Raw genomic sequence first — 44,535 nt, forward strand, 5'->3', positions numbered from 1 at the left:
ATGACTGTTACCCTGATCAAGACCATCGCGATGGAAGACGGTCTGCGTTTCGCTATCCGTGAAGGCGGTCGTACCGTCGGCGCTGGCGTCGTAGCTAAAATCATCGAGTAATTCTCTTTTTAGAGTTTGCTTGATGCTTTGAAAAAGCCCCCGCTCAGCGGGGGCTTTTTTATTGGGTTGACACCCATCTGGGGCGTCTATAGAATTGCGCCTCCTTTTAACGGGCGTATTGCGCTCGGTGGGAATAGCAGCCGGAGTCTGAAATCCAATGCAAAATCAGCAAATCCGTATCAGGTTGAAGGCTTTCGACCATCGCCTGATCGACCAATCAACCCAGGAAATCGTGGAAACCGCGAAACGTACTGGTGCTCAAGTGCGTGGTCCAATTCCACTGCCTACCCGTAAAGAGCGGTTCACCGTTCTGGTTTCTCCGCACGTCAACAAAGACGCGCGCGACCAGTACGAAATCCGCACTCATAAGCGCGTTCTGGACATCGTCCAGCCAACGGATAAAACCGTTGATGCTCTTATGAAGCTTGATCTTGCGGCCGGTGTGGAAGTGCAGATCAGCCTCGGCTAAGACTCGGTCTTAGTCGTGTAACGCTCTGAAATGGGCGGCCATAGCGGGTGAAAGCCCCGTACACTCATGAGGTTTACAACATGACTATTGGTGTAGTCGGTCGTAAATGCGGTATGACCCGTATTTTCACCGAAGAAGGTGTCTCCATTCCGGTCACGGTCATTGAGATCGAGCCGAATCGCGTCACCCAGTTCAAAACTGAAGAGACCGATGGCTATCGTGCAGTGCAAGTCACTGTCGGCGAGCGTCGTGCTTCGCGTGTAACAGCAGCTCAGGCTGGCCACTTCGCTAAAGCGAACGTTGCCGCTGGTCGCACTACCATGGAATTCCGTCTTGAAGAAGGCGAGTACCAGGCTGGCGATCTGATCAACGCTGAAATCTTCGCCGCTGGTCAACTGGTTGATGTAACCGGTCAGTCCAAGGGTAAAGGCTTCCAGGGTACGATCAAGCGTTGGAATTTCCGCGGGCAAGATAACACCCACGGTAACTCCGTATCCCACCGCGTCCCAGGCTCTATCGGCCAGTGCCAGACTCCTGGTCGTGTATTCAAGGGCAAAAAAATGTCCGGTCATATGGGCGCTGAGCGCGTGACCGTGCAGTCCCTGGAAGTAGTGCGCGTGGACGCTGAACGCAATCTGTTGTTGGTCAAGGGTGCTGTTCCTGGCGCTACTGGCGGCAACCTGGTTGTACGTCCAGCAGCCAAGGCTCGCGGTTAAGGGGAAGCTGACATGCAATTAAATGTAAATGACGCTCAAGCGATCGAAGTTTCCGAACTGACATTTGGCGGCGAATTCAACGAGACGCTGGTTCACCAAGCAGTCGTGGCCTACATGGCCGGCGGCCGTCAAGGTACCAAGCAGCAAAAGACCCGTTCCGACGTTCGTGGTGGCGGTAAGCGCCCATGGCGTCAGAAAGGTACTGGCCGTGCTCGTGCCGGTACTATCCGTAGCCCAATCTGGCGTGGCGGCGGTACCACTTTTGCAGCACGTCCACAGGATCACTCCCAGAAGCTGAACAAGAAGATGTACCGCGCAGCAATGCGTTCCATCCTTGCTGAGCTGGTGCGTACTGATCGTCTGGTCGTGGTTCAGGATTTCGCTGTTGAAACTCCGAAAACCAAAGATCTGCTGGGCAAGCTGAACAACATGAGCCTGACCGACGTTTTGATCGTGTCGGACGCTGTTGATCAGAACCTGTACCTGGCTGCTCGCAACCTGCCGCACGTAGATGTACGTGACGTTCAAGGTTCCGATCCAGTTAGTCTGATCGCATACGACAAGGTGTTGATCACCGTGTCGGCCGTGAAGAAATTCGAGGAGCTGCTGGGATGAACCAGGAACGCGTATTTAAAGTTCTGCTTGGCCCGCACGTTTCCGAGAAGGCTACGGTTCTGGCAGACAAGAAAGGCCAGTTCGTTTTCAAGGTTGCTACTGACGCAACCAAGCTGGAAATCAAGAAGGCCGTCGAAAGCCTGTTCAGCGTGAAAGTAGAGCGCGTCACTACCCTGAATGTTCTGGGTAAGAGCAAGCGCACTGCTCGCGGTCTGGGCAAGCGTAATGACTGGAAGAAGGCAGTTATCTCCCTTCAGCCAGGCCAAGATCTCGATTTCAGCAGCAGTGCTGAGTAAGGAAGGGGTGCATCATGGCAATCGTTAAATGCAAACCGACTTCCCCTGGCCGCCGTTTTGTGGTCAAGGTGGTCAACCAGGAGCTGCATAAAGGCGCTCCTCACGCACCGCTGCTCGAGAAAAAATCGAAGACTGGTGGTCGTAACAACAATGGCCGTATTACCACGCGTCACATCGGTGGTGGTCATAAGCAGCATTATCGTATGGTCGATTTCCGTCGCAACGACAAAGATGGCATCGTCGCCACTGTCGAGCGTATCGAATACGATCCAAACCGTACTGCTCACATCGCACTGCTCTGCTACGCAGACGGCGAGCGCCGCTACATCATCGCCCCTAAAGGCGTGAGTGCTGGCGACCAGCTGATCGCAGGCGCTCTGGCTCCAATCAAGCCAGGCAACGCTCTGCAACTGCGCAACATTCCAGTGGGTTCTACCGTACACGGCATCGAACTGAAGCCAGGTAAAGGCGCACAGATCGCTCGTTCCGCTGGTGCTTCGGCTCAGCTGATCGCTCGTGAAGGCGTTTACGTTACCCTGCGTCTGCGTTCCGGTGAAATGCGTAAAGTACTGGCTGAATGCCGTGCGACCCTGGGCGAAGTCTCGAACTCCGAGCACAGCCTGCGTTCGCTGGGTAAAGCTGGTGCCAAGCGCTGGCGTGGCGTTCGCCCAACCGTTCGTGGTGTTGCCATGAACCCGGTTGACCACCCACATGGTGGTGGTGAAGGTCGTACCTCTGGTGGTCGTCATCCGGTATCGCCATGGGGCTTCCCGACTAAGGGCGCGAAGACTCGTGGTAATAAGCGTACCGACAAAATGATCGTCCGTCGTCGCAAGTAAATAGAGGGATACGACAGTGCCACGTTCTCTGAAAAAAGGTCCTTTTATTGATCTTCACCTACTGAAGAAGATCGAAGTGGCGGCGGAAAAGAACGATCGCAAACCAATTAAGACTTGGTCGCGTCGTTCGATGATCCTGCCACAAATGGTCGGTCTGACCATCGCAGTACACAACGGTCGTCAGCACGTCCCAGTTCTCGTTAACGAAGACATGGTCGGCCACAAACTGGGCGAGTTCGCCGGTACCCGCAACTATCGCGGGCACGTGGCTGACAAGAAAGCCAAGCGTTAAGGGGTTAGGAAATGGAAGTAGCCGCTAAGTTGTCGGGCGCTCGAATCTCCGCCCAGAAAGCCCGCTTGGTCGCCGACCAGATCCGCGGGAAGAAGGTGGGCGAAGCGCTCAACTTGTTGGCTTTCAGCAGTAAGAAAGCCGCCGAGATCATGAAGAAAGTGCTGGAGTCGGCCGTAGCCAACGCCGAGCATAACGAAGGCGCAGACGTTGATGACCTGAAGGTCAGCACCGTTTTCGTCAACGAAGGGCGTTCGCTGAAGCGCATCATGCCACGTGCCAAAGGCCGTGCTGATCGCATCGTCAAGCGGTCTTGCCATATCACTGTCAAGGTTGCTGACAAGTAACGGAGTCGAAGAGATGGGTCAGAAAGTACATCCCATTGGCATTCGCCTGGGAATCGTCAAGGAGCACACCTCCGTCTGGTACGCAGACGGTCGGACTTATGCGGACTACTTGTTCGCAGATCTGAAAGTGCGTGAGTATCTCCAAGACAAACTAAAAAGCGCGTCCGTAAGCCGTATCGATATCCATCGTCCGGCCCAAACTGCACGTATCACCATCCACACCGCTCGTCCAGGTATCGTTATCGGGAAGAAAGGTGAAGATGTTGAGAAACTGCGTCAGGACCTGACCAAGCAAATGGGTGTGCCTGTGCACATCAATATCGAAGAGATCCGCAAGCCGGAGCTCGACGGTATGCTGGTTGCGCAGAGCGTAGCTCAGCAGCTGGAGCGTCGTGTAATGTTCCGTCGCGCTATGAAGCGCGCAGTACAGAACGCCATGCGCATTGGTGCCAAGGGCATCAAAATCCAAGTGAGCGGTCGTCTCGGCGGTGCTGAAATCGCACGTACTGAATGGTATCGCGAAGGTCGTGTGCCATTGCACACCCTGCGTGCCGACATCGACTATGCCAACTACGAAGCTCACACCACTTACGGTGTGATCGGTGTAAAGGTTTGGATCTTCAAAGGCGAAGTAATTGGTGGTCGCCAAGAAGAGCTGAAACCACAAGCACCAGCGCCTCGTAAAAAAGCTGCTAAGTAAGGGGTACGCCAAATGTTGCAACCTAAGCGTACGAAGTTCCGCAAGCAGATGACAGGCCACAACCGTGGTCTGGCTCAGCGCGGTAGCAAAGTCAGCTTCGGCGAGTTCGCGCTGAAGTCTGTAGCTCGTGGTCGTCTCACCGCTCGTCAGATCGAGTCAGCGCGTCGTGCTCTGACCCGTCACGTTAAACGTGGCGGCAAGATCTGGATCCGTGTATTCCCGGACAAGCCTATTTCCAAAAAGCCCCTCGAAGTTCGTATGGGTAAAGGTAAGGGTAGTGTGGAGTACTGGGTTGCCCAGATTCAGCCAGGCAAAGTCCTGTATGAAATCGAGGGTGTTTCTGAAGAGCTGGCGCGTGAGGCTTTTGCCCTGGCTGCTGCAAAGCTGCCGCTCGCCACCGCCTTTGTTAAACGGACGGTGATGTGATGAAAGCGAATGAACTTCGTGAAAAATCCGCACAGCAGCTGAACGAGCAACTGCTCGGCTTGCTGCGCGACCAGTTCAATCTGCGTATGCAGAAAGCAACTGGCCAGTTGGGGCAGTCTCATCTGCTCTCGCAAGTTAAACGTGACATCGCTCGCGTGAAGACTGTGCTCAACCAGCAGGCAGGTAAGTGATCATGGCTGAAGCCGAAAAAACTGTCCGTACGCTGACTGGCCGTGTTGTCAGCGACAAGATGGACAAAACCATCACCGTACTGATCGAGCGTCGCGTAAAGCACCCGATCTACGGTAAATACGTTAAGCGTTCGACTAAGCTGCACGCGCACGACGAAACCAACCAGTGCCACATCGGCGACAAAGTCACTATTCGTGAAACTCGTCCTATGGCCAAGACCAAGTCTTGGGCGCTGGTTGATGTTCTCGAACGCGCTGTGGAAGTCTAAGGACTAGGGGTCGGAGAAATTATATGATTCAGACTCAATCCATGCTCGATGTGGCCGATAACAGCGGCGCTCGCCGTGTTATGTGCATCAAGGTGCTGGGTGGCTCCCATCGTCGTTACGCTGGTATCGGTGACATCATCAAAGTTACCGTGAAGGAAGCAATTCCTCGCGGTAAAGTGAAAAAAGGCCAAGTGATGACTGCTGTTGTAGTCCGCACTCGTCACGGCGTACGTCGTGCTGATGGCTCCATTATCCGCTTTGATGGCAACGCTGCTGTTCTTCTGAACAACAAGCAAGAGCCGATCGGCACCCGTATCTTTGGGCCAGTGACCCGTGAACTTCGTACTGAGAAGTTCATGAAGATCGTCTCGCTCGCCCCAGAAGTGCTGTAAGGAGATCCGACATGCAAAAGATTCGTCGTGACGACGAGATCATCGTGATCGCCGGCAAAGACAAAGGTAAGCGCGGTAAGGTGCTCAAGGTTCTTGCTAATAACCGTCTGGTTATCAGCGGTCTGAACCTGGTAAAGCGTCATACCAAGCCTAACCCGATGTCGGGCGTGCAAGGCGGTATCGTCGAAAAAGAAGCTCCACTGGACGCTTCTAACGTCGCCATTTTCAACGGCGAAACCAACAAGGCTGACCGCGTTGGTTTCAAAGTAGAAGACGGCAAGAAAATTCGTGTCTTCAAGTCGACCCAAAAAGCGGTTGATGCTTGAACACTGCTAGGTAGAAGACCATGGCACGACTAAAAGAGATTTACTGGAAGGAAATCGCACCGAAGCTTAAGGAAGAACTTAAGCTTTCGAACGTGATGGAAGTTCCACGCGTTACAAAAATCACCCTGAACATGGGTCTGGGCGAAGCTGTTGGTGACAAGAAAGTCATCGAGCATGCTGTTGCTGACCTGGAAAAGATCACCGGCCAAAAAGTCGTTGTGACCTACGCTCGTAAATCCATCGCTGGCTTTAAAGTCCGTGAAGGATGGCCGATCGGCGTCAAGGTGACTCTGCGCCGTGAGCGTATGTACGAGTTCCTGGATCGTCTGCTGTCGATCTCCCTGCCTCGGGTTCGCGACTTCCGCGGCCTGAATGCCAAGTCCTTCGATGGTCGTGGCAACTACAGCATGGGCGTGAAAGAGCAGATCATTTTCCCGGAAATCGACTACGACAAGATCGATGCTCTCCGCGGTCTGGACATTACCCTGACCACCACTGCCAAGAACGATGATGAAGGCCGCGCTCTGCTGCGTGCTTTCAAATTCCCGTTCCGCAACTGATTGGAGTAGGAAAATGGCCAAGAAGAGCATGAAAAACCGTGAGCTGAAGCGTCAGCTCACCGTTGCCAAGTACGCCACCAAGCGTGCAGCGCTGAAAGCTATCATCGTTGATCTGAACGCAAGTCCAGAAGCACGTTGGGAAGCTACCGTAGCTCTGCAGAAGCAACCACGTGACGCAAGCGCTTCGCGCATGCGTAACCGTTGCCGCCTGACTGGTCGTCCGCACGGCGTTTACCGCAAGTTCGGCCTTGGCCGTAACAAGCTGCGTGAAGCTGCAATGCGTGGTGACGTACCAGGTCTGGTTAAAGCCAGCTGGTAATTGCTGTCAAAGTCTCGATGTTCAGGTTCGCAAGAACCTGACCATCGGTGGCCTTGAATCTGAATCAAGCCCCTTTTGGGGCTTGATTCATTTCTGGGGTGTGTCTAGAATGACCGGCTCGCCTGAGCCCGTGTTTTTCATGCCCGGAAGTTCTCGGCGACAAGTAGTAGCCGCAAGGCTAATTTTTCTGTATTAGGAGCGTCTAGCCCATGAGTATGCAGGACCCGTTAGCGGACATGCTAACTCGAATCCGTAATGCCCAGATGGCTGAAAAGTCTGTCGTAAGCATGCCGTCTTCCACGCTGAAGGTGGCTGTAGCAAAAGTCCTGAAGGACGAAGGTTACATCGCGGATTTTCAGATCACCACCGACGCTAAGCCGTCGTTGTCCATCGAGCTGAAGTACTTCGAAGGCCGTCCGGTTATCGAAGAAGTGAAGCGCGTTAGTCGTCCAGGCCTGCGTCAGTACAAGTCCGTTGAAGATCTGCCGAAAGTTCGTGGCGGTCTTGGCGTGTCTATCGTCTCCACCAACAAAGGTGTGATGACGGATCGTGCTGCGCGCGCTGCCGGTGTCGGCGGCGAAGTTCTTTGCACTGTGTTCTAAGGGGGGATAAGCATGTCTCGCGTCGCTAAGAACCCCGTTAAGCTGCCAGCCGGTGTCGAAGTAAAATTCGCAGGCCAACAGCTTTCGGTGAAGGGTGCCAAGGGTACTCTTGAACTGAACATCCATTCGTCCGTTGAGATCGTTGAAGAAGCTGGTGAGCTGCGTTTCGCTGCTCGCAATGGCGATCAACAAACTCGCGCAATGGCCGGTACCACGCGTGCGTTGGTAAACAACATGGTCCAAGGCGTAAGCCAAGGCTTCGAGCGCAAGCTCCAGCTGGTCGGTGTTGGTTACAAGGCGCAAGCAAAAGGCACGGTTCTGAACCTGGCCCTTGGCTTCTCGCACCCAGTGGATTACGAACTGCCGGAAGGCATCACCGCTGAGACTCCTAGCCAGACCGATATCCTGATCAAGGGCATCGATAAGCAGCTGGTAGGTCAAGTGGCCGCTGAGATCCGCGACTTCCGTCCACCAGAGCCGTACAAAGGCAAAGGTGTGCGCTACGCGGACGAAGTCGTCCGTCGTAAAGAAGCCAAGAAGAAGTAGGGCATAGCAAATGACCGACAAAAAAGTTACTCGACTGCGTCGCGCTCGCAAAGCACGCCTGAAAATGCACGAACTCGAAGTCGTGCGTCTCTGCGTGTTCCGCTCGTCGCAGCACATCTACGCCCAGGTCATCTCGGCCGACGGCAACAAAGTCTTGGCAAGCGCCTCGACTTTGGATAAAGAACTGCGTGATGGCGCCACTGGCAACATCGACGCGGCCACAAAGGTTGGCCAGCTGGTCGCTACGCGTGCTAAGGCCGCTGGCGTCTCGCAAGTGGCTTTCGACCGCTCTGGCTTCAAGTACCACGGTCGCGTGAAAGCGCTGGCTGATGCTGCTCGTGAAGCTGGGCTGGAGTTCTAAGTTATGTCAAATAACGACCAAAAGCGCGACGAAGGCTACATTGAGAAGCTGGTTCAAGTTAACCGCGTAGCCAAAACCGTTAAAGGCGGCCGTATCTTCACTTTCACCGCGTTGACCGTGGTTGGTGATGGTAAAGGGCGTGTTGGCTTCGGCCGTGGCAAGTCGCGTGAAGTGCCTGCTGCGATCCAGAAGGCAATGGAAGCTGCTCGCCGCAACATGATCCAAGTTGATCTGAACGGCACCACTCTGCAGTACGCAATGAAGTCCGCTCACGGCGCTTCGAAGGTGTACATGCAGCCTGCTTCTGAAGGTACCGGTATCATCGCTGGCGGCGCTATGCGTGCTGTCCTCGAAGTTGCTGGCGTTCAGAACGTTCTGGCCAAGTGCTACGGCTCGACTAACCCGGTAAACGTGGTTCACGCCACTTTCAAAGGTTTGAAAGCTATGCAGTCTCCTGAATCCATTGCCGCCAAGCGTGGCAAAAGCGTCAAGGAGATCTTCTGATCATGGCTACCGTTAAAGTAACGCTGATCAAAAGCATGACCGGCCGCATCCCTAACCACAAACTGTGCGTTAAGGGTCTGGGTCTGCGTCGCATCGGTCACACTGTAGAAGTCCAGGATACTCCCGAGAATCGCGGGATGATCAACAAGGCTTACTACATGCTGCGTGTCGAGGGTTAATCGATGAAACTCAATGATCTGAGTCCAGCGCCGGGTTCCCGTCGCGAAAAGCATCGTCCGGGCCGTGGTATCGGTAGCGGTTTGGGTAAGACTGGTGGCCGTGGTCACAAAGGTCAGACCTCCCGCTCCGGTGGCACCATTGCTCCAGGCTTTGAAGGCGGTCAACAGCCGCTGCATCGTCGCCTGCCGAAGTTCGGTTTCGTTTCCCTGAAAGCCATGGACCGCGCAGAAGTGCGTCTGTCCGAGCTGGCTAAAGTGGAAGGCGACATCGTCACCGTGCAGTCCCTGAAAGATGCCAACGTGATCAACGTCAACGTACAGCGTGTGAAAATCATGCTGTCCGGTGAAGTGACTCGCGCTGTCACTATCGGCAAGGGAATCGGCGCCACCAAAGGTGCGCGTGCGGCTATCGAAGCAGCTGGCGGCAAGTTCGAGGAATAAATGGCTAAGCAAGGTGCTCTCTCTGCGCTCGGCAAAGGCGGTATGTCTGAACTCTGGGCTCGTCTGCGTTTTCTGTTCCTGGCGATTATCGTCTACCGAATAGGCGCACACATCCCGGTTCCAGGTATTAACCCGGACCGACTCGCAGACCTGTTTCGACAGAATGAGGGGACCATTCTTAGCTTGTTCAACATGTTCTCCGGCGGCGCGCTGGAACGGATGAGCATCTTTGCACTGGGGATCATGCCGTACATTTCGGCATCGATCATCATGCAACTGATGACAGCCGTCAGCCCGCAGCTGGAGCAGTTGAAGAAGGAAGGTGAAGCTGGCCGTCGCAAGATCAGCCAGTACACCCGCTACGGCACCGTCATCCTCGCTCTCGTTCAGGCTATTGGCATGTCCATTGGTCTGGCGGGGCAGGGTGTTGCGTTCACTGGTGACTTTGGCTTCCATTTCGTCGCGGTATCCACTTTTGTGGCTGGTGCGATGTTCATGATGTGGCTGGGTGAGCAGATTACTGAGCGTGGTGTAGGTAACGGTATCTCGATGTTGATTTTTTCGGGTATCGTCGCCGGTCTTCCGAGAGCAATCGGGCAGTCTTTCGAGTCTGCGCGTCAGGGTGATATCAACATCTTCGCCTTGGTTGCCATCGGTTTGCTGGCAGTAGCGATTATCGGTTTCGTGGTGTTCATTGAGCGTGGTCAGCGTCGTATTGCTGTTCACTACGCCAAGCGTCAGCAGGGCCGCAAGGTTTTTGCTGCGCAGACAAGCCACTTGCCGCTTAAGGTGAACATGGCCGGTGTTATTCCGGCTATTTTCGCGAGCAGCATTTTGCTGTTCCCGGCTTCGTTGGGTGCCTGGTTCGGTCAGTCTGAAGGTATGGGCTGGTTGCAGGACATCTCGCAGTCGATCGCTCCTGGTCAGCCGTTGAATATTCTGCTGTTTAGTGCAGGGATTATTTTCTTCTGCTTCTTCTATACGGCGTTGATGTTCAATCCGAAAGACGTAGCGGAAAACCTGAAGAAGTCCGGTGCCTTTATTCCGGGCATCCGTCCAGGTGAGCAGTCCGCGCGCTATATTGATGGCGTTCTGACTCGCTTGACCATGTTCGGTGCTCTTTACATGACGGCCGTGTGCCTGTTGCCCCAGTTCTTGGTGGTTGCAGCAAACGTTCCGTTCTACCTTGGCGGGACCTCGTTGCTGATCGTGGTCGTGGTTGTGATGGACTTCATGTCCCAAGTACAATCGCACCTCGTTTCGCACCAGTACGAATCCCTGATGAAGAAAGCCAACCTGAAGGGTTACGGCAGCGGCATGTTGCGCTGAGTACCCATAAGGTTCGAGGAGTTGGTGATGAAAGTTCGTGCATCGGTGAAAAAGCTGTGCCGTAACTGCAAGATTATTCGCCGCGAAGGTGTTGTTCGAGTAATTTGCAGCGCGGAACCGCGTCACAAACAGCGCCAAGGCTGAGTGTGATTGTGCTTCAAGCCCGGTAGCTAGTGCGCTACCGGGTTGATTATTTGTTATTACAGCGATATTATCTCGCGCCCTATTTCTTGGCTTCCGGGGCGTAGGTAGCTGTCAATTGGAGTCCCACTGAATGGCCCGTATTGCAGGCGTTAACATTCCAGATAACAAGCATACTGTTATCTCGCTGACCTACATCTATGGTGTTGGTCGCACTACTGCGCAGAAGATCTGTGCAGTGACTGGGGTAAACCCAGCAGCAAAGATCAAAGATCTGAGCGACGAGCAAATTGAACAGCTGCGTGGCGAAGTGGCGAAGTTCACCACTGAAGGTGACCTGCGTCGCGAAATCAACATGAAAATCAAGCGCTTGATGGACCTCGGTTGCTATCGCGGTCTGCGTCATCGTCGTGGTCTGCCAGTACGCGGTCAGCGTACCAAGACCAACGCGCGTACCCGTAAAGGTCCGCGTAAGCCGATCCGCAAGTAATCGCCCCAGCGAATCGACAGGAATTTAATCATGGCAAAACCTGCTGCTCGTCCTCGTAAAAAAGTTAAAAAGACAGTGGTTGATGGCATCGCCCACATCCATGCATCTTTTAACAACACCATCGTGACCATTACCGACCGTCAAGGTAACGCTCTTTCCTGGGCTACCTCTGGTGGTTCGGGTTTCCGCGGTTCCCGCAAGTCCACGCCGTTTGCTGCTCAAGTAGCTGCTGAACGTGCTGGTCAAGCTGCGCTGGAATACGGCCTGAAAAACCTCGACGTTAACGTCAAGGGTCCAGGTCCAGGTCGTGAATCCGCAGTCCGCGCTTTGAACGGCTGTGGCTACAAGATCGCCAGCATCACCGACGTGACGCCAATCCCGCACAACGGGTGCCGTCCGCCGAAGAAGCGCCGCGTGTAATCCAGGAGATTGTAAAGAATGGCTCGTTACATTGGTCCAAAATGCAAACTCGCTCGTCGCGAAGGCACCGATCTCTTTCTGAAGAGCGGCGTGCGCGCGATCGAATCGAAGTGCAACATTGAAGCAGCACCTGGTATCCACGGCCAACGCCGCGGTCGCCAGTCCGATTACGGCACCCAACTGCGTGAAAAGCAGAAGGTCCGTCGTATCTACGGCGTTCTCGAGCGTCAGTTCAGCGGCTACTACAAAGAAGCTGCTGGCAAGAAAGGTGCAACCGGTGAAAACCTGCTGCAACTGCTCGAATGCCGTCTGGACAACGTTGTATACCGTATGGGCTTTGGTTCGACTCGTGCCGAATCCCGTCAGCTGGTATCGCACAAGTCGATCAGCGTTAACGGTCAGACCGTAAACGTTCCGTCGTATCAGGTTCGTGCTGGTGACGTGGTTGCAGTTCGCGAGAAAGCAAAAAACCAACTTCGCATTGTCCAAGCTCTCGATCTGTGTGCCCAACGTGGCCGCGTAGAATGGGTAGAAGTAGACACTGAGAAGAAGTCGGGCGTTTTCAAGAACGTTCCTGCTCGCAGTGATCTGTCCGCCGACATCAACGAAAGCCTGATTGTCGAGCTCTACTCCAAGTAAGGGCTAGAAAATAGGTGCATCCATGCAGATTTCGGTAAATGAGTTCCTGACACCCCGCCACATTGATGTGCAGGTTGTCAGTCCAACCCGCGCCAAGATCACTCTCGAGCCTCTCGAGCGTGGTTTTGGCCACACCCTGGGCAACGCGCTGCGACGCATCCTGTTGTCCTCAATGCCCGGCTGCGCAGTAGTCGAGGCCGAGATTGACGGTGTGCTCCACGAGTACAGCGCCATCGAAGGTGTACAGGAAGACGTAATTGAAATCCTGTTGAACCTTAAAGGTCTGGCCATCAAGCTGCACGGTCGTGACGAAGTTACGCTGACCTTGTCGAAGAAGGGTTCGGGGGTGGTTACCGCTGCCGATATTCAGCTGGATCATGATGTCGAGATCGTTAATCCCGATCACGTAATCGCTAACCTGGCGTCTAACGGCGCCCTGAACATGAAGCTCACCGTAGCTCGTGGTCGTGGTTATGAACCAGCCGACTCGCGTCAGAGCGATGAAGACGAAAGCCGCAGCATTGGTCGCTTGCAGCTTGACTCTTCGTTCAGCCCGGTTCGCCGTATTGCATACGTGGTGGAAAACGCCCGTGTCGAACAGCGTACCAACCTGGACAAGCTGGTTATTGATCTGGAAACCAACGGTACTCTGGATCCTGAAGAGGCTATCCGCCGCGCTGCAACCATCCTGCAACAGCAGTTGGCTGCGTTCGTCGATCTCAAAGGTGACAGTGAGCCAGTGGTTGTCGAGCAGGAAGACGAGATCGATCCGATCCTGCTTCGCCCGGTTGACGATCTGGAACTGACTGTACGTTCGGCTAACTGCCTTAAGGCGGAAAACATCTACTACATCGGCGACCTGATTCAGCGTACCGAAGTAGAGCTGTTGAAGACTCCGAACCTTGGCAAGAAATCCTTGACAGAAATCAAGGACGTTCTGGCCTCCCGCGGTCTGTCCCTCGGCATGCGCCTCGACAACTGGCCGCCTGCAAGTCTTAAGAAGGACGACAAGGCGACTGCCTGATCGTCGTAATCACCGAACGTAGTGTTTGGTAAGGAATGAACCATGCGTCATCGTAAAAGTGGTCGTCACCTGAGCCGCACCAGCTCGCACCGCAAGGCCATGTTCCAAAACATGGCGGTGTCGCTGTTCGAGCACGAGCTGATCAAAACTACTCTGCCAAAAGCCAAAGAACTGCGTCGCGTTGCTGAGCCGCTGATCACTCTGGCCAAGACAGACAGCCTGGCTAACCGCCGTCTGGCTTTCGACCGTACTCGTTCGAAAGCTATCGTTGGTAAGCTCTTCAACGACCTGGGCAAGCGTTACGCTACCCGTGAGGGTGGCTACCTGCGCATCCTCAAGTGCGGTTTCCGCGCTGGCGACAACGCGCCTATGGCGTACGTCGAGTTGGTTGATCGTGCTACTGCCGGCGAAGCTGTATCCGCCGAGTAAGACGTCAGTCTGAAACAAAGAACCGGGCCTAGTGCCCGGTTTTTTGTGTCTGCAAGAAAATGCGCTGTTCGTACAAGCGTCTGACACCTTTCTGTTGGCACTATGTGCTGGGAAACATAATTAGTAATTATCTATCGATGTCTGCAAGTTAATGAATTTGTAGGTGTCACATGGATGATCGATACTTCCCAGCAAGCCGATTAGCCGGCAGTTTCAAGACTGACAGAGGAAGAAGACCGTATGAGCCAGATCAAAACGCTTACGACCGCCAGTGGCACACCTGTCGCTGATAACCAGAATTCTCGCTCCGCCGGCCCGCGTGGCCCGTTGCTGCTCGACGATTTTCACCTGATCGAGAAGCTTGCGCACTTCAACCGTGAAAACATCCCTGAGCGCCGCGTACATGCCAAAGGTTCGGGCGCTTACGGCACGTTCACTGTCACTCGTGACATAACCGAGTACACCAGCGCCAAGCTGTTCGAATCTGTTGGCAAGCAAACCCCGACGTTCCTGCGTTTCTCCACTGTCGGTGGTGAACGTGGTTCGGCTGACACCGAGCGCGATCCACGCGGCTTTGCTCTTAAGTTCTACACCGAAGAGGGTAACTGGGACATTGTTGGCAACAACACGCCAGTGTTCTTCATTCGCGATCCTCTGAAATTCCCTGATTTCATTCATACACAAAAACGTCTGCCGCAAAGCAACCTGAAAAGCGCGCAGATGATGTGGGACTTCTGGTCGCATTCGCCTGAAGCGCTGCACCAGGTCACCATTCTGTTCTCCGATCGAGGCATACCGGACGGCTACCGTCACATGCACGGCTTTGGCAGCCACACCTATAGCCTGATCAGCGCTAACGGCGAGCGTCACTGGGTGAAATGGCACTACAAAACCAAACAGGGCATCAAGAATCTCGCCCCCGCAGATGCAGCACGTCTGGCCGGCACTGATCCGGATTACGCTCAACGTGACTTGTTTGAAGCCATTGAGCGCGGTGACTTCCCGAAATGGCGCGTATGCATCCAGATCATGACTGAGGCCCAGGCCGCAGCGCATTACGAGAACCCGTTCGACGTCACCAAGACCTGGTCGCAAAAAGAATTCCCGCTGATCGAAGTCGGCGAACTGGAACTGAACCGCAACCCGCTGAACTACTTCGCTGAAGTCGAGCAAGCTGCGTTCGGCCCGAGCAACATGGTGCCGGGTGTTGGTCTGTCGCCGGATCGGATGCTGCAGGGGCGCGTATTTGCGTACGCTGATGCTCACCGCTACCGCGTGGGTACCAATCACCAGCAACTGCCAGTAAACGCGCCACGCAGCCCGGTGAACACTTACCAGCGCGACGGCTCTATGGCGTTCGGCAGCAACGGTGGTGCGGCGCCTAACTACGAACCGAACAGCTACACCGAAGCCCCGAAACAAGCTCCGCGCTACGCTGAACCAGCGCTGGCCTTGAGCGGTGCTGCAGATCGTTACGATCACCGCGAGGATACCGATTACTACAGCCACGCCGGTGCGCTGTTCCGACTGATGAGCGACGAGCAGAAAGCCATGCTGGTGAGCAACATCGCCGGTGCCATGTCGGGTGTTTCGAGTGATGTTGTCGATCGCCAGCTACAGCATTTCTACAAAGCTGACCCGGCGTATGGAGAAGCAATCGCAAAGCTGCTCAACGTACAGCTTAACGAAGTCTAAACGAGAAGCAGAACCGCCCTCATTTGGGCGGTTTTTGCGTTATTTAGGCTGCTTTTCTCAGAATATCTTCGCTTTTATTGCGTGAAACGGGTGACCTTCCAGTCAGGTTGGTTCAAACTACAGACTTTCAAGTAGGGAGATGTAGGGCGATGCAAGGCCACCCAGACGTAATCGATTACCTCAACACGTTGCTGACCGGCGAACTGGCCGCGCGTGATCAATATTTCGTTCATTCGCGGATGTATGAGGACTGGGGGTTCACCAAGCTCTACGAGCGAATCAACCACGAGATGGAAGAAGAAGCTGGCCACGCTGATGCGTTGATGCGCCGGATTCTGATGCTCGAAGGCACGCCGCGCATGCGTCCGGATGATCTGGATGTCGGTACCACCGTACCGGAGATGCTCGAAGCGGATCTGCGCCTCGAATACAAAGTTCGCGCTGCACTGTGCAAAGGCATCGAGCTGTGCGAGCAGCATAAAGACTACGTCAGTCGCGAGATCCTGCGGGTCCAGCTCAACGACACCGAAGAAGATCACACCTACTGGCTGGAAAAGCAGTTGGGCCTGATCAAACTGATCGGTCTCGAAAACTACCTGCAATCCCACGCTTCCTGATTGCAATAGATACAAAAAAGCCCCTGTCACTGTTGAAGTGACAGGGGCTTTTTCATGCCTGGCGTTTAAGCCCGATCACGGATCAGCAACGGCTTGAGGTAATGGCCGGTGTGAGACTGCTTCATCTCGGCCACGTCTTCAGGTGTGCCGGTGGCAATGATCTGGCCACCTTTGGACCCACCCTCCGGCCCGAGATCGACCAGCCAGTCGGCAGTCTTGATCACGTCGAGGTTGTGCTCGATCACCACCACGGTGTTGCCGTGGTCGCGCAGTCGATGCAACACATCGAGCAACTGCTGAATATCCGCGAAGTGCAAACCGGTGGTCGGCTCATCGAGAATGTACAGGGTCTTGCCGGTGTCACGCTTGGACAGTTCGCGGGACAGCTTGACCCGCTGCGCCTCACCACCAGAAAGCGTCGTTGCCGACTGCCCTAGCTTGATGTACGACAGACCGACATCCATCAACGTTTGCAGCTTGCGCGCCAGCGCCGGCACCGCGTCGAAAAACACCCGGGCTTCCTCGATGGTCATTTCGAGGGTTTCGTGGATGCTCTTGCCCTTGTATTTGATCTCAAGGGTTTCGCGGTTGTAGCGCTTGCTCTTGCACACATCGCACGGCACGTAGATGTCCGGCAGGAAGTGCATCTCAACCTTGATCAGACCATCGCCCTGACAAGCTTCGCAGCGACCGCCCTTGACGTTGAAGGAGAAGCGTCCCGGACCGTAACCACGGGAACGTGACTCAGGTACGCCGGCGAACAACTCGCGGATAGGCGTGAAAAGCCCGGTATACGTCGCCGGGTTGGAGCGCGGCGTACGACCGATCGGGCTCTGGTCGATATCGACGACTTTGTCGAGATGCTCCAGACCTTTGATGCTGTCGTGTGCAGCGGCCTCCAGCGTGGTCGCGCCATTGAGTGCCGTGGCGCTCAGCGGGAACAGTGTGTTGTTGATCAGCGTGGATTTGCCAGACCCGGATACACCGGTGACGCACGTCAGCAAGCCAATCGGGATTTCCAGGTCGACGTTGCGCAAGTTGTTGCCGCGCGCACCCTTGAGCGACAGGGTCAGCTTTTTATTGCGCGGTGTGCGTTTGGCCGGCACTTCAATCTTCACCCGGCCCGACAGGTATTTACCGGTCAGGGAATCCGGGTGCGCCATAACCTCAGCCGGCGTACCTTCAGCAACGATTTGCCCGCCATGCACGCCGGCGCCTGGGCCGATATCCACCACGTAGTCGGCCAGGCGAATCGCGTCTTCGTCGTGCTCGACCACGATCACCGTGTTGCCGATATCGCGCAGGTGCTTGAGCGTGCCGAGCAGTCGATCGTTATCGCGCTGGTGCAAGCCGATGGACGGTTCATCGAGGATGTACAGAACACCGACGAGACCGGCGCCGATCTGGCTGGCCAGACGAATCCGCTGCGCCTCGCCACCGGACAAAGTGTCAGCGCTACGATCCAGCGACAAGTAATCAAGCCCGACGTTGACCAGGAACTGCAGACGCTCGCGAATCTCCTTGAGGATCTTGTCCGCGATCTCGCCGCGGCGGCCAGTCATCTTCAGCTCGCCGAAGTACTCGCAAGCATCGCCGATCGGCAGATTGGTCACCGCTGGCAAAGTCTTCTCGCCGACCCACACATGTCGCGCTTCACGACGCAAACGGGTACCACGGCAATCCGGGCACGACTGAGTGCTGAGGAACTTGGCCAGCTCTTCGCGCACGCTTGCCGACTCGGTCTCGCGGTAGCGACGCTCGAGGTTCGGCACGATGCCTTCGAACGGGTGCGAACGTTTGACGATATCGCCACGGTCGTTGAGGTATTTGAAGTCGACGTTCTGCGAGCCGCTGCCGTGCAGGATGGATTTCTGCTGATCGGCAGGCAGTTCGTTGAATGGCACTTCCAGGCTGAAGCCGTAGTGCGAGGCCAATGAACCGAGCATCTGGAAGTAATAGACGTTGCGCCGGTCCCAACCGCGAATCGCGCCTTCGGCCAGCGTCAGCTCACCGTTGACCAGTCGCTTGATGTCGAAGAACTGCTTGACCCCCAGACCATCGCAAGTCGGGCAGGCGCCGGCCGGGTTGTTGAAGGAAAACAGCTTGGGCTCCAGCTCGCTGATCGCATGGCCACAGATCGGGCAGGCAAAGCGCGCGGAGAAGATCATCTCTTCACCCGGCTCATCGTCCATCGGCGCGACCAGTGCAATGCCGTCCGCCAGTTTCAGCGCAGTCTCGAAGGACTCGGCCAGGCGTTGCTGCAAATCGGCGCGCACCTTGAAGCGGTCGACGATCACGTCAATCGAATGCTTCTTCTGTTTATCCAGTTTCGGCAGCTCGTCGAGTTCGCAGATGCGGCCGTTGACCCGGGCGCGAACAAAACCTTGAGCGCGCAGTTCTTCGAAAACCGAAAGGTGTTCACCTTTACGCTCGCGAATCACCGGGGCCAACAGCATCAGTTTGCTGCCTTCCGGTTGCGCCAACACCAGATCGACCATCTGGCTGACGGTCTGCGCCTCCAGTGGAATATCGTGATCCGGGCAGCGTGGTGTACCGACGCGTGCATAAAGCAAACGCAGGTAATCGTAGATTTCGGTAATGGTGCCGACCGTGGAACGCGGGTTGTGCGAGGTCGACTTCTGTTCGATGGAGATCGCCGGCGACAGGCCTTCGATGGTGTCGACGTCGGGTTTTTCCATCATCGACAGGAACTGGCGGGCGTAGGCCGACAGCGATTCGACATAGCGGCGCTGACCTTCGGCGTACAACGTATCGAAGGCCAGGGACGACTTGCCGGATCCGGACAGGCCGGTGATGACGATCAGTTTGTCCCGTGGCAGGGTCAGGTCGATGTTCTTCAGGTTGTGGGTACGGGCCCCACGTATCAGGATCTTGTCCAAAGTGGCCTCGCTCGGCGGGCGTCGAAAACGTAGGAGTATACGGGCAAATACTGGATGGATGCACACTATCAAGCAAAGGGCTTTTTGCCTTACATGAAGAGAGTTTCATCTATACGCGTCATAGCGTCGCGATATACCCCGTCTTTCGATGGGACTGGTAGAATCGCCGCCGGTTCACACGAGGTTTTTCCATGCACGATCCCCACAGCGAACGCATGAGTGGCAGCGAGACCCGCGCGGCGAGCGGTCTGGCCCTGGTGTTCGCCTTCCGTATGCTTGGCATGTTCATGGTGTTGCCGGTACTGGCGACCTACGGCATGGACCTGGCAGGCGCGACCCCGGCCCTGATCGGCTTGGCTATCGGCGCTTACGGCCTGACCCAGGCGATTTTCCAGATTCCGTTCGGGATCATTTCCGACCGCATTGGCCGTCGTCCGGTGATTTACCTCGGGCTGATCGTCTTTGCCCTCGGCAGTGTGCTGGCGTCTCAGGCCGACTCGATCTGGGGCGTGATCGCCGGGCGGATCCTGCAGGGCGCCGGGGCGATTTCCGCTGCGGTCATGGCGCTGCTTTCCGACCTGACCCGCGAACAACATCGCACCAAGGCGATGGCCATGATCGGCATGACCATCGGTTTGTCGTTTGCCGTGGCCATGGTCGTCGGGCCTTTGCTGACCCGCGCTTTCGGTCTGTCCGGACTGTTCCTCGCCACCGGTGCCATGGCACTGGTCGGTATCGCCATCATCATGTTCATGGTGCCGCGTTCCACCGGGCCGTTGCAGCATCGTGAATCCGGCGTGGCGCGTCAGGCCTTGATGCCTACGCTCAAGCATCCAGACTTGCTGCGCCTCGATTTAGGTATCTTTGTGTTGCATGCGATGCTGATGTCGAGCTTCGTCGCACTGCCCCTGGCGCTGGTGGAAAAAGCCGGTTTGCCCAAGGAGCAGCACTGGTGGGTCTACCTCACCGCCCTGCTGATTTCGTTCTTCGCCATGATCCCGTTCATCATCTACGGCGAGAAGAAACGCAAAATGAAACGAGTTTTACTCGGCGCCGTCCTGACGCTGATGCTGACTGAGCTATTCTTCTGGCAGTTCGGCGACAGCCTGCGGGCTCTGGTGATCGGTACGGTGGTGTTTTTCACCGCGTTCAATCTGCTGGAGGCTTCATTGCCGTCGCTGATCAGCAAGGTTTCACCGGCGGGCGGGAAGGGCACGGCCATGGGCGTGTATTCCACCAGCCAGTTCCTCGGTTCGGCACTCGGCGGGATCCTCGGCGGCTGGTTGTTTCAGCATGGCGGTCTGTCGGTTGTGTTCCTTGGATGTGCCGGGCTGGCTGCACTTTGGTTGGCCTTTGCTGTTACCATGCGTGAACCTCCCTACGTGACGAGCCTGCGCTTGCCGTTGTCGCCCGAGGCGATCCGCGAAGCGGGTCTGGTCGAGCGCCTCAAGGCCCTCGTAGGGGTAACCGATGCAGTGATAGTTGCTGACGAAGCGGCTGTTTACATCAAACTGGACAAAGAATTAGTGGATCGCGACACCCTCGAACGCCTGGTGAACAACCCGGCCGGGGCTGCTTGCGAAGCCTAGGAGAACGTTATGGCCCGTGGGGTTAACAAAGTCATATTGGTCGGCACTTGCGGCCAGGATCCCGAAGTTCGCTACCTGCCTAACGGTAACGCCGTGACCAACCTGAGTCTGGCCACCAGCGAACAATGGACCGACAAGCAAACCGGTCAGAAGGTCGAGAAGACCGAGTGGCACCGTGTTTCGATGTTCGGCAAGGTTGCGGAAATCGCCGGCGAATACCTGCGCAAGGGTTCGCAGGTTTACATCGAAGGCAAGCTGCAGACCCGTGAGTGGGAAAAAGACGGCATCAAGCGTTACACCACTGAAATCGTGGTCGACATGCAAGGCACCATGCAACTGCTCGGCGGCCGCCCACAACAGGGCGACCAACAAGGCGGTGGCAACAACTACCAGCAGTCGGCTCCGGCTCCTCGCCAGCAGGCTCCGCGCCCGCAGCAGTCGGCTCCACAGCAGCGTTCGGCCCCGGCTCCACAGCAGGCCGCACCGCAACCAGCTCCGGATTTCGACAGCTTTGATGACGATATTCCGTTCTGATTTGTCCCTGAACCGACATCTGGTTTAGGTTCGAAGCCCCCGCATTGCGGGGGCTTTGTCGTTTTGGCGAAACATAAAACCAAACTTCGCGCCGCAGTGCGTGCCGGAAAGTTTGCCGAAGGCTCTTGAACGCTATCGCAAGCCATTCCATGATCGGCGACGGCGGCTAGAGAACCGGCCGGTCTTCTCAAGAACAGATCGTGCAACGACAAGTACCTGTTCACCCACAAAAACAAGAGAAACCGATGAGCAGTAGTAAAAACAAGGAAATTGAGTTTCTGCGAGGGGTGGCCATTTTGATGACCCTCTTTGCCCATCTCCCACAGTTGCTGCCGTTTTTCGGTCTGTACCTGTTGAAGGTGTTCAATGTGTATGCGCCATGGACCGGCGTTGATCTGTTCTTCTGTATCTCCGGTTTCGTCGTCAGCAAGGCGTATCTCGACTATTTCGATAAAAACCGTGAGCAGAATCGCTTTGGTCTTGCCGCAACGTCCTTCTGGATCCGGCGGGCCTACCGTCTGCTGCCGACAGCCTGGTTATGGGTGTTGATACCGCTGGCGTTTTCGATCTTTTTCAACCAGTCGAATGCGTTTCAGTCCTGGTACGAGAACCTGCGCAGTTTCACCGCGGTGGCGACGTTTTCCGGCAACCTGGCGAATCAATACGGTGTGTTGTTGGGGCCGAACTCCGTGTATTGGAGCCTGGCGCTAGAGGAGCAGTTCTACTTCATCTTTCCGTTGTTTCTGTTGCTGGTGACGTCGACTCGCTGGCGCGTGCTGATTCTGATCTTGCTGATCGCGGCGCAATTTCCGTTCAATCGCGATACTTTCGCAGCCCCTCCCGCGCCGATGCTTTTCTCGTTCCGCCTTGACGCCATGATGTGGGGGATTCTGCTTTGCCTGTTCACCCGCACCTCGTTGTACAAGGATATTGAGCCTGTCGGGCTTGGCGGCAGCAGGTTCAAGCGTTTGGCCGTCACGTTGTTCCTTTTGTACATGATGGGCGCCATCGCCGGTCAGATGATCATGGCGCCGATTGCAGTCGGTCTGATCGCGATCACGGCGCTGATCATTGTCTGGCTCGCCAGTTATCAGAAGGGCTACATCTACTGTCCGGCGTTACTCAATGGTCTATTCCAGTGGCTGGGGTCGCGCTCTTACGCGTTATACGTCGTGCACATCTTTGCCTACCACCTGAGCACCGAGATCTGGACGCGCATTGCCGCCAGCAGAAACATGGAGCTGGGGGCTGCCTTCACGGTTGAGCTGCTGCTGACCTCGCTGGTGATCATGGTCGTGTGCAGTGAACTCAATTTCCGCTTCGTCGAAACGCCATTGCGGCGCCGAGGGGCAGAGATTGCCCGGCGCAGAATGGCCGGCGTTGGCGCGACCGAAACGGCCAGAGAAAAGCCCTCTGTGGAAAAGCCTGCCCGCTCGGTGGATATTGCCTGACCCGGCACAGCAACGAAAAAACCCGCAGCGCGCAAACGCTGCGGGTTTTTTAGTGTCGGGCAGACCTCTGCCGCGCAAGTCAGTCGAGGATCAGATGCGGCAAGAACCGGCTCGAATCCTTGGTGATCAAACTGTTGTCTTCCCGCACACCAATCCCCGCAGCCTGATCGCCAATCACCCAGGAACCGATCAGCGTGTAGCTGTCGCCAAACTTCGGCAGCGGCGCAAACTCCTGCAGGATAAATGGCGCATCCGTGTAGGGCCCGTCCTCTTTGACGATCAGACCGTCAGCCGTTTGCAACTCAATGTTCGCGCCTTCGCGGGAAAAGTACGGTTTGCGTACCCAGCCCTTGGGCACGGCGCTGGCCGGATTCGGGTCGAGATGCGCCGCCAGCAGATTCGGATGGCCCTTGTGCATCTCCCACAGCAACGGCAGTGCACCCTTGTTCGACAGGATCGCCTTCCACGCCGGTTCGAAAAACTGCGTATCGCTCTCGGCAATCGCCGCACCGAACGGCTCGTGGAAGATGAACTCCCAGGCATGCAGCTTGAACAGGTGCGGGATCCAGCGATCTTCCAGGTCAACGAAACGCCCTTCAGCCGTCAAACCGATGTCTTCGATGTCGATGTGCCGCGATTCGATGCCGACCTTCTCGGCGATCAAGCGCAGGTAATCCGTGGTGCCCTTGTCTTCGACCGAGTCTTTCATCGAAGCGAAGTAGAACGGCCGCTTCAGCTGTAATTCGGCGAAGGCCTTATGCAGCTGGGTGTCGATGCTGTTGAACTGGTCAGCATGACGCGGCAGCGTACCGCGCTCGATGCATTGTTCCAGCCAGCCCCACTGGAACGCCGCCGCTTCGTAAAGACTGGTCGGCGTGTCGTAGTTGAGTTCCAGCAGTTTCGCCGGGCCGTTGCCGCTGTAGGAAAAGTCCATGCGCCCGTACAGATGCGGATGACCTTCCAGCCAGGACGTGCGGATCATGTCGTAGTACGGCGCGGGGATGCTCAGGCGATCCAGCAGTTCCTCGCTATGCACCACACGGTCGACCAGGTCCATGCACATCTCGTGCAGTTCGGTGGTCGGGTCCTCAAGATCGTTTTCGATCTGCGCGAGCGTGAACTGGTAGTAGGCGCTTTCGTCCCAGTACGGCTCGTCGTCGATGGTGTGGAACATGAAGCCGAGGCTTTCGGCAGTCTGTTTCCAGTCAGGCCGCTCGGCGCATAGGATCTTCTTCATCGTCAGCTGCTCGAACGACCAGAACTGCTGCTCCAGCCACCCCAACCGCTACGGGCACTGGACTGGCTGCCGAAGCCGCCGCGTGACGTCGACGAGGCGACGTTGACCGGTTTGCTTTTGCTGCTTTCGTAATCCGTCTGGCTGCGCGTCGTGGTTTCGGCTCTGCGGTACTGCGTCGAGGTGTTGTACGGCTGGCGCGTTTCGCGATCGCGGTAAACCGTGCGCTCGGCGTTGTTGCTCATCGCGTTGCCGATCAGCCAACCGGTCAGCCAGCCGTTGCCGCCACCGCCACCGCCACCGCTGGAGACGTGCGAAGTGCTTTGCACGTTCTGCGCCGTTGCATTACCGGCGGGCATTTGGGCATCGGCGATGGCGTCGAGGTTCTGCGCCGGCTCACCTTCCTGCGGCACTTTGAAGCCGCCGAGTTTCGGCACGAAGCGGCCGTCGGAGTTCTTCTGGCACCAGTCAGCGGCAAAGTCCGCGTCGCACTTGGTCTTGTTGTCGTACGCCGGGGCGATGCGCCGGTGTTCGGTCAGGGCGGCGACGTAGGCGTTGGAGCAGACATCGGCGGCCACTTCGGCGTCGACACACTGTTCCACATTCTGGAAATTGCGTGGTTGATCTGCGGCTGTCGCCTGGCCGGAAATGGCCATGGCCACCGAGGCGGCAAGGGACAACTGAACGTATTTGCTGCGTTTCATCTAAGGCTTCCTGCCGATCAGTTGGACGGTGTCATGCACGCGGCATTGAGCATGCCGACGCTGATCGCGACCGCAGCAACATAGATGCCCGAAGCCACTTCGCCGTTGGCGATGCGTTGCGAGGTGCCTTTGAGTACCAGGCCCGTGGCGAGGAATGACAGCAGTTGCACCACCGCGGCAATCACTGCCCAGAGCACGAAGTCGAGGACATTGACCGAAAACGCAATCACGTTACTGGCCGGAATCGCGAAGCCGATGATAGCGCCGGACAGGGCGATCGCGGCGGCAACGTTGCCGGAGCGAATCAGTTCGAACTCCTTGTGCGGCGTGATGCGCGTGTAGACAAATTGAAACAGCATGAACAACAGTACGGCGCCGATGAGGTAGACGACGAAACCGACCAGCGCGGTTTTGTTCAGGGAAACGGCCAGCACTTCCAGCATGAAAAACTTCCTTTTTTAAATGGTGCTCAGATCTGTCGTGTACAGCGAAATGCCCAGCGAAGTGCTCAGGCTGACGGTGCCTTCTTCGTCCTGTTCGACGGAGAACAGCAGCAATTCGCGGCGATCGGTCAGGCCGGTCTCGCGCGCATAAAGCATGGAGTGGTGTTCGATGGTGTAGCTCTCGTCCGGATTGACCACCTGTTCGGTCATCGGCACCAATTCGGTCTGGCCTTGTTCGGTGCCCCACTCACGGCTGTATTCGACACCGTCGTGGTTGTAACCGGGCAAGCCGATCTGGCTGTCGGGGCCGGCCAGGCGCTGCAGTTCGGCGTCACTGTTGACCGTTACGTAGCTGAGGTAGTTGAACAGCGTGACCGATTCGATCTGGTCTTCACCGGTGACGTGGATCTGTAGCCAGAAATCCTCGTCGTTCATGTAATAGCGGTGCAGTTTGTTGGACTGGCCGAGGTCGACCCAGCCGTGGCTCCAGATCGCCTGATCGAAGGGCACGCGCACCGTGGTCGAGCCATCGAGCAACAGCGCCAGGGTCGTGTCGAACCTGACAGCCTTGCCTTGGGCCATGCCGAGTGGGCCACTGGCAACGGTCGGCGTTGGCGCAGCGGTCTGCCAGTTGCTGGTGCCCAGCAAGTCTTTAAACCATCCCATGGGTACGTTCCTTGAAGCGGGTGGAGGTGTTCGTCGGCGAAAACGCGTGGCTAGTGTACCGGGCGAACCGGTGAACGAGCAGAAGGATTTTTACGCCGCAAAACCATGTGGGAGCGAGCTTGCTCGCGAAGAGGGCATACCAGTCAATATTGATGTCGACTGATACGACGCTTTCGCGAGCAGGCTCGCTCCCTCAGGTTTTTTGCCCTGCGTTACTGCGAGGACTTTTGCTTCAGACGCTCAAGAATCGCATTGGCGCTGCCTTCGTTCGGCGTGATGCCGGCGTCGCGCAGTTTGCGTTCCAGGTCGTTGCCGGTCGAGGCGTCAGCCAGCTCGTCCGCAGCGCTGAGTTCAGCCGCGCGTTGCTGCTGTTTGGCTTGCAGACGGTTCAAAGTTCCAACCGCAGTTTCCAGTTTGCCATTGGCGCCGCCGCTGGCGATGGAGGCGCTGACCTGGGCTTTCTGCACGCTTTCACGGGCCTTGGCCATGTCCACTTGCTGGCGCAGGCTCTTGATCCGCGACTCGGCTTTGCTGATGTCTTTGCGCATGTTTTCGGCGTAAGTGCCGAATTCGTCGCTCTGCTTTTTCTCGACATCCAGCTCGTTGGTCAGGGTCGAAATCGCTTCGGCCACTTCCAGTGCCAGGTCTTCACGGCCGGCGTTCAGTGCCGAGACGGCTTTGGCTTCCAGATCCTTGATCTTGGCGTCGTACTCGCTTACGCGGTCGGCGGCCAGTTTGTGTTTGGCCATGATGGTGACCAGTTCGCGACGGGCGTTCGACAGCGCGCTATCGGCATCGCGGATTTCCTGATCGAGGATGCGCAGGGCCTGTTGGTCGGCGATCGCTTCGCCGACTTCATTGGCGCCGCCGCGCAGTGCGGTGAACAACTTGCTCCAGATGGACTGAGTCATTGGATATTCCCTGTTGATTACTTGAAGAAGTGTTCGAAGGCTTCGCTCGCGCGCTGCACGTTGTCGACCAGGGTTTTCACCTCGGTGACGACGTTGGTCAGGCTCGAGTCGGCGCTGAGGGCGCCAAACATGTTGTAAACGGTCTGCCCGTTGGGCATCGACTCGATCCCGATCGACGACAGCGGGAACATTTCCCGGCTGCGCAACACGGCGTCGTTGAAGGCCGCTACGTCCGAGATCGAATCGATGTCCACCAGCACGGTGTCGACGATGATCTGCTGGCCGGCCAGAGCGATGTGAATCGGCAGACCGCCGAATTCGTTCATTTCCAGCTTGATGCTGGGTTCGGAGCTCTGGATCAGCGACAGCGTGATCTCTTGCGAAGCCACCTCGTCCAGGGCCTTGAGGGCGTTGAAGAGGCTATCGATGGTCCAGTTGTTGCCTGCGCTCATGTAATTCTCCGACATGAAAGAGCCAGCCAGAATCGGTTGGCGTAGCTGTTGCTCCATTTGCTTGAGCAAGCTTCGGTTTTCGGGAAGCACCCAAGTTTCGTGTTTCACATAACCGGCAGCAGCCAGGCCCGCGCGCATCTGCTTCATATAGAAGCTCGACGGTTTTTTCGTGGACGCTTTCGCACGCTCTCCCTTGGGGCTCTCTGATTTCGCGGTGGGGGAACGGCTTTTCATGGCAATGGCTCGGTTATGGACATCTCACGCGTGAGCCACACTACAACCAATTCAAAATGCCATCAATGGCTCACGCGTGAGATTTTTATGACAGGCGAAAAAAGGCCCGCGGCAAGGCGGGCCTGGTGTTTTTGCAGAATATTGCTTAGGGCTGGGCGGTGAGGAATTGGTCAGTGGACACCACACTGGCGTAGGCGAAACCGAGCGCCGACATGAAAGCAGCGTGAACATGGGCGGCCGGCACCGTCAGGCCATTGAACTCCAGATCGCGGCTGGCGCAGGCGTCGTGAATCACCGTGACGGCATAACCCAGATCCGCCGCCGCACGGGTAATGCCGTCAACGCACATGTGGCTCATGCTGCCGACCACCACCAGTTCCTTGATGCCTTGTTCGTCGAGGATCGCTTGCAGTTCGGTTTCGCGGAACGAGTTGACGAAGTGCTTGAGCACCACCGGTTCATCGGCGCGGTTGAGCACTTTCGGATGCAGCTTGGCGCCGTCCGAGCCCGGGGTGAAAAACGGCGCGTCGGCTGAGGTGAATTCGTGGCGAATGTGGACGACCGAATCGCCGGCCTCGCGGAACGCAGCGATCAGCCGGGCGGCGTTGTCGGCAGCGGCGTCGGCACCGGCCAGCGGCCACTTGCCTTGGGGGAAGTAGTCGTTCTGGATATCGACTACGATGAGCGCTTGCTTGGCCATGGGTGTGTCCTCGATGTGTTGGCTGGAAGTGGCTTGAGTATTGGCCTTGTTCAGCGCTTCGAGGATTGGCCGCACCGACAATAGACAGGGGAAAACTGACAATGGGCGCAGAAAGGGCCGCCTTCGCTGAATTGGGCGTGCTGATCTATCCCGGTGCGCAGATGGCAGCGGTGCACGGTTTGACCGATCTGTTTGCGGTGGCCAATCGGATTGCCGCTGAGCATCAGGCCGCGCAGTTGCCTGTGCTGCGGGTCAGTCACTGGCAGGTCGAAGGTGATCAGCCGCCAACGCGCACTTACGTCAGTCATGCGGGTGACGACAGCGCTTTGCTGGCGGTGCTGATTCCGCCATCGATCGGCGGGTTCTCGGCGGCGCAAGCACCGGCCAGCCTGATGCAATGGTTACGCGATCAACATGCCAACGGGGCGACGCTGGGCGGGGTTTGCGTAGGCTCGATGATGTTGGCTGAAAGCGGTCTGCTCGACGGCCGTAGCGCCACTACCCACTGGACGTCGGCCAAGGCCTTTGCCGAGCGTTATCCGAAGATCAAACTCAAGGCGGATACACCGATTGTCGATGACGGCGATTTGATCACCACGGCCGGCTTGATGGCTTGGTCGGAACTGGGATTACGTCTGGTCGACAGGTTGCTCGGGCCGAGCATTGCCACCGGCACCGCGCGATTTCTGGTGATAGAGCACAGTGACAGCGCCAGTGAGTGCGGCAGTAATTTCGCGCCGATTCTCGGTCATGGCGATGCGGCGATTCTCAAGGTGCAGCACTGGCTGCAAAGCACCGGCGCGACGGATGTTTCGCTGACGGCGATGGCGGAGCGGGCCGGGTTGGAGGAGCGCACGTTTCTGCGCCGGTTCCGTGCGGCGACCGGGCTGAAACCGACCGAGTATTGTCAGCATCTGCGGGTCGGCAAGGCGCGGGAAATGCTTGAGTTCAGCAATGGCACGATCGATCACATTGCGTGGACCGTGGGCTATCAGGATCCGGGCGCGTTTCGCGCAATCTTCAAGAAGATTACCGGGCTGGCGCCGAGTGATTATCGGGCGCGGTTTGGGGTATCCCCGATCCCGAAAGCATCCATTACCTAATGTGGGAGCGAGCAGGCTCGCTCCCACATTGAACTCTGCAGGGCTATGGATCGTGCAATTTGCCGGGATTTTGCGCGCGGTCGTGCAGATTGAAACAGGCGTGGTGCCAGCACGATTCTGGCAAGTTTCTGATTGGGTTGGGATTTTCGTAGAGCGGCCGTTGGCCTGATCTCTGCACCTATCATCGCTACAGTCATCGAACCGATGGAAGGGGAACGCATGACCCCGACACCCCGCAGGAAAATCGTTGTCGCCCACTCGGTGCGCGCCGATGCACCCCAACATGAAGTACAGACCAACAAGGCCCTGGCGCGATGGCTGGCGCAGATTCTCGGATGCAAGTTCGGCGGCAGCTACGACCCGGACAAACACCGCGGCCGTGATCTGTATCTGCTGCCGACGCAAACCATTGTCGGAGCCGCCCGCGCGCATGACCTCGGCATCAACGGCCCGGGTGATCTGTGGGGCGGCTTTGTCGAACATGACTTCATCTGTACCAAAGCCATCAGCCACGGTTTGCGCAGTCATTTGGCCACGGCGCCACAAGGCTGGTCGCCGCTGTTTAGCGAACGCACGCGTAACGTGGTACTCGACGGTCTCAGTGTGTTCGCGCTGGACGATGCGCGGCCTGCTGCCGAGCATTTGCTGTACAGCGGCCCGATCCGCCTGAAGCCGGTTCACGCCTGCGCCGGTCGCGGGCAGGAAGTGATCAACAGCCTCGATGCTTTCGACGAAATCCTTACCCGCCCCGGCATTGAAAAACAATTCAGCGAAGGCATGGTGCTGGAGCAGGACTTGAGCGATGTCGTCACTCACAGCGTCGGCCAGTCATTCATCGGCGACAAAGTGCTGAGCTACTGCGGTGATCAATACTTGACCAAGGATGCCCTCGGCGAAGACGTGTACGGCGGCTCGAACCTGTTGGTGGTGCAGGGCGGCTATGACGATCTGCTGGCGCTGGATCTGGCGGATGATGTGCGCCTGGCCATCGAACAGGCGCAGATTTTCGACCGCGCCGCCGATGAAGCTTATCCACGCTTCTACGCCTCGCGGCGCAATTACGACATTGCTCAGGGCCTGGACAGCAACGGCAAATCCCGCAGCGGCGTACTCGAACAATCCTGGCGTATGGGCGGTGCCAGTAGCGCCGAAGTGGCGGCGCTGCAAAGCTTCGTCAATGATCCGGGAATGCGCGCGATCCGCGTGTCGTCGGTAGAAACCTACATCGATCAGCCGCTGCCGGCGGACGCCATCGAGGTCTATCGCGGGCCGGCCGAAAACAGTGACTTTCTCCTTAAATACGTAACGGTCAAATCCTATGACGGCTAGAAGCGAAAGCATTCAAATCGACATTGATGATGAACAGATGAGCGGGACCTTTCTCAGTCCCAAATCGAAAGTCCCGGGGGTCTTGTTTGTGCACGGTTGGGGCGGTAGTCAGGAGCGTGACCTCGAGCGCGCCAAAGGCATCGCCGGTCTTGGTTGCGTGTGCCTGACCTTCGACTTGCGCGGGCATACCGGCGGCACCGGGATTCCGCTGACCCGTGTGACGCGCGAAGACAATCTGCGCGATCTTCTCGCGGCGTATGACCGCTTGCTCGCACATCCGGCGCTCGACACCTCGGCGATTGCCGTGGTCGGCACCAGTTATGGCGGTTACCTGGCGGCGATCCTCACCTCGCTACGCCCAGTGCGCTGGCTGGCGTTGCGCGTGCCAGCGCTGTATCGCGATGAACAATGGCACACGCCCAAGCGTGAGCTGGACAAGGCTGATCTGCGTGATTACCGCAGCACGCTGGTGCGCGCGGACACCAATCGGGCGCTGCATGCCTGTTCGCAATTCACTGGTGATGTGTTGCTGGTCGAATCGGAAACCGACGATTACGTGCCCCACGCGGCAATCATGAGTTACCGCGCGGCGTGCCAGCAGACGCATTCACTGACGCACCGGATTATCGATGGCGCTGATCATGCGCTGAGCGAACCGGTGTCGCAGCAGGCGTACACCTCGATTCTGGTGGACTGGATTACCGAGATGGTCGTGGGTGAACGGTTGAGCATTATCCAATCCTGAAGATCAAAAGATCGCAGCCTTCGGCAGCTCCTACATTTGAAATGTATTCTTCCTGTAGGAGCTGCCGAAGGCTGCGATCTTTTGATCTTGATTCTAATGTCTGGGTTTCTTCTCTATTCGCAGCGCCTTGGCCTTGGCCTCAACCACCAGATACATCACCACCGTGATCAACAACGGCAGCAGAAAATAAATCGCCCGATACGCCAGTAACCCCGCCACCAGACTGCCACGCGAAGCCTCGTGTTGCAGCAACGCGACAAACACCGCTTCTAACACTCCAAGCCCCGCCGGAATATGCGTGATGACCCCGGCAATCGCGCTGATCAACAATACGCCCAGCACCAACGGATAATCCAGTTTGCTCGGCAGCAAAGTAAAAATCACCGCCGCCATCAGCGACCAGTTCAACGCGCCCAGCAGCAGTTGCAGGACCGCCATGCGCAACGACGGCAGATTGATTTCCACCCCGCGAATCGACCACTCGCGGCGCTTGGAAAACTGGCACGCGACGAGATAGCCGGCGCTGATCAGCAGCAACAACACGCCGATGCCTTGCAGCGCACTGCTGCTGATTTTCCAGCCCGGCGGCATCGTTACCAATCCGCTGCTGAACACCGCGCCGGCAATGGTCATGTAGCCGAACCAGTTGGTCGCCAGGCTCAAACCGAGGATCTTGGCGATGTTGCTTTTGCTCACCCCAAGGCGCGAATACAGCCGATAGCGCATCGCGATGCCACCCACCCACGCGCTGAGATTGAGGTTGAACGCATAGCTGATAATCCCCACCGGCAGAATCTGTTTCCAGGTCAGGTCCTGACGAATGTAAGTGCGCCCGATCAGGTCGAAACTGGCGTACACAAGAAAACTCAGCAGCGTCAGGCTGGCGGCGATGATCAGCGTACGGACCTTGAAGTCGGCGAGGGTTTGCAGCACCTCGGCCCATTCGATGCGCGTGGCGAACAGTGTCAGCAACACGATCAGCGCGAGGAAAAACAGCAAGGTCAACGGGCGCTTCCAGCGGCTCCATTTCGAATGGGTGGCTGGCGCTGCATGGCCGCTCGGGTGGGCTTCGGAATGGCTCATGGCGTGTTACCTCGAAATGGCTTGAGCCGGGGTTTATGCGCTGGCAGCCATCCGGCCATCGCCGGGAAATGCCGCAGAAAGTGAAACACCAGAAACCCCACGGTCATGTGCCAGATGCGTCCACGCGGGGACTTGCTGGGGTCCATGGCTTTGCAGTGGTTCTGGCTGAGGTCTTCGAGGCGTTCGAACAGATGTTGATTGAACGCGCGGTCGCGGATCAGCACGTTGGCTTCCAGGTTGAGCGACAGGCTCAGCGGGTCGAGATTACTTGAGCCGACCGTGCTCCATTCTTCGTCGACCAGCGCCACTTTGCCGTGAAGCGGGCGTTGGCAATATTCATGAATCTGTACGCCGGCCTTGAGCAGGTAATCGTAGGTCATGCGTGCCGCGAGTTTGGCCACCAGCATGTCCGGTTGCCCCTGCAGAATCAGGCGCACCTCGACTCCGCGTCGCGCCGCGTTACGGATCTCACGCAGCAAACGGTAACCGGGAAAAAAGTAGGCGTTGGCGATCACTACCCGTCGTTTGGCACGGCGAAGTACCTGTAGATACACGTCCTCGATATCGGAGTGGTGCTGGTCGTTATCGCGGAACACCAGGCGCACCTGACCGTCGTGGTCATCGAAAGCCATCTCCGCGCGACGTTGACGCCGACGTTGCCACCAGAACCGCGCACGGCCCGGCCGACCACTTTGCAGCAGGGCGAAATGATGGATGTCGGCGACCGCCGGGCCCTGAATTTCCACCGAATAATCCTGCTTGGCTTCAGGGCCGAAATCAGCGAGGTGATCGCCGGAAAAGTTGATCCCGCCAATAAATGCGATCAGGCCATCGACCACCACGATCTTGCGGTGCAAACGCCGGAACCAGTTGGTGCGAATGCCCAGGCGTTTCGGTGCCGGATCGAAGATTTGCAGATGCACGCCGGCTTCGCTCAGCGCGGTGAGATAACCGGTGCTCAACTCGCCGCAACCAAAGCCGTCGAGGCTGACCGTGGTGCGCACGCCTCGCCGGGCGGCGTCGATCAGAATCTCCTGCAACTCGGCGCCGACCTTGTCTTCGAAAACGATAAAGGTCTCGAGGAGGATTTCACTCTTCGCCGCGCGCATCGCTTCGAACACTCGCGGGAAATACTCCTCGCCGTTCTCCAGCAACTCAATGCGGTTATTGCCCTGCCAGCGGTACTCGACATCAACATGGCCGGGCTCGCGTATCGGCGGGTTGATGGCGATCGGTTCCACGGCGGATTTCTCCAGCGGCGCGCTGCTCATAGTTCGATCTCTACCGATAATGGAACGTGGTCGGAAAGGTGCGACCAGGGCCGGTTCGCCAGGACTTTCGGCTGGCTGGCCTTGAGGTTGCGCACGTAAATACGATCAAGGCGCAGTGTTGGCAGGCGCGCGGGAAAGCTGCGCGCCGGTTTGCCCTGATGCTCGGCGAACACTTCGCGCAGGCCGCAAGGTTTGAGCTGCGCATCGGCGCGCTGGCGCCAGTCGTTGAAATCGCCCGCGACGATCACCGGTGCGTCGTCGGGCAACTCCGCCAAGCGTTGCATGAGTAAATCCAGCTGGGCATTGCGATGACTTTCGCGCAGGCCCAGATGCACGCAGATCGCATGCACTTCGGTGCCGTCACCCGGCAGGCGCAGCACGCAATGCAGCAGGCCGCGGTTCTCGTGGCCGTTAATCGACACGTCGAGGTTGTCGTGACGGATGATCTGGAATTTCGACAGCAGCGCATTGCCGTGGTCGCCCTCCGGGTACACCGCATTGCGCCCATAGGCGAACTGCGGCCAGAGGCTGTCGGCGAGAAACTCGTACTGCGGCATTGTCGGCCAATTGCTGTAGCGCTTGGGATGATGCTCGTGGGTGCCGTGGACTTCCTGCAGAAACACCACATCGGCCGCGACGCTGCGCACCGCTTCGCGCAGTTCCGGCAGGATGAAGCGCCGATTCAGTGCGGTAAAACCCTTGTGGGTATTGACCGTCAGTACGGTGAACGTGCGTACGGACGGCGCAACGACCGAGCCTTCATCGGTGAAGCCAACCGGTTCTGGAATACTCATGCCAACACTCCTTCGCCAGCGGGTTCGCCGGGTGTGGTGGCGAGGTCTTTATCCAGCTCGAAACGATGCAGCAGATCACGGGCGTCGTACGGTGCGCGGACTTTGATGTCGTTGTCGAAATAGCAGAACACTTCGCGGGATTTGCGTGCGCGTGGCTTCAAGCGTGGTGCGATCAGGTGCGCGTCTTTTGGTTGCTCGCCGTGGTGCCAGGCGTCGATGCGTTCGGCCCAGCGCTTGAGGGCTGGCGCGGTGTAACCGCTGGCGTAGAGCTCTTCGGCGCCGTGCAGGCGCAAGTAGACAAAGTCGCTGGTGAGGTCTTCGCGGTACGGCCATTTATTGGCGGTGTCGGCGATCACCAGCGCGGTGTTGTAGCGCTTCAATAGCCGCACAAAATCGGGATCAAGGAAGCTGTCGTTGCGGATTTCCACAGCGTGGCGCAGCGGTTTTTTACGCCAGGCTTTCATGTTCGCATGGCCGTGCAGGTGGGAATCGTGTTGATGGGCGAGGGTGGCGGCGGCTTTGGTGTCGTGGGGCAGTAGCGCGAGGAAATGTTCAAAGCGCTCAGGCTCGAATTTGAAATTCGGTGGGAACTGCCAAAGGATCGGCCCGAGCTTTTCCTTGAGTTCCAACACCCCGGAGGCGAAGAAATTGGCCAAAGGTTTTTCGATCTCGCGCAAGCGGCGAATGTGGGTGATGAAGCGCGGCGCCTTGACGCTGAAGACGAAGTCGTCGGGTGTTTCGGCGTACCACTGGGCGTAACGTTCGGGCCGTTGCAGGGCGTAGAACGATCCATTGATTTCGATGCTGTTGACCGCTCTCGACGCGAACTGCAATTCGCGTTTCTGCGCCAGTCCCTCGGGGTAGAAGTCCCCGCGCCACGGTTCGTAGCGCCAGCCGGAAATACCGATGTGAATCGTTGCCATGCCGCCCTCCCGTTGAAAGTCCTCGTGTTGCCGGTATCTTTTGATGACTGCTGGCGGTTCGGGAAAGTTTCGATGGCGTTACGGACGGTCACGTCCAAGGCGAAGATCAAAAGCGTTCCCCCTCACCCCAACCCTCTCCCCCAGAGGGGGCGAGGGGGAAGGGAGCAGATGTTCAGGGTTCTCAGGATTTGAGTTCGCCTCACAAGGTTTAAGGGAGCTGGTCTTATGGCTTTCAGAACTTGAGTTCGACTCAGGACTTTCAGATCGGTGCAGCCAGATCAGTCAGTTCCCTCTCCCTCTGGGAGAGGGCTAGGGTGAGGGGGCTCTTGAACTTGCTGTGCAATTACCGATCAGTTCCTTACAGGTTCAGCCAAGGGAGATCGGAGTTTTGGTCAAGTTCAGGATCGCTATTCTGCTGGGAGCACTGCTGTTTCTCGGCGCCAGTGAAATCGACGCCGCCGCATTGCCGGGTGTCCCGGCTGCCGCTGAAGAAGCGGCCAAACCTGAACCGATTGTGCAAGGCGGTCTGCTCGGCGCGATCAGTTCGAGCATCGACGACGTCCAGGACAAACTCGATCTCAACGAACACCTGGTCGACGCCTGGCGCCTGCGCGCCGATCGCGCCGCCGATGAAGTGGACAAACTGGTCAACCAGCCGTCGAACCGCTCGGGCTGGAGCGTTGCCGGGGATTTCCTCTCGTTGTCCGGCACTTGGCTCGGCAGTTTCGCGCTGCTCACCGTGCTCGGCAGCCTGTTGACCAAACGCCTGCGTGAGGGGCGCTGGTTGCGCACCCGTCAGCGCAGCCAGGATCTGATTGGATATTTGCTGCCGTACACCGTACCAGCGCTGATCTGCTTGCCGTTGACGCTGTACGTCAGCCATTTCCTGCAAGCTTCGGTGGGCCGCGCGCTGGCGCTGTGCCTGGCCTACGCCACCAGCAGCGGTATCTTTTCCACTTCGATGTTGTTGTGCGTGGTGGTGATGTTCAACGTCGGCCACAAACGCCCGGCCGCGCGGATCATCCGTGATTACTGCCCGAAACCATTATTCCTGATCGGCTTCCTCGCCGCCCTCAGCGATGCGCTGACCAGTCCGCAGATCGCCCGGCAACTGGGCGGCAATATCACCAGCAGCGTCGCGGTATTTACTGGCCTGATTGCCTCGGTGATTTTCGGCTTGTTAGTGATCCGATTGCGTCGTCCGGTGGCGCATCTGATCCGCAATCGTTCGCTGAGCCAGCGGCTGAAACAACCCTCGTTGCAGGAGTCGCTGCGGATCTTTTCCGGGCTGTGGTATTGGCCAATCGTGCTGATGGTGCTGGTCTCGGCGGTCAACCTGATCGGTATCGGCGAGGACAATCAGAAAGCCCTGCGCTGCGCACTGTTCACCACGGTTTTGTTAATCGGCACGGTATTCCTCAGCACGATCCTGCAGCACTTGTTCAAGTCACGAAAAGCCGAAGCGATCCAGCGCAGCAGCGCCTACAAGGAACGCTTTCTCAGTCTGTTGCACGCCTTGCTGCGGATCGTCATCGCCATTGCCTTTATCGACATCCTCGGGCGGATCTGGGGTGTATCGCTGCTCGATTTCGCCCAGAGCAGCACAGTCGGACGAGCCATCAGCAACGCGCTGAGCAGCATTGGCCTGATCTTCCTGGTGACGTGGTTGTTGTGGGTGGTGCTCGACACAGCGATTCAGGAAGCGTTGAAGCCGCCGCTCAGCAAACGCGCGGCGCGCCAGCCAAGTACACGGGTGAAAACCATCCTGCCGCTGCTGCGCAACGCGATCAAAATCATCCTCGTGGTGATCTGCGCAATCACCACCATGGCCAATCTTGGGATCAACGTCGCGCCGCTGCTGGCCGGTGCCGGGGTGGTCGGTCTGGCCATTGGTTTCGGTTCGCAGCAATTGGTGCAGGATGTGATCACCGGGCTGTTCATCATTATCGAGGACACGCTGTCGATTGGTGACTGGGTGGTGCTCGACTCGGGTCATGCGGGCACCGTCGAAGGGTTGACCATTCGTACCCTGCGTTTGCGTGACGGCAAGGGCTTTGTGCACTCGGTACCGTTCGGCCAGATCAAGGCGGTGACCAACCAATCGCGGCAGTTCGCTTATGCGTTTTTCTCGGTGCAGTTCACTTATGACACGGACGTGGATAAAGCCATCGAACTGATCCGCGAGACCGGCGATTCGATCCGCGAAGACCCCTTCCTCAAGTACAACCTGCAAGGGCCGCTGGATGTGTTTGGCGTGGACAGGATGGATTTGAATGGCGTGGTGCTGACGGCGCAGTTCCGCACGGTCTCGGGCGGGCAGTATGCGGTGAGCCGGGCGTTCAACCAGCGGTTGAAGAAGCTTGTGGATAACACCGCGACCGTGCATTTCGCGCAGACTTATCCACAGCAGGTTTTGTTGCCGAAACGGCAGCAGGAGGGGGAGGTGGTGGCGAGCGAGGTGCCGCAGGAATCGCGGACTTAACCGGTGGATTTTTTGGTGTTAGTGCAGACCTCATCGCTGGCAAGCCAGCTCCCACAGGGTTTTGGGTGATGCTGGAATAGAAGGCACACCACAAAGCACTGTGGGAGCTGCCTTGCCAGCGATGAGGCCAGAACAGTCACCCTCAATGCCGGATCAGCTTGCTGCGCACCTGCTCCATATCAATCTGATCCAGCTCCAGCCAAAACTGTTGCTTACCCGCAATCTCCGCCGCCACCGGCAAGCCATCCCGATACACCAGCCGATTACTCACCAGCGCCGGCACTTTCACCCCCGGCAACAACGTCCCGGCCAGGTTCAGCGGATCCACCCCGCAGACCGCAATCAAACTACCGTCATGCGGCCGCCGTCGTACTTCGCGCAACAACGGAATCGCCTCGGGCAAGGCAAACTGCTCCCCCGCCAAACCACTGACAAACCGCCCGCCACGAATCTCTCCACGCGCTTCCAGTCGATGAAAAGTACGCAGCAATTCACGCCAACTCGGCAACCAGTCCGCTTCGCGTTCCAGCAATCTCCAGAACACCACGCCATAGCGCCGCAACAATGTCATCGCGACATGTTCAAGGGTTTCGCTGTTATCCACAGCCGCCCCGCGCCGCAGCAAGGCCCAGCGCCCGGCGTCATCCATTCCACCGATAAAAGCGCCGCGCCCGCGCCGACTGCTGCGCTGCTGGCGCTTGCTTGCCGGGGTGATCAATGCGCGCAGGCCTGCGAAGCTGTCGGCGTTCACCAGACCGGCGCCGACCAGTTCCTGCAAGGCGATTTCCAGCTCGGTGCGCAGCAGGTGCGCTTCATGAATCAGCTCATCGAAAAACAGCGCGCCGTGCTGACTCAAGGCTTCAAATACCTTCTGGGTTTTCGGCGAGAGTTCGCTCACTGGGGTCTGTTCGGCCAGCGCACTCCATAGGCCGACCTGACTACGCGGTAGCAACACAATCGGCGTGCTGCGCAATGCCGTGCCACTGACTTTTTGCCGGGCACTGAGGCGCGTCCACACCAGTTTGCCGTTGCGGCACAGCTCATCCAGCCAGCTCGGTGAGTAGTCCTTGAGCCGCACCGGGAGGAGGTCGCTGTCCCACGCCGAAGCCGCCGCTGCGTAGCCTTCGAACTGGCCGATAATCGCCGGTAACACGGTGCTGCCCTGGCCGCGAGTAGAAGGCGACAGATGTTGCCAGTCGAACAGAAACCGCATGAAATCCTGCAGCGCCACCGGTTCGATTTCCCGGCGCAGGCGCTTGACCGTGTAGCGATGAATGCGCGCGAGCAGATGCCGTTCGCACCATTCTTCAATGTTGACCTTGGGCGTGAACTGGCCACGTAGCACGTAACCTTCGCGCTCCAGTTGGGCGAGGGCTTGATGGACTTCAGTGGCCGGCAACGCGAGCGGTTCGGCAATCGCGGATAACGGCAACGGTCCGAAGGCACCGAGGCGCGCGCGGATCACTTCGATCAGCGCTTCATCAAACGTCCAGGCTTCATCGAACCCCGGTAACGCTTCCGGTTCGTCTTGCAATTTGGCCTGTGGATAAAGCGCTTGCAGACAGGTCAGGCGTTCGCGGGCCAGCCACAAGCCATGCTCGGAGTCGATCTGCAAACGGCAGGCGCGCCCGCTGCGGGCCAGGGTTTCCAGCCATGCACGCCAGCCGTCGTTCGCTTGCACTTCCTCATCGCTGATGCACGCCAGGCTCATCAACGCCTCGTGCATTTCATCCACAGTGCTCGGTGTCGGCCACGCTTCTTCACGTACGGCGGTAATCGCGTCCGCATCCAGCGCACCGAGATCATCGGTCGATTGCGGATCGCTCCAGCGCCGGTTGATCACTGCCTGAGTGCGACGTTCTTCCAGCGGTGCATCGTCAAGAAAAGTGTACGGCCGCGCACTGAGAATTTCTGCCGCGAGCGGCGAAGGCGCCGGCAGATCACGACTGATCAAACGCACCTCGCCACGCTCCATGCGCCGCAGCAAATTGAGCCAGCCTTCGCTGTCCATCGCTTCATGCAGGCAATCGTCTAGGGTTTGCTCGATCAGTGGATGCTCGGGAATTTCCCGTTCGCCGGCGAGGTTTTCCAGGCAGGCGATCTGGTCGGGAAACACGCTGGCAATCAGGTCTTCGCTTTTCATCCGCTGCAACTGCGGGGCGACTTTGCGCCCACCGGTAAAACGCGGCAGCGCCAACGCGACCCCGGCATTCCAGCGCCAGCGCACGCCGAACAACGGCGCATCAAGCACAGCCTGAATGAGGATGTGCTCGGCACTGTTGCTGTGCAGGTAACGCCAGATGTCATCGAGTTCAAAGCTGTGGCTGGTGGACAGCGACAGCACGATGGCGTCTTCGCTGGCAGCAGCCTGCAATTCGAAATTGAAGGTGCGGCAGAACCGCTTGCGCAGGGACAGGCCCCAAGCGCGGTTGATGCGGCTGCCGAACGGCGAATGGATGATCAGTTGGGTGCCGCCGGACTCATCGAAAAACCGCTCCATCAGCAGCGTGTCCTGCGAGGGCAGGGCGCCGAGGGTTTGCCGGGCGCGGGCGAGGTATTCGACCAGTTGTTCGGCGCTGGCGCGGTTGAGGCCGAGGGTGTGCGTCAGCCAGTCGAGCGCCGGTTGCAGATTGCCCGGGCTGGCGCCGAGCAGTTCGTCGAGCTGCGCTTGCAGACGTGCCACGGCGAACGACAATTCATCACTGCGTCCCGGCGCTTCGCCAAGCCAGAACGGAATGGTCGGCGGCTGGCCGTGGGCATCCTCGACGCGCACCTTGCCGGTTTCCACGCGCAGGATGCGATAGGAGGTATTGCCGAGCTGGAACACATCGCCGGCAATGCTTTCCACGGCGAAGTCTTCGTTGACGCTGCCGATGTTCAGGCCTTGCGGCTCAAGCATCACGCTGTAGTCGGCGTTGTCGGGGATCGTGCCGCCGCTGGTCACGGCGGTCAGCTGCGCGCCGCGCCGACCACGCAAGGTTCGGCTGACGGCGTCGCGGTGCAGGTAGGCGCTGCGGATGCCCTGGCGACCGTTGTAGCCCTCGGCGAGCATGCTCAGCAGGGCCTGATAGTGTTTTTCGTCGAGATGGCGGTAGGGCGAGGCTTGGCGGAACATCCCGAGCAAGGCGTCTTCTGACCATTCCTGGCAACTGACCTCGGCGATGATTTGCTGGGCGAGTACATCCAGGGGTGCTTCGGGAATGTGCAGGGTATCGAGTTCGCCTCGGCGTACGCAGTCGAGCAGGGCTGCACATTCGATCAGATCATCGCGGGTGGTGGCGAACAGACGGCCCTTGGGCGTGCCGCCTACTTGGTGCCCGGAACGGCCGACGCGTTGCAGAAACCCGGCGATGGAGCGCGGGGAGGCTATCTGGCAGACCAGATCGACTTCGCCGATATCGATGCCCAGTTCCAGTGAGGCGGTGGCAATCAGCACTTGCAGTTCGCCGCGTTTGAGCCGTTGTTCAGCGTCGAGGCGAAACTCCTTGGCCAGGCTGCCGTGGTGCGCCGCCACGGCGTGCTTGCCGAGGCGTTCGCTCAAGTGTCGGCTCAGGCGCTCGGCGAGGCGCCGGGTGTTGACGAAAATCAGCGTGGTACGGTGCTCGCGAGCGAGTTCGGCGAGGCGGTCGTAGACCAGCTCCCAGACATCGTTGGCCATGACTGCCGACAACGGCACTGGTGGCACTTCGATGCCCAGGTCCCGTGGCCGGGCGTGGCCGATGTCGATGATTTCGCAGGGGCGCTCATGGCCGACCAGAAATCGCGCCACGGCCTCAACCGGTTTCTGCGTGGCGGACAGGCCAATGCGGGTCAGCGGTTCGCTGCATAACGCCTGTAGTCGCTCAAGGCTCAGGGCCAGATGACTGCCGCGTTTGCCGGCGGCCATGGCGTGGATTTCATCGATGATCACCGTGCGCGTGGTGCCGAGCATTTTGCGTCCCGACGCCGAGCCGAGCAGCACGTAGAGCGATTCCGGTGTGGTCACCAGGATGTGCGGCGCGGTCTTGCGCATGGCCGCGCGGTCTTTTTGCGGGGTGTCGCCGGTGCGAACGGCGGTGGTGATTTGCAGCTCGGGCAGATTCATCTGCCGCAGTTGCCCGGTAATCCCGGCCAGTGGGTTTTGCAGGTTGATGCGGATGTCGTTGGACAGCGCTTTCAATGGCGAGACGTAGACCACAAGCGTTTCGTCGGGTAACCCGTCGGGGTTTTCCAGACCTCGGTGGACGAGGTCATCGAGCACGGCGAGAAACGCCGTAAGGGTTTTGCCCGAGCCGGTGGGCGCGGCGATCAGCGTCGAGCGGCGCTGGTGGATCAACGGCCATGCACGGGCCTGGGCGGCGGTGACCGTCGGGAAAGTCTTGCTGAACCAGGCGCTGACGGCGGGGTGAAAGCCTGCCAGGGCCACGTCCGTGGGGATGGGCAGATTCATGGTTCAAGTTATGCGGGCGCGGGTGGGAAGATGCAAGTACCGCTGGGATCTTCAGCGTCTGGCCGGGCCTCTTCGCGAGCAGGCTCGCTCCCACAGTAGATTTGTGTGCGCCGTAAATCCCTTGTGGGAGCGAGCTTGCTCGCGAAGGGGCCTGTTGCCACGACACAAATCCCGGCGATCTACACTTTACGGATGACGGTTGCGCACTAAACCCGCAAAATGCAACGATTCCGGCAATTATCGACGACGGTTCCACAAGAGCCGTCGCTAAAGCCATCGTTCCAATCAGACTGGGCCTGCTGACTTTATGCGAATGCGCCTTATGTTACTGGGCGGCGGGAATGCCCTTGGGCAGGCGCTGATTCGCCTCGGTGCAGAGGAAGACATCGGTTTCCTCGCCCCCCGCCCGCCAGAAGACGGCTGGGATGCCGCGAGCCTGACCCAATTGCTCGACGACACCCGTCCCGATGCATTGATCAACCTCGCCTACTATTTCGACTGGTTCCAGGCCGAAACCGTCAGCGAAAGCCGTATGGCCGGACAGGAACGTGCAATCGAACGTCTGGCCGAACTGTGCCAGCACCACAACATCGTCCTCGTGCAGCCGTCCAGTTATCGGGTTTTCGATGGCTCGCGTGCCACGGCGTACAGCGAAAAAGACGAACCGGTGCCCCTGGGCCTGCGCGGTCAGGCGTTGTGGCGCATTGAACAAAGTGTGCGCGCCACGTGCCCGCAACACGTTTTGCTACGATTTGGCTGGTTGCTCGATGACAGCCCGGATGGCACCCTCGGACGGTTTCTCGCTCGCGCCGAGCAACCGGAAGAATTGCTGCTGGCCGATGATCGCCGCGGCAATCCGACACCGGTCGATGACGCCGCACGGGTGATCATCTCGGTGCTCAAGCAACTCGATTGCGCCGCGCCGCTGTGGGGCACTTACCACTACGCCGGCCACGAAGCGACCACGCCGTTGGCGCTGGGGCAGGCTATTTTGACTGAAGCGCGCAGCCTGCATGCGCTGGCTATCGAAGCGCCGACTGCCCAGGCTCACGCCGCGCGACCGGACGCTGCCGAGGAGCCGCAACACGCGGTACTGGCCTGCAAGAAAATTCTGCACACTTTCGGGATCAAGCCGCGCGCCTGGCGCGCTGCACTCCCGGGCTTACTGGATAGGTTCTACCGTCATGGCTGAAGGGACTGTTTTTATCACCGGCGGAGCCGGCTTCATTGGCTCGCACCTGACCGATGCGCTGCTCGCCAAAGGGCATTCGGTGCGCATCCTCGACGACTTGTCGACCGGCAAACGCAGCAACCTGCCGCTGGATAACCCGAAGGTTGAGCTGATTGTCGGTGATGTCGCCGATGCGACGCTGGTGGCCAAGGCCATGCAAGGCTGCAGCGCCGTCGCCCACCTGGCGGCCGTCGCTTCGGTGCAGGCTTCGGTGGATGATCCGGTCAAGACTCACCAGAGCAATTTCATCGGCACGCTGAATGTCTGCGAAGCCATGCGTCTGGCCGGGGTAAAACGGGTGCTGTACGCCTCAAGCGCAGCGGTGTACGGCAACAATGGTGAGGGCGAGTCGATTGATGAGGACACGCCCAAAGCCCCGCTGACGCCTTACGCCTCGGACAAACTGGCGGGCGAACAGTATTTCGATTTCTATCGCCGCCAGCATGGCCTGGAACCGGTGATTTTCCGCTTCTTCAACATCTTCGGCCCGCGTCAGGATCCGTCCTCGCCGTATTCCGGGGTGATCAGCATTTTCAGCGAACGTGCGCAGAAAGGCCTGCCGATTACCGTGTTCGGTGATGGTGAGCAAACGCGTGATTTCCTCTATGTCGAAGATCTGGTCGATTTGCTGGTGCAGGGGATCGAAAAGCCTGAGGTGGAAGTCGGCCCGGTGAACGTTGGCTGGAATCAGGCGATGAGCCTCAAGCAGATGCTTGAAGCACTGCAAGCGGTGGTCGGTGAATTGCCGCCGATCAGCTATGGCCCGGCGCGCTCCGGTGACATCCGTCACTCGCGGGCGAATAACGCTCGCTTGCTGGAGCGCTTCAAGCTGCCAGAGCAGACGCCGATGAGCGTGGGGCTGGCGCGGTTGCTCGGTCGTTCCTGAAAAGAGCCCCTCACCCTAACCCTCTCCCTGAGGGAGAGGGGACTGACCGAGGTGTTCTTTCGAGTTACACCGACGTGAAATACCGAGTCGAACTGAGATTTTGAAGAACACACAAATCGGCTCCCTTTCCCCCTCTCCCCCTTGGGGGAGAGGGCTGGG

Annotated in this window: 52 protein-coding genes and 1 pseudogene; 40 read left to right on the top strand and 13 right to left on the bottom strand. The window is 58.1% G+C overall.

Annotated features, from left to right (window positions below):
* The 31 genes and pseudogenes from M5G26_RS24015 to bfr all read left to right on the top strand — a co-directional run.
* Positions 1–111 (top strand): annotated as a pseudogene (locus M5G26_RS24015) (EF-Tu/IF-2/RF-3 family GTPase); the annotation flags it as partial.
* A 157-nt stretch (positions 112–268) separates the two neighbouring features.
* Positions 269–580 (top strand): 30S ribosomal protein S10, encoded by a 312-nt coding sequence (gene rpsJ / locus M5G26_RS24020; protein WP_003186070.1) that lies wholly within the window; start codon positions 269–271, stop codon positions 578–580.
* A gap of 80 nt (positions 581–660) precedes the next feature.
* Entirely contained in the window at positions 661–1,296 is a 636-nt protein-coding gene (gene rplC / locus M5G26_RS24025) for a 50S ribosomal protein L3 (RefSeq protein WP_003228738.1), read from the top strand.
* Positions 1,297–1,308: 12 nt separating this feature from the next.
* The gene (gene rplD, locus M5G26_RS24030) at positions 1,309–1,911 is read left to right on the top strand and encodes a 50S ribosomal protein L4 (RefSeq protein ID WP_007918468.1); all 603 of its coding nucleotides are present in this window, start codon (positions 1,309–1,311) and stop codon (positions 1,909–1,911) included.
* Positions 1,908–2,207, top strand: a complete 300-nt coding sequence (gene rplW / locus M5G26_RS24035; protein WP_002555488.1) for a 50S ribosomal protein L23 — start codon at positions 1,908–1,910, stop codon at positions 2,205–2,207. Before rplD ends, rplW begins: the two co-directional genes overlap by 4 nt.
* Positions 2,208–2,221: 14 nt before the next feature.
* Positions 2,222–3,046, top strand: a complete 825-nt coding sequence (rplB, locus tag M5G26_RS24040; RefSeq protein ID WP_003228734.1) for a 50S ribosomal protein L2 — start codon at positions 2,222–2,224, stop codon at positions 3,044–3,046.
* A gap of 16 nt (positions 3,047–3,062) precedes the next feature.
* Positions 3,063–3,338 (top strand): 30S ribosomal protein S19, encoded by a 276-nt coding sequence (gene rpsS / locus M5G26_RS24045; protein ID WP_011336172.1) that lies wholly within the window; start codon positions 3,063–3,065, stop codon positions 3,336–3,338.
* A gap of 11 nt (positions 3,339–3,349) precedes the next feature.
* Complete coding sequence (gene rplV, locus M5G26_RS24050; protein WP_003103908.1) at positions 3,350–3,682, top strand: 50S ribosomal protein L22; 333 nt, start codon at positions 3,350–3,352, stop codon at positions 3,680–3,682.
* A gap of 13 nt (positions 3,683–3,695) precedes the next feature.
* Positions 3,696–4,382, top strand: coding sequence for a 30S ribosomal protein S3 (gene rpsC, locus M5G26_RS24055; protein WP_003176422.1), 687 nt, complete (start codon positions 3,696–3,698; stop codon positions 4,380–4,382).
* A 12-nt stretch (positions 4,383–4,394) separates the two neighbouring features.
* On the top strand, positions 4,395–4,808 hold the full coding sequence (rplP, locus tag M5G26_RS24060; protein ID WP_007896757.1) for a 50S ribosomal protein L16: 414 nt from the start codon (positions 4,395–4,397) through the stop codon (positions 4,806–4,808).
* Entirely contained in the window at positions 4,808–4,999 is a 192-nt protein-coding gene (gene rpmC, locus M5G26_RS24065) for a 50S ribosomal protein L29 (protein ID WP_002555481.1), read from the top strand. Before rplP ends, rpmC begins: the two co-directional genes overlap by 1 nt.
* 2 nt (positions 5,000–5,001) lie before the next feature.
* On the top strand, positions 5,002–5,268 hold the full coding sequence (gene rpsQ, locus M5G26_RS24070) for a 30S ribosomal protein S17 (protein ID WP_003194644.1): 267 nt from the start codon (positions 5,002–5,004) through the stop codon (positions 5,266–5,268).
* A gap of 23 nt (positions 5,269–5,291) precedes the next feature.
* Positions 5,292–5,660: a 50S ribosomal protein L14 gene (gene rplN, locus M5G26_RS24075; protein WP_002555479.1), complete on the top strand. Its 369-nt coding sequence runs from the start codon at positions 5,292–5,294 to the stop codon at positions 5,658–5,660.
* A gap of 11 nt (positions 5,661–5,671) precedes the next feature.
* A complete protein-coding gene (rplX, locus tag M5G26_RS24080; protein WP_008081905.1) occupies positions 5,672–5,986 on the top strand; it encodes a 50S ribosomal protein L24 in 315 nt (104 codons plus the stop codon).
* A 20-nt stretch (positions 5,987–6,006) separates the two neighbouring features.
* Complete coding sequence (gene rplE / locus M5G26_RS24085; RefSeq protein WP_003176415.1) at positions 6,007–6,546, top strand: 50S ribosomal protein L5; 540 nt, start codon at positions 6,007–6,009, stop codon at positions 6,544–6,546.
* 13 nt (positions 6,547–6,559) lie between these two features.
* The gene (gene rpsN, locus M5G26_RS24090; protein ID WP_003228726.1) at positions 6,560–6,865 is read left to right on the top strand and encodes a 30S ribosomal protein S14; all 306 of its coding nucleotides are present in this window, start codon (positions 6,560–6,562) and stop codon (positions 6,863–6,865) included.
* A gap of 209 nt (positions 6,866–7,074) precedes the next feature.
* Positions 7,075–7,467, top strand: coding sequence for a 30S ribosomal protein S8 (rpsH, locus tag M5G26_RS24095; RefSeq protein ID WP_007918458.1), 393 nt, complete (start codon positions 7,075–7,077; stop codon positions 7,465–7,467).
* Between the two features lie 12 nt (positions 7,468–7,479).
* Positions 7,480–8,013 (top strand): 50S ribosomal protein L6, encoded by a 534-nt coding sequence (gene rplF, locus M5G26_RS24100; protein ID WP_003176412.1) that lies wholly within the window; start codon positions 7,480–7,482, stop codon positions 8,011–8,013.
* A gap of 10 nt (positions 8,014–8,023) precedes the next feature.
* The gene (gene rplR / locus M5G26_RS24105; RefSeq protein ID WP_003186037.1) at positions 8,024–8,374 is read left to right on the top strand and encodes a 50S ribosomal protein L18; all 351 of its coding nucleotides are present in this window, start codon (positions 8,024–8,026) and stop codon (positions 8,372–8,374) included.
* A 3-nt stretch (positions 8,375–8,377) separates the two neighbouring features.
* On the top strand, positions 8,378–8,878 hold the full coding sequence (rpsE, locus tag M5G26_RS24110; RefSeq protein WP_003186035.1) for a 30S ribosomal protein S5: 501 nt from the start codon (positions 8,378–8,380) through the stop codon (positions 8,876–8,878).
* Between the two features lie 2 nt (positions 8,879–8,880).
* Positions 8,881–9,057 carry a 50S ribosomal protein L30 gene (gene rpmD, locus M5G26_RS24115; RefSeq protein WP_003176408.1) on the top strand — a complete coding sequence of 59 codons (177 nt, stop codon included), beginning with the start codon at positions 8,881–8,883 and terminating at the stop codon, positions 9,055–9,057.
* Positions 9,058–9,060: 3 nt separating this feature from the next.
* On the top strand, positions 9,061–9,498 hold the full coding sequence (rplO, locus tag M5G26_RS24120; protein WP_003228720.1) for a 50S ribosomal protein L15: 438 nt from the start codon (positions 9,061–9,063) through the stop codon (positions 9,496–9,498).
* Positions 9,499–10,827 carry a preprotein translocase subunit SecY gene (gene secY, locus M5G26_RS24125; RefSeq protein WP_077574735.1) on the top strand — a complete coding sequence of 443 codons (1,329 nt, stop codon included), beginning with the start codon at positions 9,499–9,501 and terminating at the stop codon, positions 10,825–10,827.
* Between the two features lie 27 nt (positions 10,828–10,854).
* Positions 10,855–10,971, top strand: coding sequence for a 50S ribosomal protein L36 (rpmJ, locus tag M5G26_RS24130; RefSeq protein WP_002555468.1), 117 nt, complete (start codon positions 10,855–10,857; stop codon positions 10,969–10,971).
* 130 nt (positions 10,972–11,101) lie between these two features.
* Complete coding sequence (rpsM, locus tag M5G26_RS24135) at positions 11,102–11,458, top strand: 30S ribosomal protein S13 (protein WP_003186020.1); 357 nt, start codon at positions 11,102–11,104, stop codon at positions 11,456–11,458.
* Between the two features lie 30 nt (positions 11,459–11,488).
* The gene (gene rpsK, locus M5G26_RS24140) at positions 11,489–11,878 is read left to right on the top strand and encodes a 30S ribosomal protein S11 (protein ID WP_002555466.1); all 390 of its coding nucleotides are present in this window, start codon (positions 11,489–11,491) and stop codon (positions 11,876–11,878) included.
* A gap of 18 nt (positions 11,879–11,896) precedes the next feature.
* Positions 11,897–12,517: a 30S ribosomal protein S4 gene (gene rpsD, locus M5G26_RS24145; RefSeq protein WP_003176404.1), complete on the top strand. Its 621-nt coding sequence runs from the start codon at positions 11,897–11,899 to the stop codon at positions 12,515–12,517.
* Between the two features lie 22 nt (positions 12,518–12,539).
* Positions 12,540–13,541 (top strand): DNA-directed RNA polymerase subunit alpha, encoded by a 1,002-nt coding sequence (locus M5G26_RS24150; protein ID WP_003186012.1) that lies wholly within the window; start codon positions 12,540–12,542, stop codon positions 13,539–13,541.
* Between the two features lie 42 nt (positions 13,542–13,583).
* A complete protein-coding gene (gene rplQ / locus M5G26_RS24155; protein WP_003176402.1) occupies positions 13,584–13,970 on the top strand; it encodes a 50S ribosomal protein L17 in 387 nt (128 codons plus the stop codon).
* Positions 13,971–14,210: 240 nt separating this feature from the next.
* Positions 14,211–15,665, top strand: a complete 1,455-nt coding sequence (locus M5G26_RS24160) for a catalase (protein WP_273916659.1) — start codon at positions 14,211–14,213, stop codon at positions 15,663–15,665.
* A gap of 149 nt (positions 15,666–15,814) precedes the next feature.
* Positions 15,815–16,282, top strand: coding sequence for a bacterioferritin (bfr, locus tag M5G26_RS24165; protein WP_016983567.1), 468 nt, complete (start codon positions 15,815–15,817; stop codon positions 16,280–16,282).
* Between the two features lie 65 nt (positions 16,283–16,347).
* Here the strand turns inward: bfr and uvrA are convergent, their stop codons facing one another.
* On the bottom strand, positions 16,348–19,182 hold the full coding sequence (gene uvrA, locus M5G26_RS24170; protein WP_273916660.1) for an excinuclease ABC subunit UvrA: 2,835 nt from the start codon (positions 19,180–19,182) through the stop codon (positions 16,348–16,350).
* Positions 19,183–19,373: 191 nt separating this feature from the next.
* Between uvrA and M5G26_RS24175 the strand changes: the two genes are divergently transcribed.
* The 3 genes from M5G26_RS24175 (at position 19,374) to M5G26_RS24185 (ending at position 22,756) form a co-directional block, all read left to right on the top strand.
* Entirely contained in the window at positions 19,374–20,771 is a 1,398-nt protein-coding gene (locus M5G26_RS24175) for an MFS transporter (RefSeq protein ID WP_007950096.1), read from the top strand.
* A gap of 9 nt (positions 20,772–20,780) precedes the next feature.
* Positions 20,781–21,305, top strand: a complete 525-nt coding sequence (locus tag M5G26_RS24180) for a single-stranded DNA-binding protein (RefSeq protein ID WP_008081898.1) — start codon at positions 20,781–20,783, stop codon at positions 21,303–21,305.
* Positions 21,306–21,550: 245 nt separating this feature from the next.
* The gene (locus tag M5G26_RS24185) at positions 21,551–22,756 is read left to right on the top strand and encodes an acyltransferase family protein (RefSeq protein ID WP_273916661.1); all 1,206 of its coding nucleotides are present in this window, start codon (positions 21,551–21,553) and stop codon (positions 22,754–22,756) included.
* A gap of 79 nt (positions 22,757–22,835) precedes the next feature.
* Here M5G26_RS24185 and M5G26_RS24190 read toward each other — a convergent pair whose 3' ends face one another.
* The 7 genes from M5G26_RS24190 to M5G26_RS24220 form a co-directional block, all read right to left on the bottom strand.
* Positions 22,836–23,993, bottom strand: coding sequence for a glutathionylspermidine synthase family protein (locus M5G26_RS24190; protein WP_134177754.1), 1,158 nt, complete (start codon positions 23,991–23,993; stop codon positions 22,836–22,838).
* 2 nt (positions 23,994–23,995) lie between these two features.
* On the bottom strand, positions 23,996–24,694 hold the full coding sequence (locus M5G26_RS24195; protein WP_273916662.1) for a DUF1190 domain-containing protein: 699 nt from the start codon (positions 24,692–24,694) through the stop codon (positions 23,996–23,998).
* 17 nt (positions 24,695–24,711) lie between these two features.
* Complete coding sequence (locus tag M5G26_RS24200; RefSeq protein ID WP_038362100.1) at positions 24,712–25,137, bottom strand: DUF350 domain-containing protein; 426 nt, start codon at positions 25,135–25,137, stop codon at positions 24,712–24,714.
* Positions 25,138–25,152: 15 nt separating this feature from the next.
* The gene (locus M5G26_RS24205; RefSeq protein WP_273916663.1) at positions 25,153–25,803 is read right to left on the bottom strand and encodes a DUF2491 family protein; all 651 of its coding nucleotides are present in this window, start codon (positions 25,801–25,803) and stop codon (positions 25,153–25,155) included.
* Between the two features lie 212 nt (positions 25,804–26,015).
* A complete protein-coding gene (locus M5G26_RS24210) occupies positions 26,016–26,714 on the bottom strand; it encodes a PspA/IM30 family protein (RefSeq protein WP_016983574.1) in 699 nt (232 codons plus the stop codon).
* Between the two features lie 17 nt (positions 26,715–26,731).
* Positions 26,732–27,400 (bottom strand): YjfI family protein, encoded by a 669-nt coding sequence (locus tag M5G26_RS24215; RefSeq protein ID WP_102901728.1) that lies wholly within the window; start codon positions 27,398–27,400, stop codon positions 26,732–26,734.
* A gap of 145 nt (positions 27,401–27,545) precedes the next feature.
* Positions 27,546–28,100: a cysteine hydrolase family protein gene (locus M5G26_RS24220; RefSeq protein ID WP_038362090.1), complete on the bottom strand. Its 555-nt coding sequence runs from the start codon at positions 28,098–28,100 to the stop codon at positions 27,546–27,548.
* Positions 28,101–28,201: 101 nt separating this feature from the next.
* Here M5G26_RS24220 and M5G26_RS24225 point away from each other — a divergent pair, with 101 nt between their 5' ends.
* The 3 genes from M5G26_RS24225 to M5G26_RS24235 all read left to right on the top strand — a co-directional run bounded on the left by M5G26_RS24225 (position 28,202) and on the right by M5G26_RS24235 (position 31,277).
* Complete coding sequence (locus M5G26_RS24225) at positions 28,202–29,203, top strand: GlxA family transcriptional regulator (RefSeq protein ID WP_273916664.1); 1,002 nt, start codon at positions 28,202–28,204, stop codon at positions 29,201–29,203.
* Between the two features lie 219 nt (positions 29,204–29,422).
* Positions 29,423–30,532, top strand: coding sequence for a DUF3182 family protein (locus tag M5G26_RS24230; RefSeq protein WP_273916665.1), 1,110 nt, complete (start codon positions 29,423–29,425; stop codon positions 30,530–30,532).
* A complete protein-coding gene (locus tag M5G26_RS24235) occupies positions 30,522–31,277 on the top strand; it encodes an alpha/beta hydrolase family protein (RefSeq protein ID WP_102901724.1) in 756 nt (251 codons plus the stop codon). The genes M5G26_RS24230 and M5G26_RS24235 overlap by 11 nt, the downstream gene beginning before the upstream one ends.
* A 93-nt stretch (positions 31,278–31,370) precedes the next feature.
* On the opposite strand, the gene M5G26_RS24240 is transcribed toward M5G26_RS24235, so the two are convergent.
* Genes M5G26_RS24240 through M5G26_RS24255 form a run of 4 tightly spaced genes read right to left on the bottom strand, consistent with a single transcriptional unit; the run spans position 31,371 to position 35,348 of the window.
* Positions 31,371–32,360 (bottom strand): lysylphosphatidylglycerol synthase domain-containing protein, encoded by a 990-nt coding sequence (locus M5G26_RS24240; protein WP_134177761.1) that lies wholly within the window; start codon positions 32,358–32,360, stop codon positions 31,371–31,373.
* Complete coding sequence (gene clsB, locus M5G26_RS24245) at positions 32,357–33,631, bottom strand: cardiolipin synthase ClsB (protein ID WP_134177762.1); 1,275 nt, start codon at positions 33,629–33,631, stop codon at positions 32,357–32,359. Before clsB ends, M5G26_RS24240 begins: the two co-directional genes overlap by 4 nt.
* A complete protein-coding gene (locus M5G26_RS24250; protein WP_102901721.1) occupies positions 33,628–34,425 on the bottom strand; it encodes an endonuclease/exonuclease/phosphatase family protein in 798 nt (265 codons plus the stop codon). Before M5G26_RS24250 ends, clsB begins: the two co-directional genes overlap by 4 nt.
* Positions 34,422–35,348 (bottom strand): DUF72 domain-containing protein, encoded by a 927-nt coding sequence (locus tag M5G26_RS24255; RefSeq protein ID WP_273916666.1) that lies wholly within the window; start codon positions 35,346–35,348, stop codon positions 34,422–34,424. The genes M5G26_RS24250 and M5G26_RS24255 overlap by 4 nt, the downstream gene beginning before the upstream one ends.
* A gap of 388 nt (positions 35,349–35,736) precedes the next feature.
* On the opposite strand from M5G26_RS24255, the gene M5G26_RS24260 reads away from it, so the two are divergent.
* Positions 35,737–37,830, top strand: a complete 2,094-nt coding sequence (locus M5G26_RS24260; RefSeq protein WP_273916667.1) for a mechanosensitive ion channel family protein — start codon at positions 35,737–35,739, stop codon at positions 37,828–37,830.
* A gap of 142 nt (positions 37,831–37,972) precedes the next feature.
* Here the strand turns inward: M5G26_RS24260 and M5G26_RS24265 are convergent, their stop codons facing one another.
* Positions 37,973–42,259: a DEAD/DEAH box helicase gene (locus M5G26_RS24265; protein ID WP_273916668.1), complete on the bottom strand. Its 4,287-nt coding sequence runs from the start codon at positions 42,257–42,259 to the stop codon at positions 37,973–37,975.
* Between the two features lie 307 nt (positions 42,260–42,566).
* Between M5G26_RS24265 and M5G26_RS24270 the strand changes: the two genes are divergently transcribed.
* A complete protein-coding gene (locus tag M5G26_RS24270) occupies positions 42,567–43,451 on the top strand; it encodes a sugar nucleotide-binding protein (RefSeq protein WP_103303743.1) in 885 nt (294 codons plus the stop codon).
* Positions 43,444–44,376 (top strand): NAD-dependent epimerase/dehydratase family protein, encoded by a 933-nt coding sequence (locus M5G26_RS24275; protein ID WP_134177767.1) that lies wholly within the window; start codon positions 43,444–43,446, stop codon positions 44,374–44,376. The genes M5G26_RS24270 and M5G26_RS24275 overlap by 8 nt, the downstream gene beginning before the upstream one ends.
* Positions 44,377–44,535: the final 159 nt, after the last annotated feature.

Source organism: Pseudomonas sp. TNT2022 ID642, from assembly GCF_028656995.1.
In the GTDB taxonomy this organism is placed as follows: Bacteria; Pseudomonadota; Gammaproteobacteria; order Pseudomonadales; family Pseudomonadaceae; genus Aquipseudomonas.

Excerpts from the sequence above, each read along its gene's own strand:
- rpsJ (WP_003186070.1), top strand. The coding sequence starts at position 269 with ATGCAAAATCAGCAAATCCGTATCAGGTTGAAGGCTTTCGACCATCGC.
- rplC (WP_003228738.1), top strand. The coding sequence starts at position 661 with ATGACTATTGGTGTAGTCGGTCGTAAATGCGGTATGACCCGTATTTTC.
- rplD (WP_007918468.1), top strand. The coding sequence starts at position 1,309 with ATGCAATTAAATGTAAATGACGCTCAAGCGATCGAAGTTTCCGAACTG.
- rplW (WP_002555488.1), top strand. The coding sequence starts at position 1,908 with ATGAACCAGGAACGCGTATTTAAAGTTCTGCTTGGCCCGCACGTTTCC.
- rplB (WP_003228734.1), top strand. The coding sequence starts at position 2,222 with ATGGCAATCGTTAAATGCAAACCGACTTCCCCTGGCCGCCGTTTTGTG.
- rplV (WP_003103908.1), top strand. The coding sequence starts at position 3,350 with ATGGAAGTAGCCGCTAAGTTGTCGGGCGCTCGAATCTCCGCCCAGAAA.
- rpsC (WP_003176422.1), top strand. The coding sequence starts at position 3,696 with ATGGGTCAGAAAGTACATCCCATTGGCATTCGCCTGGGAATCGTCAAG.
- rplP (WP_007896757.1), top strand. The coding sequence starts at position 4,395 with ATGTTGCAACCTAAGCGTACGAAGTTCCGCAAGCAGATGACAGGCCAC.
- rpmC (WP_002555481.1), top strand. The coding sequence starts at position 4,808 with ATGAAAGCGAATGAACTTCGTGAAAAATCCGCACAGCAGCTGAACGAG.
- rpsQ (WP_003194644.1), top strand. The coding sequence starts at position 5,002 with ATGGCTGAAGCCGAAAAAACTGTCCGTACGCTGACTGGCCGTGTTGTC.
- rplN (WP_002555479.1), top strand. The coding sequence starts at position 5,292 with ATGATTCAGACTCAATCCATGCTCGATGTGGCCGATAACAGCGGCGCT.
- rplX (WP_008081905.1), top strand. The coding sequence starts at position 5,672 with ATGCAAAAGATTCGTCGTGACGACGAGATCATCGTGATCGCCGGCAAA.
- rplE (WP_003176415.1), top strand. The coding sequence starts at position 6,007 with ATGGCACGACTAAAAGAGATTTACTGGAAGGAAATCGCACCGAAGCTT.
- rpsN (WP_003228726.1), top strand. The coding sequence starts at position 6,560 with ATGGCCAAGAAGAGCATGAAAAACCGTGAGCTGAAGCGTCAGCTCACC.
- rpsH (WP_007918458.1), top strand. The coding sequence starts at position 7,075 with ATGAGTATGCAGGACCCGTTAGCGGACATGCTAACTCGAATCCGTAAT.
- rplF (WP_003176412.1), top strand. The coding sequence starts at position 7,480 with ATGTCTCGCGTCGCTAAGAACCCCGTTAAGCTGCCAGCCGGTGTCGAA.
- rplR (WP_003186037.1), top strand. The coding sequence starts at position 8,024 with ATGACCGACAAAAAAGTTACTCGACTGCGTCGCGCTCGCAAAGCACGC.
- rpsE (WP_003186035.1), top strand. The coding sequence starts at position 8,378 with ATGTCAAATAACGACCAAAAGCGCGACGAAGGCTACATTGAGAAGCTG.
- rpmD (WP_003176408.1), top strand. The coding sequence starts at position 8,881 with ATGGCTACCGTTAAAGTAACGCTGATCAAAAGCATGACCGGCCGCATC.
- rplO (WP_003228720.1), top strand. The coding sequence starts at position 9,061 with ATGAAACTCAATGATCTGAGTCCAGCGCCGGGTTCCCGTCGCGAAAAG.
- secY (WP_077574735.1), top strand. The coding sequence starts at position 9,499 with ATGGCTAAGCAAGGTGCTCTCTCTGCGCTCGGCAAAGGCGGTATGTCT.
- rpmJ (WP_002555468.1), top strand. The coding sequence starts at position 10,855 with ATGAAAGTTCGTGCATCGGTGAAAAAGCTGTGCCGTAACTGCAAGATT.
- rpsM (WP_003186020.1), top strand. The coding sequence starts at position 11,102 with ATGGCCCGTATTGCAGGCGTTAACATTCCAGATAACAAGCATACTGTT.
- rpsK (WP_002555466.1), top strand. The coding sequence starts at position 11,489 with ATGGCAAAACCTGCTGCTCGTCCTCGTAAAAAAGTTAAAAAGACAGTG.
- rpsD (WP_003176404.1), top strand. The coding sequence starts at position 11,897 with ATGGCTCGTTACATTGGTCCAAAATGCAAACTCGCTCGTCGCGAAGGC.
- M5G26_RS24150 (WP_003186012.1), top strand. The coding sequence starts at position 12,540 with ATGCAGATTTCGGTAAATGAGTTCCTGACACCCCGCCACATTGATGTG.
- rplQ (WP_003176402.1), top strand. The coding sequence starts at position 13,584 with ATGCGTCATCGTAAAAGTGGTCGTCACCTGAGCCGCACCAGCTCGCAC.
- M5G26_RS24160 (WP_273916659.1), top strand. The coding sequence starts at position 14,211 with ATGAGCCAGATCAAAACGCTTACGACCGCCAGTGGCACACCTGTCGCT.
- bfr (WP_016983567.1), top strand. The coding sequence starts at position 15,815 with ATGCAAGGCCACCCAGACGTAATCGATTACCTCAACACGTTGCTGACC.
- M5G26_RS24175 (WP_007950096.1), top strand. The coding sequence starts at position 19,374 with ATGCACGATCCCCACAGCGAACGCATGAGTGGCAGCGAGACCCGCGCG.
- M5G26_RS24180 (WP_008081898.1), top strand. The coding sequence starts at position 20,781 with ATGGCCCGTGGGGTTAACAAAGTCATATTGGTCGGCACTTGCGGCCAG.
- M5G26_RS24185 (WP_273916661.1), top strand. The coding sequence starts at position 21,551 with ATGAGCAGTAGTAAAAACAAGGAAATTGAGTTTCTGCGAGGGGTGGCC.
- M5G26_RS24190 (WP_134177754.1), bottom strand. The coding sequence starts at position 23,993 with ATGAAGAAGATCCTATGCGCCGAGCGGCCTGACTGGAAACAGACTGCC.
- M5G26_RS24195 (WP_273916662.1), bottom strand. The coding sequence starts at position 24,694 with ATGAAACGCAGCAAATACGTTCAGTTGTCCCTTGCCGCCTCGGTGGCC.
- M5G26_RS24200 (WP_038362100.1), bottom strand. The coding sequence starts at position 25,137 with ATGCTGGAAGTGCTGGCCGTTTCCCTGAACAAAACCGCGCTGGTCGGT.
- M5G26_RS24205 (WP_273916663.1), bottom strand. The coding sequence starts at position 25,803 with ATGGGATGGTTTAAAGACTTGCTGGGCACCAGCAACTGGCAGACCGCT.
- M5G26_RS24210 (WP_016983574.1), bottom strand. The coding sequence starts at position 26,714 with ATGACTCAGTCCATCTGGAGCAAGTTGTTCACCGCACTGCGCGGCGGC.
- M5G26_RS24215 (WP_102901728.1), bottom strand. The coding sequence starts at position 27,400 with ATGAAAAGCCGTTCCCCCACCGCGAAATCAGAGAGCCCCAAGGGAGAG.
- M5G26_RS24220 (WP_038362090.1), bottom strand. The coding sequence starts at position 28,100 with ATGGCCAAGCAAGCGCTCATCGTAGTCGATATCCAGAACGACTACTTC.
- M5G26_RS24225 (WP_273916664.1), top strand. The coding sequence starts at position 28,202 with ATGGGCGCAGAAAGGGCCGCCTTCGCTGAATTGGGCGTGCTGATCTAT.
- M5G26_RS24230 (WP_273916665.1), top strand. The coding sequence starts at position 29,423 with ATGACCCCGACACCCCGCAGGAAAATCGTTGTCGCCCACTCGGTGCGC.
- M5G26_RS24235 (WP_102901724.1), top strand. The coding sequence starts at position 30,522 with ATGACGGCTAGAAGCGAAAGCATTCAAATCGACATTGATGATGAACAG.
- M5G26_RS24240 (WP_134177761.1), bottom strand. The coding sequence starts at position 32,360 with ATGAGCCATTCCGAAGCCCACCCGAGCGGCCATGCAGCGCCAGCCACC.
- clsB (WP_134177762.1), bottom strand. The coding sequence starts at position 33,631 with ATGAGCAGCGCGCCGCTGGAGAAATCCGCCGTGGAACCGATCGCCATC.
- M5G26_RS24250 (WP_102901721.1), bottom strand. The coding sequence starts at position 34,425 with ATGAGTATTCCAGAACCGGTTGGCTTCACCGATGAAGGCTCGGTCGTT.
- M5G26_RS24255 (WP_273916666.1), bottom strand. The coding sequence starts at position 35,348 with ATGGCAACGATTCACATCGGTATTTCCGGCTGGCGCTACGAACCGTGG.
- M5G26_RS24265 (WP_273916668.1), bottom strand. The coding sequence starts at position 42,259 with ATGAATCTGCCCATCCCCACGGACGTGGCCCTGGCAGGCTTTCACCCC.
- M5G26_RS24270 (WP_103303743.1), top strand. The coding sequence starts at position 42,567 with ATGCGAATGCGCCTTATGTTACTGGGCGGCGGGAATGCCCTTGGGCAG.
- M5G26_RS24275 (WP_134177767.1), top strand. The coding sequence starts at position 43,444 with ATGGCTGAAGGGACTGTTTTTATCACCGGCGGAGCCGGCTTCATTGGC.